Below are 57,671 nucleotides of genomic sequence, written 5' to 3' on the forward strand. Positions count from 1 at the left end.
CGGCATCACCCAAGCGGCGGCACAGGTAGTGATAGACGCGGGGCCCGTAAGTTTCATAGATCCAGCTCACGATCTGCGGGTCGCGTTGTTGAAGTCCGGTAATCAGGTCGTGGTGGGATGGAACGATCACTGCACAAACTCCGCAAGCTACAAACACGTGAATGCCAACATGTACCCATCGGGGTGGGTTACGCGGATACGTGCCTCCTGTTTTGATAACGCAGTGCGTTAATCGCCGGTACTCCGTAGTATACGCCAGTACACAGGGCAAAACGGTAACAGTTTTTGCAAAATGTTTGGGGTGGGGTAGGGCGCATCACCGCTGCCTCTCTCCGCGTAAAGAGTTCGTGGTGCGAGCGCAGCGTGCCTGCCCGCCTTCCCCCAGCCCCCTATCTCCCTGTTCCCCCTCCCTCATTACTACGCCATCGGTGGCTGATACGTCCGGCGCGGGTTGGGGATCAGCTCTGGCTGCTCGCGCACCAGTTTGCGGGCAAGGATCATTGCTCGGTGCTGGAGGGCTTTGGCGGCGGAGACAGTGCAACCGAGTTGGCGGGCCGTTTCTTCGAGGGACAGGTCATAGCCGAAGCGGAGCCAGAGCACGCGCCGGTAGTGGTCGGGCAGGGCAGCCAGCACGTACTGAAGGTGCTCCCAGTCCCACTGTGGGGCGAGGAGAGTTTCGGGGTCGCCGTCGTGCTCGGTGTTGCCCGCTTCAAGCGGTACGAAACGTCCGGCCCGGCGGCGGATATTCGCGGCCTGATCACGGGCAAGATGAAACAGCCACGCGGTGAGGGGGAGACCGCGGTCTTCATAGTGGGTGGCCCGTTCGAGCAGGCGGATAAAGACCTCGCTGTGGGCGTCACGGGTCAATTCGGCATCACCCAAGCGGCGGCACAGGTAGTGATAGACGCGGGGCCCGTAAGTTTCATAGATCCAGCTCACGATCTGCGGGTCGCGTTGTTGAAGTCCGGTAATCAGGTCGTGGTGGGATGGAACGGTCATTGCACAAACTCCGCAAGCTACAAACACGCGAATGCCAAAACGTAAGCGCTCTCTGTGCCGCTCGCCAGAGCGGTGGGTGATGAAGGTCGTGCCTCCTTTCGGTGGATTATCTGAGTGCCGGTAGTAGGGAGTATACACTACGAAAGGTTTGAAAACGGTAACATTTTTTGCAAAATTTTCATTGAGATAGCATTTCAATATATCGATTTTAGGCCTCACCTGAAAGCAAATCACTACAATGATAATTTGATAAGATGAGACGTTATCAATTGGCGACGGTGATCTTACCCTGCCCAGCTCAATGGAATGTAGCTTAAGCGCATCAGTGATCATTAAAGTGGTTTCATTTGCTTAGGTTGTTGCTGCCGCTGGGAACTCTCTGCCTCCTTTTCGCGTCATCTCATCAGAGCAGTTTTCTGATTGCAAGGGATTGCCTATGCGCACGTTACTCTTGATCATAATCATCGCTTCGCTATCGCTTACCGCCTGTAGTGCCGCTACCACGTCAGCGCCGGCCCAACCTACCGCCACGCCTGATCAGCCTGTTCCCACTCAGCCGCCAGCAGCCACGCGCGATGCTGCTCCGCCGGCGAACGTTGAACCAACGGCGACGCGGTTGCCTGATAGTCCAACCGAATCGCCGGCTCCCGCCCCTACCGAGACACCGGCTGCTCTGCTGCCCACTGCTGCGCCGGCGGCAACGCTGGTGCCAACAGTTTTACCGATCAAGGAGACCCCTATGTCGATTCCGCCGGCTCCCGCACCGAATGCTCAGCCGCTGACGCCGCCGTTTGATAGCTTTGTCCAACGCCAAATCGATGCGGCGAAGCAAGATTTGGCCCAGCGGTTGGGGATTGATGTCGCTGCGATTGAGGTAGCTTCGGTCGAGGCAGTGACGTGGTCTGATGGTTCGCTCGGTTGCCCGCGGCCCGGCATGGCCTACATTCAGGTGTTAATTGACGGCTTGCGGATTCTATTGCGGGTTAGCGATCAGCTCTACCCCTACCATAGCGGCGATAACCAACCGCCGTTCTTATGCGAATTGCAGATGGGGCCGCGGGTCAAGCCGTAAGCCGTCGCGGAGGCGTAGCAGGGCTACGCCTCTACCTCGTGACGCGGTTTTTTCCTCGAAGTAACAAACCCCAAATGCTGCCAACCGTAATTCCTCACTCACGCCGCGGCGCTCACGACTGAGCGGGAATAGACCAAGCAGTTCAGCGCCGAGTTGTTGTGCGATGACAAGGCAGCTAAGTAATGCGCCAAGATTGACCACCCCGACAAGACTACGCTTACCGAGCATGCGGCGAATCGCTACGATGTCACTGGGTACACTGCTGAAGGCACACCAATCGATGGCGCCGTGGCGGAGTGCCGGTTCACGCTGCCAGAGGTTGAGCAGGCGCGGCAAGATGTGATGATCGGCAATCTCCTGCCCGTTCCACGTGGCCGGCGTTAAGCCACTGAACAGCATCACGGCCCACAGCGCCTGCACTAGTCGCGAGCCGCGTAAGCCGTCGGCCAGCGGGTTGCAGTCGGCCGTATCGTGCATTTCCAGAAAACCGATCCGGTAAACGGGAGGGGGGAACAAACCCAACGAGCCTAGACGCCATTGTCTAGGCTCAACCATTGACACGGATGCGCTTAGGGCGCTGCGATCGGCCAGTGGAACCAAGCCACAAACAGATCGCCATGAGGAATCGCACCAACATAGCTGCCGGCAATTGCCGCGAGCCCATTGGGCAGACCATACGCATTCGCCACTAGCTCGGCGCAAATCGCCAAACCAAAGCCGTGCCCCTTGCTACCATCGCTGCTGAACGTAAAGCCGCCGCGGAACAGATTGCTCCACTGCTGGCCAAAGCGCTGATCGAGCGCGCTGCGTTGCAGCGGATCGATCCGGTTTGCTACGACAAAGCGCAAACTTGGCGACGAGCAATCGAAAAGGGGGTAAATGCCGACCATCACCCGGTGATCGGCGCTGTGGCGAGTTGCGTTATTGATCAGGTTGTAGATCACCCGATCGAGGGCCGAGAACTCGACGCAGCGGTCAGCGACGACACCGTTGTAGCGCGCATCCACCACAATCTGGGCCGTGCCGTCGGGCAAGCGATAATCGGCTTGCTGCCACTTTTCTAGCAACAGATCAACGCCATGAGTGCGCAATTCAATATCGCGCGCCGTGCGCACCGGATCGAGATCGGGCACGCAGTTGCGCATAATCTTGAGGTGATCGCGCACCAGCAGATAGATTCGTTCAACATCAACAGGCTGCGCCTGCTCGAATTCGATCAGTTGCAATTGCAGCGCCAATGCTTGCAACGACCCGCCGCGAATATCGTGGATCACCTGCCCTAACACCGGATCGTGCCGGCTGAGCGAAATACCACGCAGTTCATGCATCAAATCGTGCCATCCCGTCTCGTGCAAAAACTGGCGCAATTCGTCGAGCTTAACCCGACGCATCTGGTCAAATCGGCTAAAAATAGCGAGCAACGTATCATACAGACGCCGCACCACCGGCTGCACGTTTTCCGGCAAGGCGGTGATGCTGATGCTGCTCACGCTGCGCACGAAGGGATCGTGGCGCAAGAACGGCAAATCACACGGCGCAAGGGCTTTGATTGTTTCGTCGCTAAGTGGGAATGCGCCGGTCATAGCAGCAGAACTCCTTTGGCATGGGCAACAACTGGCACCTTAGCCTGAACCTCTTGTCTCCAAGTAGTTAAACGTTAGTATAACCGATCTTTGAATTATTGTTGCAGCAATAATAGGCAAGCTATCGAATTGCAAATATGTACTAGAAATCACACAAATTGCCAGCGTATCTGCCTCATTCACGTAAAAACGCCGCGCACGCTTCGGGAATGCTGGGATTAATAAAAATGCCGCTGCCCATCTCAAACCCGGCCATGTACGACAGGCGCGGCACGACAGCCAGATACCAATGAAAATAGCCGTTTTCTGGCTCTTTGGCTGGCGTCGAGCGGAGCACCAGATTAAAATCGGGGTCGTTGAGCCGGTAGTAGAGCCGGTGAAAGACCTCGCGCACCACGTCGGCTAAGCCACCAAGTTCAGATTCGTCAAGATGGAAAAAACTCGCCCGATGCTTGCGCGGCAAAATCCAGAGGTGAAACGGCGAAGAAGCAGCGTAGAGCACAAACGCGACAAACTCATCATTCGCATAGACTATCCGCTCATTGCGGGCCACTTCATCGGCCAGCATCGTGCAAAACACACACTGGCCAGTATCATCAAAAAACCGGCGCGCCTCTTCGATCCGGTGGCGAATGTCGCTGGGTACTACCGGCACAGCCATTATCTGGCTGTGCGGATGTTGCAACGAGGCACCGGCCCGTTCGCCGTGATTCTTAAAAATGACAATCTGCTCAATCCGCGGATCAGTGCTCATCGCTCGCCCACGGCTCAGATAGACGGCCAGCACAGACCGTACCTCATCATGGGTCATGAGTCCGAGCGTCGTGTTGTGATTCGGGTGCTCGACCAGCACTTCGTGATAGCCATAACCGCTGATCGTGCGCCGCACTCCGTCAAAATGGCGCACCACCGGCCCGTGATCATGCAGGGCCGGATACTTGTTGCGCACAATCCGCAACTGCCACGAGCCTGTCGCCGGATAACGCTCAACTTCAAGATCGAGTTCTTCATTACCAACGCAGAAGGGGCAGTGCGGATCATGGGGCGGACGTTCGGCAGTGAGCGGCTGCTGGCGGGTTTCGGTAAAGGCATTAGGACGGCGCGCACGTTCACTGGCAATGATCACCCATTCGCGGGTGGCAATATTCTGCCGTAATTCGGACATGAGGCTTGCTCCACAGCGGACGGTTAGCCGCAGCGTTGCGCTATGCTTTGTATTGTAGCCGCAATGCATCTGATGAGCAAGTTATGCTAGTTGACAAACACCTACCGAGGAGCGTAAACTAACACATCAGATGATATGATTTTTTCGCAGAGGTGCTTATGTCCCTTTCTCGGCAACGGTTAGTTGAACAGGTCATTGACTACCTGCGACAGCAACTCAAGACACAAGCATACCCGGTCGGCAGTCGGTTGCCACCCGAACCCCAACTCATGGCGCAGCTCGGCGTCGGGCGCTCCACGGTGCGCGAGGCGATTCGGGCGCTAGCCCACGAAGGCTTGCTCGAAGTGCGCCAAGGCGATGGCACCTACGTGCGCGCCACGGCCATCGCCGAACCGTTGGCTGCGCGGCTGCGGCAGGCAAAAGTGCAAGAGGTGCATGAGGTGCGACGAGCATTAGAGCTGGAAGTCGTGGCATTGGCCGCCGAACGGCGCAACGACGATGATCTGGCCGAAATCCAGCGCTGGTTGGCGGCGCGCTCGGCGGCGCTGACTAATGGCGATACCGCCACTGCGCTTGCTGCCGACATCGAGTTGCACTGCGCAATTGCCCGCGCGACCCACAACCCGATGCTCAGCGATCTGTACCGGATGTTTGCCGTCACGCTCCACGACGCGCTCGGCGTGTTGTGGGACGCCGCCGCGCCAGCCGCTGATGACCGCTCCCACGTCGATCTGGTCGCGGCGATTGCAGCAGGTGATGCCGCAGCGGCGGTCGCCGTGACCCGCCAGATTCTAGCTCGTCACGAAGCAACGCTAAGTCACCACACCAGTGACGCATGATTTTTTGTCTACAAAAACATCTGATGATCTGATGAATTAAAAGGGTTAGTGCAAATGGAATTCTTCGACCTGCTCCTTATCTTCACCGCCGCACTGCTGGCCGGCGCACTGAACGCGATTGCCGGCGGCGGCAGTTTTTTCTCGTTCCCCGCGCTTTTGGTGGCCGGCGTGCCGCCAATTGTGGCTAATGCCACCAACGCGCTGGCGCTGTGGCCGGGCACGCTGGCCAGCATCGGCGCATACCGGCGTGAACTGCGCGGCCAACAACGCGATATTTGGCTCTTTAGCGGCTTAAGTCTGCTCGGCGGGTTGCTCGGCGCAATCTTGTTGCTCTACACCGATGAGCGGCGCTTTACCGCGCTGATCCCATATCTGCTACTCTTCGCCACGCTGGTCTTCACCTTTAGCCCGCAGATTACCCGCCTTGCGCAACGGACGGTCGGCAAAGGCAACGGCCAGCGCTGGCTGGTTGTCGTTATCTACCTTGCCATTGCCATTTACGGTGGCTTTTTTGGTGCCGGATTGGGCATTCTCACGCTAGCTGCGCTAGCTCTGCTTGGTTACGATAACATTCACCGCATGAATGCACTCAAAACGTTGCAGGCGGCGCTGGTCAACGGGATTGCCGTAGCGACCTTTGTTACAACCGGCTTGATCGCGTGGCTGCCGGCCCTGATCATGACGATTGGCGCGATCGCCGGCGGCTATGGCGGCGCGGCGATTGCCCGCCGGATCGATGCCCGCCGGGTGCGCATAGCCGTGGTGGTCATTAGTATCGGGTTGACGGTATGGTTCTTTGTCCGCAGTGCGTGACCGTCACGCCGCCGGCAGCGTAAACCAGAAGGTCGATCCGTGCCCTTCTTGGCTGCTGGCCCAGATCCGGCCACCGTGCCCTTCGATCAGATGCTTGGCGATCGCCAAGCCCAAGCCGGTGCCACCAGCGTGACGGGTGCGCGCCCGGTCGACTTTGTAGAAACGCTCAAAAATCCGGCGCAACTCGCGGCTTGGAATGCCAATGCCGGTATCGCTGACGCTAATCAGCACCCACGTGCCGGCGGGATGCGGCGGACGATCCTCGCGCGAAGGCGGATCGTCAACCGCGATATACAACACCTTGGCCGTAACCGAGATTGTGCCGCCTTCGGGGGTGAACTTCACTGCATTGTGCAGCAAATTGAGCAACACCTGCCCAATCCGGTCGCTATCCATCAGCGCTGGTGGCAAATCATGCGCCGACTCGATGCAAATGGTCTGCTGTTTCCGATCGGCCTGTGGCCGGATGCGTTCCACAGCTCGCTCGATCACCGGCCCAACCGCTAGCGGCGCTAACTTGAGCGACACCCGTCCCGACTCAAGCCGCGAGAGTTCGTGCAATTCATCAACCAATTGCGTCACCGCATCGATCTCTTGCGCCATCTGCCCCAACATCCTTCCGGCAATATCGGGCGGCGGCGCCGATTGCAATGTCTCCACCAGCAACTTGAGCGAAGCAAGCGGGGTGCGCAACTCGTGCGAGACGTTCGCCACCAAATCGCGCCGCGCCCGTTCGAGCATGCTAATCTGGGTCAGGTCGCGAATAACGATTAACGCCCCTTCCGGCGGGCCAGTTTGGACGATCAGCGGCTCGTAATGCAAATGCAAGGTGCGACCGGTCGCCAGCGGGCGAATCGTCAATTCCCGCCGTTCACCATCGGCGATCACATCGCGCGCCAACCGATCGGCTTGGTGATCGCGCAAGAGCGTAATTAAGCCGCTGTCGGTTGCGCTCCCTTGCCCAGCTAGCAGATGGATCGCCGCTTCATTGTGAAATACGATCTGGCGCTCGGCATCAACCACAATCACGCCGGCATCAACAGCTCGGGCCAGCGCAAGGAATAGGGGCTGGTGGTGGGGAACGAGTAGTGCGGGAACGGGATCAGTCTGCGTTTCCGGCGCAGGGTCAGACGAAATCATCAGGTAATCCTGTTGCGGCTCAGGCGAGGCAAGAGACGACGTAGCGGCGCTTGTGGCCAGCTTACGCTCGAACCGACGCCAACGGCGGACGCTGAGGATCAAGCTCACCGCCAGCACTACCGTAGCCACCGTTAGCGTCAATTCAAGCAGGGTCATGCAGATTCTGTGATGTTAGCTGTACGCTGCCGAGTTTGGAAAGCCGGTCTGGTCACACTCATGGATGTCATCGTGAGGGGCAGAGTTCGCGCAGTAATCCCGGCGAGATTGCTGCGATTGCCATGGTGCCCGCCCTCTGAACGATACGCGCATGCGGCAGCTTCACCGCCACATTCCATCGAGCTGCGCAACCCCGGTCACACCTGCTCGGCGGGCGGCTCAAACCGGTAGCCAACGCCGCGCACGGTCTGAATATAGGTCGGCTTGCCGGGATCGGGTTCGATCTTTTCGCGCAGCCAGCGAATATGGACATCGACGGTGCGGCTGTCGCCGATAAAATCTTGCCCCCAGACTCGTTCGAGTAACAGATCACGGGTCAGGGCAATGCCGCGATTACGCATCAAACACGTAAGCAGATCGAACTCTTTTTGGGGCAAGTTAAGCTCTTGGCCATCGCGCCATGCCCGCCGGCTGCTAGTATCAACCCGGATCACACCGGCCTCTAGCACCTCACGAACAATCGAGTGGGGCTGGCGTTCGCTGCGGCGCAAAATAGCGCGCACGCGCGCCAGAAACTCACCGAGGCTGAACGGCTTGCTGATGTAATCATCGGCGCCGAGTTCGAGGCCGGCAATCCGGTCGACCTCGTCTTGGCGGGCGGTGAGCATCATAATCGGCACATCGCTCTCTTGGCGGAGGATGCGGCAGACTGAGAAGCCATCGAGCCGGGGCAACATAATATCCAGCACAATTAAATCGGGCTGATCGCGGCGGGCGCGGTCGAGACCATGCACCCCATCTGCCGCGACAATTACCGAATAACCTTCGCGTTCAAGGTTATACCGCAGAGTCTCGGCCAGTGTCGTTTCATCTTCGACGATCAGAACCGTCGCCATAGCTGCTCCACACATGAAGACCGCCGGTGAAGGGCCGGCGGTCGTTGCCACGTGGCGAATGTGGTCGGGGCGGAGGGATTTGAACCCACGACCCCCGCGTCCCAAACGCGGTGCTCTACCAGGCTGAGCCACGCCCCGACGTCCTTAAGGTTAGCAGCATGATAGGGATTTTGTCAAGCGGGTTGTCAATAGTCACGAACAGACACAGAATAGCTTTAGCGGAAGGATCAACCGTACCAGCCGCCCAGCCAGCCATCGTTGTAGATGACTGGCGGCAGCTTCGTTTTGCATCAATCACCTTCAGCCACTGGCGGCACGGGGGGCGGGCCGGGGCGAGGCGTGAGTTGGAGCCGGGCGCGCACGCGAGCCATTTCGCCAACGGCGAGGCGGGCTTCGGCCAGCCATTCGCGGTGTTCGTAGGCAAAGGCGCGGGCAATATAGGCCAATGCGCTGCTGCGGGTATCGGCAATGCCAACCGCCACCAACAGATCGAGTAATTCGCGTTCAGCGCGGCCCAACCGGGTCATCACCGGCACCGTGCGAGTGGTAAAGAGTACCTCGTGGTCGGCGGCGCGCATACCCCACGCCACCGGCACCCCGCTGTGACGTTCGATCTCGCGTGCAATCCGCATCCGGTCGCGCCGGGTCTGCTCTCGCAAGAGTGGGATCTCTTCGAGCGGGCGAGCGATGGGCAAAATAATGATCAATTCGTCACTGTACCGGCGAATCTCAGCCGGGCCAGCCCGCACTTCAGCCGGCAACCGCTGCGTAATAAGGCGCTGAATCTCTTCGTCATGCATTGAGGGTGTCCGTTCTGCTCTTGTTAATCAAGTTCTTGCGCAATGCGTGACACGGCAATGTGATAGTTTACCTCTCCAACCCGGCTTCCCAACTCCTACCCGGTAATGATCGGGTAGCGTGAAGCACCGCGGTCTACATCACGTACCCAGAGGGCCTATCATGAAATGCGGCAGGAAAACTGACACACTCCATAACGAGAAGGGTTACTGCTTACTAACCGCATCGGCAGATGCTTGGCGCATAAACCATGCCGCCAGCAGCCCGACCACATATGCCGCCACGCCAAACAAAAACGTCTCACCGATCACCTGTGCAGCGATTTCCATCAGAAAGCGGGCCGGGTCGGTCATCGCCAGCGGGTTATCGGCGCCAGCACGGCGCAACTCATCTTGACGATGCACACCCCAGAGGGTCAAAATCGCAACACCGACCGTCATCCCTACCAACCGCAACGCGATCACAAGCGCCGACGCTGCGCCGCGCCGGTCTTCACCAGCTGCCGCTACGACCGTATCGGCCACCGGCGCGATTACCAAGCCAAGGCCAATCCCAGTCAATGCCAGCTCAAGACCCATACGCAGATAGGTCGCTTCAGGCCCCCAAAACGCCATCAGCGTAGAGCCAACCAAGGCAAGGCCCAAACCGAGCAACGCCGGCAACTGCCCACCGTAGCGTCCGGTCAACAAACCACCCGGCAATGCTGCCGCTGCCATGGTCAACGTCAGGGCTGAAAGCATCCAGCCGGCATCCCATGCCGCAATCCGCAGAATATCGCTATCGGTTGGGTGGTAGAGCAGCAAATAGGTGTTGATGTAGAGCGGCACATTCGTGATCGCGATCGCTAGCCCAAAGCCGACCATGACATTGATCACACAGGCCATCGCCGTATCGCGCCGGGTAAAGAGTTCCAGCCCGATCAGCGGATCAGGGCTGCGCCGCTCGGCCCAAACGAAGAGAGCCAGCAAAACCAGCGCCACAAGTACCAGCAGCCCGGCGTAAGGCGGTGGCCCCAGCCGTTCACCGTAGAAATCGGTTGCACCCAATTCACTGCCGGCCGCCAAGCCGACATTCAACGCCACAAGGCTGCCACTCAACAACATCGTGCCCAGCCAATCGAAATAACCGGCTCGCGGCGGGGTGGGAATCTGGCGCAGTGCATACCATGTCAATCCCAACGCCACCAGCCCGATCGGCAGATTCAGCCAGAAGAGCAGCCGCCAATCGTCAAAAATCCTCATCAGCACGCCGCCGTAGAGATGGCCAACCATCCAGCCAGCAGTGTCAACCGCGCCGATAAGCCCCAGCGCCGCCGCCCGCTGACCGGGCGGAAAGAGATCGCCGACCAGTGCCATCGAAACCGGCACCATCGCCCCCGCACCTAGCGCCTGCACCACCCGGCCAATGATGAGCATCGTCAGATTGGGCGCGGCTGCCACCCACGCCGACCCGATCAAAAAGACGATCAAGCAAACAAGATAGACCATGCGCCGCCCAAGCAGATCCGACAAGCGGCCCATAAAGGTGATGCTCACCGTATAGGCCAACAAATAGCCGCTCACTGCCCACGACGCCCGGTTAAGCTCGGTATCGAGCGACAGGCGCAGGTCGATCATGACCTTCGGCAACACCGCGCTAATGACAGTCAAGTCAACCGCGCCGATAAAGATGGCCAAGCAGACCAATCCTAGTGTAATCCGAGGGTCGAACGCGCGCACTTCGGCTTTAGTCAACGCAGGATTCGTCATGGGCATTGCACCGGTTCGCGGACATCAACCGTCTTGTCGTACTCGCTAAACTCAAGTGTCCACGTGCTCGGATTGGCGGCATCGGTTGCGGTATCGACCAACACTACTCGGCTAGCGCGCATGGTCGCTTGATCGGCCCACAGATCGGCGGTGACCGGCCCCGCTCCCAGCAGATTAAGGCTAATCGCGCGCAACTGTTCAGCCGGCAGCGTACCACGCAGGTGGTAATGCGGACGACCGTTCAGGTCTTCAATCCCCACCAGCGTCACATCGGCAAATTGGTTGGCCAGCAACGCTTCGATCCCAATATCGGGGGCAAATAAGACCGCCGGATCGAACGTCGAGCCGGGTTGCAGACACATCCACTGGCGCGTAATCGGATTAGTCGTATACTGCTTGCCAGCCAGCGAAACCGTCCGGATCTCGCCAATCGCATTGCCTAGTGTGATGTTGAGAACCGAGAGCACAGCATCAGGGCGACGCAAATCGCCTTCAATGCTATTCAGCGTCGTCACCCCGCCCGCATCGAGCGCCACCGGCTTACCGATCAGGGTAATCCGAAAATGGACGCTCTGGCTATTTTGGGTTGCTTGACCGATGGCCGATGCCAACGCGCGCGGATCGGGTGTCGGCGTCGGTGTCGGCGGCGCTGCCACTCCCCCACAACCAACCAGCCACAGGACCAGACTCGCGATGAGCCATCTCCAGCTCTGCTTCATAGCGCACCTTCTCATCTGCTGTGCTACCATGGTCGTGACAGTAGTATAACAGAGGTCGTCCACCATGAAGATTGCAATCATTGGCGCCGGTGCGCTCGGTAGTGTGATTGGATTCCACCTCGCGCCTGTCATTTCGATCATGCTCGTAGATTCGTGGGCTGAACACATTGGCGCGATCAACGCATCCGGGTTGCGCTGCGCCTACGATGGCGGCGAAACCACCCGTTCGATCCCAGCGACGACTGACCCGGCGAGTATTGAGCCGTTTGATGTCGCGCTTGTTACCGTCAAGTCCGCTCAGACCGCTTGGGCCGCTGAGACAGCCGCGCAGCTCTTGAAATCCGGCGGGGTAGCGTACACCTTGCAAAATGGGCTAGGGAACGCCGAAGTGTTGAGCAGGCGGCTAGGCCCATTGCGCGTCGGGCAAGCAGTCACCACGCTCGGCGCAACCCTGCTTGGCCCCGGACGGGTTCGCCTCGCCGGTCGCGGGCCAACCACCTTTGGCGCGGTACCGTCGCTCAGTATCGCCTACGCACTCGCCAATACGTTTCGCACCGCCGGTTTGCCGGCTGGGGTTGCAACCAATCTGGACAGCTTAGTGTGGGGGAAATTGATTGTGAACGTCGGCATCAACGCGCTTACCGCGATCCTGCGCGTTCCCAACGGTGCCTTGGCAAGCGTGCCAGCAGCATCCGCTCTTGTCCGGCAAGCCGTAGAGGAAGCGGTGGCAGTAGCCCGCGCCGCCGGCATTACACTGGCTTTAGCCGATCCCGTTGCCGAAACGCTGGCTGTGGCCCAAGCGACTGCTACGAACCGATCGTCAATGTTGCAAGACATCTTGCGCGGCGCACCCACCGAAATTGACACCATCAACGGCGCGATTGTGCGCGAAGGACGCCGGCTCGGCGTGCCAACGCCGTTCAACGAAATGTTGTGCAATCTGGTTAAGGCATTAGAAGCGACGGCGCCGTTACGAGTGCAGGAGACGTAGCTGGCATCCGGTCAAGGTCAACCAAAAACCGGTGGACAGCCTCGTCTACGCTCATCTTGCCGGCGATCACCGGATCGTAATACACCGGCACAAAATCGAACAGAAACGAGCGCGCCATTTCCAGCTCGCGCACCATAATCTGGGCAATCGGCCCACAAGCGGGAAGCATCACCGCGCGCGCAGCGTGCAGCGTAGCAGTGCGATCATACGTCACCCGCACAATCTGCGCCTGCCAACCGTGCTGGTCGAGGGTCAGACGAGCGTAAGCGGCCCGCCAGTCGCCATCAAAGGGCAACCCAACCGACCCTACATTCACCACCAGCGTCTGCTCAACCCACCGGGTGAAAGGCATATGGGTATGAGCTGTGCAAAACACCGCAGCATGCGGATCGATCTTGGTCTGCAATTCGAGCTGAGAGTGCGAGGGTAAGAGGCCATCACGATCGTGATGGATCGAACCGTGATAGACCATTACCGTACCACCCGGTGTTTCTAACGCCAAACTCGTGGGGAGCGTCTTGACCTGCGGCAACAGATCAACCACTTCCTGATGTGTCCAGATAATCGGCCCCTGTAATGCGCGCTTACCGCCCTGCGGCGGATGGCCTATGCTCAGATCGTGGTCATAACTGAGGATATAGCCCTCATGATTGCCGCGCAACACATGCCAGCCTCGTTCCCGCTGCATCTGCAAGGCTAGCTCAAGGCAGGGGCGTGGTTGCGGGCCACGATTGATGATGTCACCAGCGATGATGACCGTATCAGGCTGCCACTGCTCAATATCGGCAATGACTGCACGAAAAGCAGCTAAATTCGCATGAATGTCGGCAAGAACAGCTATGTTTATGTTCATCGGTGTGTAACACCCTCCGTATCCATGTGCTCCTCATTCCCCAGTCGCTAGTACCCTCACCCCCCGGCCCTCCCCCTGCGGAGGAGGGATCCGACTCCTCCCCCTAGCGGGGAGAGGCTAGGAGGGGGCCATATCCCTAATCACCACCCTTCAAGTAGTGTACCATGGTCATGGAACCGTCTCAGGAAGGAGCTGCCATTGTGTTTAGCTTCGGACGCGCTTTGGGTGCCGAACCAGCCTTTGCCGCTCAGCGCGAATGGCTAGTGACGAACGGGATTGGCGGCTATGCCGCTGGAACTATCGCTGGAACGCTTACACGCAGTTATCACGGTTTGCTGATTGCTGCGCTCGAACCGCCGCTTGGCCGGGTGCTAACGTTAGCCTCGCTCGATGCGTATGTGAGCTATCTCGGCCAGACCTTCGATCTCACCACCCACCGGCGCACCGGCCAGTCCGCCCGCGCTTGCCTATGGCTCGAGCGTTGGCGGCTGGAAGGAACCACGCCAGTGTGGGAGTATGCGCTGGCCGATGCGCTGCTCGAACAGCGGATCTGGATGGCACCCGGCGCCAACACCACCTACATTCGCTACACTGTCTTACGCGCCTCAGCCCCGCTCTCCCTCCGGCTCGACACCTTGGCAACGGCGCGTGACCATCACGCAGTGGCGCAAGTAGGCGACATTCCCTTGCAAGCCGAGCCAATCGCCAACGGGTTGCGGATATGGCCGCTGGCCGGCGGTCGCCATCTGCGCTTGCTCAGCGATCGAGGAACCTTCACCCCGCTCGGCGGCTGGCTCACCGATCTTTATCTAGCCATCGAAGCTGAACGTGGCCAAGCAGCGATCGACAACCTGCGCCGGGTTGGCCGGCTGACCACCACTCTCGCGCCGGGAGAGTCGCTGTTGGTCGTCGCCACCACCGAACCTTCAGCTACCCTCGACAGCGAGGCGGCGTGGAAGCTGCGCGCCGATTATGAAGCCGCGTTGTTAGAGCGAATTGACTGGACGGATGACCCATTCGTTCGCCAGCTCGCACTGGCTGCCGATCAGTTCATCGTCGAGCGGCCAGTGCCCGGCGGGATGCGCGGACGCACCATCATTGCTGGTTACCCGTGGTTTACCGACTGGGGCCGTGACACGATGATCAGCTTGCCCGGCTTGACCATTCCCACTCGCCGGCCAGAGGTTGCGGCGGATGTCTTGCGCACCTTCGTCCGGTTTGTTGATCGCGGTATGCTGCCCAATCGCTTCCCCGATGAAGGCGCAGCGCCCGAATACAACACTGCGGATGCAACCCTCTGGCTGTTCGAAGCGGTGCGTGCCCATCATGCCGCTTTTGCCGACGATGGTCTGCTCGCCGAACTGTTTCCGACCCTTGAAGAGATCATCGACTGGCACGTGCGCGGCACGCGTGATGGGATCGGGTTGGATCGTGGCGATGGCTTGTTGCGGGCCGGTACACCGACCACCCAATTGACGTGGATGGACGTGCGCGTGCAGGGATGGGTGGTCACGCCGCGTTCTGGCAAACCAGTTGAGATCAACGCACTCTGGTATAACGCTTTGCAGAGTATGGCCGGCTTTGCCCAACGGCTATGCCGCCCGTCCGAGCGGTATCAGGCGATGGCAGCGGCGGCGCGCGCCGGTTTCAACCGATTTTGGTATACGAACGGCCAATACTTGTACGACGTGATCGACACTCCTAACGGGTTCGATGCGACGCTCCGACCCAACCAGATCATTGCCGCCAGTCTGCCGCACAGCCCGCTCGACCGTGGCCGCCAACAGGCAGTTGTCCGCGCTTGCACCCAAGCCCTGTTGACCAGCGTTGGTCTGCGTAGCCTCGATCCGGCCCATCCCGATTACGCACCTCGCTACACTGGACCACTCTTGCAGCGCGACGCTGCCTACCATCAAGGCACGGTCTGGGCATGGCTGCTCGGCCCGTATGCTAGCGCCGTCTATCGGCTCACCGGTAATCGAGCCACCACCCGACGGCTGCTCACGCCGCTGCTCGATCACCTCAGTGATGGCTGCATCGGCACCATTAGCGAAATCTTCGACGGCGACCCGCCCCACCAGCCGCGCGGCTGCTTCGCCCAAGCGTGGAGCGTGGCCGAGGTCTTGCGCGGGTTGTATGAAATCAGGTAGCAGCGGCGTGCCGAGCCATCTCACTTTCGCCCGCTGACCACAAACAACACTAGGCGAGGGTCGGGTTCGGTGATAGAGCTGGCTGTTAATGGCAGACCGGCATACGTTGCTAAATCGGCGCTATCAATCAACGCCGCCTGCGCCGGTTCAGCGCCGTCGAGCAGATAGGCCTGCACTTGCGGCGTGGCAAAACCTGCGCCAGCCAGCAAGAGCGTCCACGTATCGGCCAAGCCATCAGCGGGAGCGAGCGGCAACACCGACGGCAGGGCGGCCAGTAACGCTGGCGGATGGCAGCGCATGCGCACCCAATACTCGCCCGCCGTCGCGATCAGCAGCATCCCGCCGGGCCGCAATACCCGCCACAACTCGCGCAAGGCTTGTTGCCGATCGGCAAAGAGTTGCAGCGCAGCCACACACCAGATTAGATCGACGCAGCCATCGCGCAACGGCAACGCCTCGGCAGCGCCGGCAATGGCAGCCAAGGCCGATGCTGACCGCAACGCAGTTACATCGCGGTCGATACCAATCAGCAGTGCATCAGCGGCACATTGCTCACGCAGCCACTGAGTTTTGGCGCCGTCGCCACAGCCAACATCAAGCGCGATGCGCGCGCCGGCGGGCGTGGCGGCGAGCAGGGCGTGGCGAATGCGCGGCAAATAGGGTTCGTGCAACAGTGGTATCATAAGGCGTGAAGGGGGCAAAGGCGCACAGTGATAAAACGCTGATGCGCAAAGGGATTGGATAGTTGATCAAACATAACCGCATTGCAACCTGCCATCGCTCGGCGGCGTAGCACTTTGGCGGAATACACACCCGTATGCAGCAACCAATCACCATCGTACAACTCGCCGCACTACACGGCCCCAACATCTACCGCCCGCAACCCGGCGTGGTCTTGCGGGCCGTTGCTAGCGCCGACCACAGTGAACGGCTCCGCAGCGCTATCAAAGGCGGTGCGCTGGCGATCGGGCTGGTCATTGCCCATCTGCACGTCAGCGCGCAACCACGATCAGACGATGTGCTGCTAAGCGCCTTCTTCACCACCAACGAACCGGAGTTCGGCGCCGAATTATGCCAGTACGTGATCGATGGCATGAACGCCGAAATCACCGGCGACGAGACGTGGGATCCCGACGAGCCGCTGCTGGCGTTGCACGACCGCCGCCAAGCGCAGGCATTACCGGTCGCCGCGCTACAACTGATCGCCAATGCTCGCCGGCACGATCTTCCGGCCACGGTATTGCCCGGCGGGCGCTTGCTGCTGGGGTATGGCGAACGGAGCTGGACAGTGACGGTGGCCGATCTGCGGGCCGCACCCGACCTGCAACCGCCGTGGTCGCAACTGGGACGCATCCCGATTATCGCTGTCACCGGCGAATGCTACCGCAGCTATGCCGTCGCCGAGCAAGCCGCCCGTTACCAAGCCCGTGCAATCGACCAAGCTGATCGCGCTGCAGTTCTCGCAGCGCTGGCCGATTCTACTTGCGCAGCGTTGGTGATTGGGTTTGCCACTGATAGCCTGTTGCGCGAAGGGTTGCCCTTCGATCGCTGCGATCTCGCGGTGATCACCGACCGCACCGGCCCGCGCCCGCCCGCCGCTTTCGATGACGACGAATGGCTGAAGGCATTGGGATTGCCGATGCTGTGCAGCACTGCCCCCACCTTAATCAACCTCACCGATCCGGCGTTGCACGCCTTGTTAAGCTATGCGCCCAATGGGGTGATTGGGTGGGGCGGGTATGCAACGAGTGATGGGTAGGAGCCGCCCGGTTGGTTGGCTCCTCCTGTGGTTGTTCTACTCGGTAAACCGGTCGGTCACCGCGCCAAGGCTAGCCGAGGAAACCAGTTTAGCATATTTGGCCAGCACGCCACGAGTATAGCGCGGCGGACGCGGTTGCCATGCTGCGCGCCGTCGGGCTAGCTCTTCGTCGGAAACGTTGAGCTGCAAGAGGCGCGCATCAGCATCGATAGTAATGCTATCACCCTCTTCAACCAACGCGATCGTGCCGCCCACCGCCGCTTCCGGCGCGACATGACCGACGACCAAGCCGTAGGTGCCGCCAGAGAAGCGCCCGTCGGTAATCAGACCGACGCTATCACCCAACCCAGCGCCGATAATCGCTGAGGTTGGCGCCAGCATTTCGCGCATGCCGGGGCCACCCTTCGGCCCTTCATAGCGGATAACGACCACATCGCCGGCTTTGATCTTCCCGCTCAAGATCGCCTCAAGACACTCCTCTTCGGCGTCAAAGACGCGAGCCGGGCCAGTGATACGGCGCTGCTTGATGCCGGTAATCTTGGCGACACAACCCTCTTCGGCCAGATTGCCGCGCAAAATGGCGAGATGGCCCTGCTCGTAGATCGGTTGCGAGAAGGGGCGGATCACATCCTGATCAGCCGGCGGCTCGTCGGGCACATCGGCCAGCACTTCGGCGATCGTCTGGCCGGTAACAGTCATACAATCACCATGGATGAGGCCAGCGTTGAGCAACATCTTCATCACCTGCGGTACCCCGCCTACCCGGTGTAGATCGGTCGCCACATAGCGGCCCGACGGTTTCAGATCGCAGAGCACCGGCACGCGCTGGCGAATGGTCTCGAAATCGTCAATGGTCAACGGCACCTCAGCGGCATGGGCAATCGCCAGCAGATGCAAAACGGCATTAGTTGAACCACCAAGCGCCATCACCACCGCAATCGCATTCTCAAACGATTTGCGGGTGAGCATTTGGCGGGCAGTGCGATTGGCCCGGATCGCTTCAACCAGCACCTCGCCTGAGCGCGCTGCACTCATCGCCTTCTCTTCGTCTTCGGCGGCCATCGTCGAAGAGCCGGGCAAGCTCAGGCCCAACGCTTCAATCGCCGACGACATTGTGTTGGCGGTGTACATCCCGCCACACGAACCGGCGCCGGGGCAAGCGTGGCGCTCGATCTCAAGCAGTTCGTGCTCGTCGATCCGGCCGGCGCTGTATTCACCGACCGCCTCAAATGCGCTGACAATGGTTAGATCGCGGCCTTTGTAATGGCCGGGTTTAATGGTGCCGCCATAGACAAAGATAGCCGGAATATCGAGCCGAGCCATAGCAATCAAGGCACCGGGCATATTCTTGTCGCAGCCACCCACCGCGAGAATGCCGTCCATGCGTTGAGCATTGACCACCGTTTCAATCGAATCGGCAATCACCTCGCGGCTGACCAGCGAATACTTCATGCCTTCGGTACCCATTGAGATACCATCGCTGACGGTAATCGTGCCGAATATCTGCGGCATACCACCGGCGGCGCGAATAGCCTCTTCCGCGCGAGCAGCAAGCGCACCTAACCCTGAGTTACACGGGGTCAGTGTGCTATGGCCATTCGCCACTCCCACAATCGGCTTGGTAAAATCCTTGTCGCCAAACCCGACCGCGCGCAGCATTGCCCGATTGGGCGAACGCTGCGGGCCTTCGGTGATCATGCGACTACGGCGGTTATCGCTCATCGCGAGCCTCCTCAATGCGTCTGAACCGGATACATAGCGTATTGTAACGCGATTTGGATTTGGCGACGCAATGGAGGAATGTTTGGTCAAACATGGACAGAGCTGCACTGACGTGCAGCTCTGCGCGATGATAACATCCGGCGGGATCTTGCCCCCAATTAATCACTAATCTTCGTTGCTTCTTCCCACAACGCCACTGGCGCCTCGCCGCGCCCGACACCCCAGTAGGTAAAGCCAAGACTGCGCATCTCGCGCGGATCGTAGAGATTGCGCCCGTCGATCACCACCGGCTGGCGCATATAGCGCTTGATCCGCTGCCAATCCAACTGCTTAAACTCATTCCACTCAGTGACGAGCAACAGAGCATCGGCGTCCTTAGCTACATCGTAGGCGGTCGCAGTAAAGGTCACGGTCGGCAACAACTCTTCGGCCCGCGGCATCGCGACCGGGTCGTAAGCCTTCACCCGCGCCCCTCTCTTGAGCAACGCATTGATAATATCAACGCTCGGCGCTTCGCGCATGTCGTCGGTATTGGGCTTAAACGACAACCCCAACACACCGATCAGACGGCCAGTCAGATCGCCTAGCACCGTCTCGACCTTCTTGACAAACCGCTTTCGCGCATCGCTATTGATATCCATCACTGCCTGCAACAGTTGCGGGTGGCAGCCGGACGAGGCAGCCATGTGGTAAAGTGCCAGCACATCTTTGGGGAAGCAGGAGCCGCCATAACCAATGCCGGCTTCGAGGAAGTGGGGGCCAATCCGCTTGTCGGCGCCCATACCACGGGCCACTTCACGCACATCAGCGCCCAACCGCTCGCAGATCTGGGCAATCTCGTTGATAAACGAGATACGGGTAGCGAGGAACGCATTCGAGGCGTACTTAATCATCTCCGCCGTGCGCAGATCGGTGATAATAATCGGCGCGCCGAGGGTTTCGTGCAACGCCGCCACCCGCTGCGCCGCTTCGCGATTCTTTGCCCCCAGCACGATCCGGTCGGGTTTGAAGAAGTCGCTCAGCGCGCTGCCTTCACGCAAAAATTCAGGGTTTGAAACAACATCGAATTTGACATCAGGGCCAGCGTGCTCGGCGATGATGTTTTCAACCATATCACCGGTGCCTACCGGTACAGTACTCTTGTCAATGATAATCGAACCTGAGCGTAAATGCTTGCCGATACTGCGCGCCGCCGCTTTGACATAGGTCAGATCAGCCGACCCGTCTTCACCCATCGGCGTCCCTACCGTAATGAAAATGAACTCTGCGTCAGGAATGCCGACCGCATAATCATCAGTAAAGCGCAACCGCCCCGCGCGCATATTCCGCTCTTGCAACTCTTCGAGACCGGGCTCGAAGATCGGCGATTTGCCGCTGCGCAGCAGTTCGAGCTTGTGCAGATCAATCTCGATGCACGTAACCGAGTGGCCAAGATCGGCGAAACAGACGCCGGTCGTTAGACCTACATACCCGGTACCTACCACACAAATGTTCTTCACGATCGTGTCTCCTTACGTCAGCGTGGATAGCGACCCGATCCACGGCATTTTACTTATTGTTGTACGCAACAGACATGACATTTCGATGAATAATGCTGCACCCATTGATAACAAAAGCTCAGAGGGCGACCTCAGTCCCTAACCCTAATTCATGAGCGCGTTGCAACGCTAACGCCGCCACCGCGAGATCCTGCACTGCATTCCCCACCGACTTGAAAAGCGTTATCTCATCGGCGGCGGTGCGTCCGGCAACCATCCCGTTCACTAATTCGCCCACCTCACCGATACAATGCTGTTCATCAATGAGGCCGGCGGCACGCGCTTGGATCAGATCACCGGCTTCGGCCCATGCCGCGTGGCGCTGATCGACGAAGAGTCGGCTGCGCGCAACCAGCGCCGGCGGGATCTCGGCCATATCCGGGCGATACGCGCCGATAGCGTTGATATGGGTACCGGGCCGCACGAGATTGGCGGTGAAGAGCGGCGTGGCGCTACTCGTAGCGGTACAGATCACATCAGCTTCTGCAAGCGGCATCGTTGGATCGGTCGCAATCCGAATATCACCGCGAAAACCCTCGCCGCGCAGACGCGCAGCAAGAAGGGTTGCCCGATCACGGGTTCGATTGACAATCCAGACATTATTGATTGCGGGCCGCACAGCCAGCACGGCTTGCGCTTGCGGCAATGCCTGTGCGCCGGCGCCGAACACCACCAGCGTGCGCGCATCGGGGCGGGCCAGCCAGCGGGTCGCCACCCCTGACGCCGCGCCGGTGCGCAACGCGGTCAGGTACGTGCCATCGAGCACCGCCAGCGGTCGCCCGCTCGCCGGATCGAAGAGCGTCACGAGCGCGTAGATCGTTGGTTCGGCACGATAGATATTCTGTGGAAAGACCGAGACGGTCTTGAGGCCGAGCGCTGGTGAATCGCCGCCCAGCCGCCCGGGCATAAAGAAGGTTGTCGCGGCATACGCGGGGGTTGCAATTGCGGTACGTAGCGGAATGTCAGCTTCGCCGCGCGCGAGCATGCCAAAAGCCTGCTCCACCGCATCAATCGCTGCTGTCATCGGCACGGCCTGTGCGACATCAGTCGCCGAGAGAAATCGCATGCCCACCTCCTCGTTGGTCGTGCGAACCGTAACCGCCTCTTATCATACGACAAAACCGGCACGGATGGGAATCCATGCCGGTTTTAGGAGCCGTTGCAATGCAACGGCTTTACCATGTAAGATTATCAAATCGCGATCCGTGTGCCACACCTATGCCTGCGCCGGCTGATCACTCTCGGTCTCAGCCGGAGCAGGAGCCACCTCATTGTCGTTGATCCGGCGCAGCGACAGCCCCATCCGCTGGCGCTGGCGATCGAGGCTAATTACGCGCGCGGTGACTATCTGGCCGGGTTGCAACACATCACGCGGCTGCGTCTGCGGATCGGCGTCAAGCTCGCTGGCGTGGATCAGGCCCTCAACCGCCTCCTCTACCTGCACGAAAGCACCAAACGGCGTCACATTCGTCACCGGGCCGGTCACCAGTTGGCCGAGCGTATAACGCTGGTCAATTGTTTCCCACGGGTTGTTCTGCAACTGGCGGATCGACAGACCGATGCGCTCGCGCTCGCGGTCAATCTCGACCACAACCACCTTGACCTCTTGGCCGGGTTGGAGCACCTCACGCGGATGATTGACCCGCTGCCAGCTCAACTCGGAGATGTGGGCCAAGCCATCGGCGCCGCCCAGATCGATAAAGGCGCCGAAATTGGTAAGCTGGTTGACCCGCCCCACCAGCACATCACCCGGCTGCAACTCGGTGAGCAAACGATGCTTCTGCGCCTTGCGCCACTCTTGGGTTGCCGCCCGCTCAGAGAGCACCAACCGGTTGCGCTCGCGATCAACCTCGATCACCTTGAGCGGAATCTCCTGATTGACCATCTTTTGCAGCGCTTGCTGCCGCTCATCAGCAGCGGTACGCCCGTGCAGTTGCGCCACCTGCGACGCCGGCACAAAGCCGCGAATGCGGTTGAACTGCACCAACAAACCGCCCTTGTTGAAACCGATCACCTTGCAGCGGGTAATGCCACCATCGTGGAAGAGCTGCTCGGCTACTTCCCAGTCCTTCGCCACCTGCACCATCGTAAGCGAGAGAATCAAGTCACCGTCGCGGTTTTCCGGCTCTTGTACATACACTTGAACCGTATCGCCAACTTTCAGCGAGTTGATGAAATCATCACCCATCTGGCGCAAATCTTGAGCCGGAATCACGCCTTCACGCTTGGTGCCAATCGAGACCAGAACACCACTCTCTTCGATGTGCATGATCAAGCCTTCGCGCAGCTCACCGCGCTGAGGACGGGCATAATCATACTCATCGAGCAACTGGGTCCAATCCAGATCTTCCTCGTTCTGCCGGGTCACAGGGTCGGGCTGGACAGACATGCTACAAAGCCTCCTCAAAGAGATTTAGTTTGTCTCAACTGCCGCGGCGGCGCAAAAAGAGCGCGATCCGGGTCGTGCGGTGGTACACGTCAGGTCGCGCAAAATGCTTTGTGTGCAGATCGCTACGCTGGCGCGAGCCGCCGGCTCCGCAGGCTGGCAAGTGCTCCAAGGCCGTCGTACCGTTCCAGTCGGTGGAGTTGACCGTCGCGGAAGTCGAGACTTGTTTTACAATGGCGGCAATTATAGGCGATGATGGTGAACCTGTCAACATTTTCACAAGCCGGGCAAAGGGTGTTTGCCTTATTTTAATGAACGATTCTGGCATGGCATTCATCTTTGTGTTTCTGGATGGGGTAGGATTAGCTCCATCTTCACCAACCAATCCGCTGGCGAATGTGCCGATGCCGACGCTGCAAGGGTTGCTTGGCGGGCCATTGACGGTTGAGCAGATCGGCGATCGCGATGGAGTGCTGCTTGCGCCGCTCGATGCTTGCCTAGGGGTGGAAGGTCTGCCGCAAAGCGGCACTAACCACGTCGCCTTGCTGGCTGGCGTCAACGCACCGGCGCTGCACGGGAGACACCAACCGCATTTTCCGCCGGTGGCGCTGCGCCCACTATTGGCCGAACGCTCGCTCTTCCGGCGCGCGCAAGCGGCGGGGAAGCGAGTAGCGTTTGCCAATGTCTTCACCGCTGGCTACTGGCAGGCGCTAGCCGCCCGCCGGCTGCGCCGTTCGGCGAGTGTGATCGCTGCCGAGGGTGCCGGTCTCTATCTGCGCAACCTTGACGATTTGCGGGCCGGGCGCGCGTTGAGTTGGGATATTACCGGCGAGGGATTGGCAGCGCGCGATCCGGAGGCAGCGACAATCGCGCCGGTTAGCCCGCAAGAGGCCGGTGAGCGGCTGGCGCGTTTGGCGAGCGACTACGATCTGGTCTTTTTCGAGAGCTTTTTGCCCGATCTCGCCGGCCATGGCCGGCTTGACCCTGACGGCGCTGTTACCGCGCTCACCCGTATTGATGGTTTGCTGGCCGGTTGGCTGCGCGCGCGCCGGCTAACCGACAGCTTGCTGATTGCGTCGGATCATGGCAATATCGAACAGGCGGCCACCACTACCCACACCACCGCGCCTACGCCGCTGTTGGTGATCGGGCCGCACGCCGGCTATTTCCGCCATGTGCGCCGGATTGATGAAGTGGCCGATGCGATCTTGGCCGCGTTGGCTAACATCTAACACGAGGAAGCTATGCAACAAAAAATCCGCGTCCTGTTCGTCTGTATGGGCAATATCTGCCGCTCGCCAATGGCCGAAGCCATCTTCCGCCATTTGGTCGAGCAAGCCGGTCTCAGCGATCAGTTTGAGATCGATTCAGCCGGCACCGGCGGTTGGCACGTCGGCGAGCCACCGCATCCGGGGACGCAGCGGGTGCTGGCCCGCCATAACATTTCGACCGCCGGGATGCGGGCACGGCAGGTGCGCTCGGCTGATATTGATCAGTTTGACTACATTTTGGTGATGGATCGCGAGAATCTGGCTGATATAGGCCGTTTCCACCCCAAAGCGCGCGAACGGGCTAAACTGTTGTTGAGTTTTGCGCCGGAATTAGGGGTCACTGAGGTGCCCGATCCCTACTACAACGGTCGCTTCGAGGAAGTGTACCAGTTGATCGAGACGGCGTGCCGCAATTTGTTGGCCTACATCCGCGAACGCGAGGGGGTGTGACGTTCGATCACAAACACGAGTTCGTTGGGCAATTCGATCACGCGCGGCGACCACCCTTCGGCGGCGGCTAGGGTGTCCATGTAGCCGCGGTAGGTCGTCGCCATGCCCACATTGCGCCCGCCCAAGCTGCGGGTGGGGAACGAAACGACGAGCCGGGGAGCTTGGATAGCGCGCAGAAGATCGGCGCCGGCGCCGCGCCGTTGCTGTTCGAGCAGCGGGATCGTTTTCAAGACGAACGCGACATCAGCCGCTACTGGCGGCGGCCCCGCGATTAAATCGCAGATGCCGGCTGCTCCCTGCACGCCGAGCAGCGGCAGGGCTGCGTGCAAAAACGCGCAGAGGGCGGTGTCAATATCGTAAGCAGCGTACCACGTGGTTGGGGACAAGGCCATCCACGGGATGGCGAGCGGATTAAGCCCGCAGCCAAGGTCGAGCACGCGCTGCGGCGGTTGGCCGCCAAAACACGCCGGGTAGAGCTGGGCTAGCGCCGGCAAGCGCTCGCGGGTCGAGGCGTGCTTGGACAGCAAGCGCCGACACACCGCTTGGCGGGTTGCCTCGCTTGGCGCTGATTGCAATTCAGCGAGCCACTGAGCATACTGCGGCGCGCGATCGGCATAGGCGCCGATCATCTGGTGTAATTCGGTCTTGGTCGCTTTGATCGCCGCTTTCAGCGATGGATAACGCTGCAACGCCGACCAGCCCACCCGTTCGATCACCTGCGGATCAATGGTACGGTAGTGCGCGCTCGCCTGCACAGCGGCGATCAGTTCAATCAATTGATCGTCAAAATGTGCCATACGTGTCTGTACCGCAGAGAACGCGAACGTTTGCTCGCCCCTATCAGCGCGTCATGGAGTTTACCACAGAGGGCACAGAGGGAGGAGGGTATGCTCGCTCTTTCTGACACCTCTGGGCCTCTGTGTTTCGATGGTTCATCCGTTAGCGCAGAGGAAGGAGTAGGGTGTGCTTGCTTCGCTTGCGGCACTTCGTACCATGCCTTAGCCACGCTTGTGGCTTGCTGTCGAGTTCATCACACCTCACCCGGTTGCGCTGCGCTCCGTTCCCGCCGAATCAATTCCATCACCTGCGCCATAAAATGCAAGTTATGGATCGTCGCCAATCGCAACGCCAGCGTCTCACCCAGCTTGTGCAGGTGGTGCAGATAGCCAAGGCTATAGCGACGGCAGGTAAAACACGCGCACCCCGGCGAAATCGGCGTATCAGCCTTGATATGCTTACGATCGGCAAGGTAGACATAGCTAAACCACTCGCCGGTCAAGCGAAAGCCGGGCCGCTGCGGGTCAGCAGTAAAGGCCAGCAAGCGACCCTGCCGGGCATCGCGGGTCGGCAGCGCGCTATCAAAGATATCGTAGCCCATCCGCGCGCAGGCCACCACACTGGCCGGATGGCCGACGCCGAGCGCATGCATGGGAAACTGGGCCGGAATCTGCGCGCGGGTAAAGGCGAGCGTCTCGCTCAGCAACTGACCTTGGGCATCGAGCGGCCAGCCGCCGAAGCCGAAGCCATCAAACCCAATCTCAAGCAACGCCGCTGCGCATTCAGCCCGCAACGCCAAATCGCCGCCGCCCTGCACCACCGCAAACAGCAACGGCGGCGGCCCGCTGCGCTTTTGCTGGGCAACTTGCCGGTCAAACTCCGCGCGGCACCGCCGCGCCCAGCGGATCGTCCGCTCGACCGAACGGCGCTGCTCGGCAGGCGAATCATCAACATGCGTGCAATCATCGAGGCAGATCACAATATCAGCGCCATAGCTCAGTTGCAGTTGAATGCTCTTTTCAGGGGTCAGTTGAAAGCGTCGCTCAGCGCCTTCCGGTTGAAAAACTAAACCCTGATCCGAAATCCGGCCTTGCTTTGGATTATTCCGGATCAGCGAATAGGCCTGAAAACCGCCGCTATCAGTCACAATTGGCCCATCCCACGCCGCCATCCGGTGCAACCCGCCGAGCGCAGCGATCGTCGAACTACCGGGTCGTTGCATCAGGTGGAACACATTCATCACCAACGCCGTGATGCCGGCCTCAACCAAATCACGGCTATCAACGGCGCGCACCGTGCCAAACGTAGCATCAGGCAAAAAAACCGGCAAGGCTAATTGGCCATGATTGAGGGTCAGCGATATAGACATATTCCTAACAATAATCTAGAGTTGAAATTTAGTATACGATGCGCTATACTGTCGCAGAAGCATACTGAGTCTGATTCCTTATTTGTACCGGTTTCGTCTGCCGCGTGTGCAGCTACAAGGTAGATGCATCATCTACTTTGCTCGGCATTGGCTCTCATGACCGGTCACAAAGAGAGAATCAAAGGCAAAAAGCAAGTTTCTACTTGTAGAATGGAGCGACCAATGTCCGACATCACCAAAAACCTACTCAATGTTGACCTTCGCCAAGGCGTAGTGCCAATCTCGAAGGCAGCATCATCGCTCGCCGCGCTGATCAAGCGCTCACAGGCCACCCACCAGCCGATTATTGTCACCCAGAAGGGCTATCCGGCTGGGGTCTTGCTCGATGTTGAACTGTTTACCGCCCTGCGCGAACTGGCCGAGCGCTATGAAGCTGAGCGCAACGGCCATAGCGAGGGCGCCGAGTAATCAACTGCCGGCATATTACCACACACAAGCGCAGCCGTAGATCGTTATGGCTGCGTTATGTTTTTTGATCACGGATGCTAGAGCGAGCACACCGGCAAAGAAACGCCACCACTGTGCAGCAAAATCGCCAGTGTGTTACCAACATCTCAGAATCCCAACATTCTTCTAACACTCGACCTCATTGATGTTCGTCGCATCAGGAAGCCATAAAACACCATACAGGGATCCTTGCTCCAGCCACTTGCACGTTTTACCGACCTGTGCTATACTCTCAACCGAAATCAATCCCCAATAGCTCAATGGTAGAGCAGCTGACTGTTAATCAGCGGGTTCCTGGTTCGAATCCAGGTTGGGGAGCCACAAAATGTTCCATCAGAAACACCCGGCGATATTTGCCGGGTGTTTGCATTTTGTACGAGGGCACCCACGCCGGGCAGCGCCACCGCAGGCAGGCTGAGCCATCACGTTGCGATCGCCGCTGTTCCTAGCGCATCCACCCGCTTGGTCGGATCAGATGTGCATTACGAGGCTGATCGAGCCGGGGCCCAAGATCGCTACCCCCTCGTAGATACACATCCCGTATGATAAGAGTTGGTGGGAGGAGACCACATACGTTTATAGATTTATATGAGCACTCCATATCATTGCAAAAAAAAAGCTGAGAGACTTCACTGGCTGAAATGAGCTTTATTGTCCCCTTTCTGCTACTAATGAACCAGCAACCACAGTCGCTTTGCTACCACGGCTGGCGGGTATCCGCTCAGTAAGAAATCTGACCAGACCACCTGCGCTGAGCTACAAGCGGCTCGATCCAGCGAATGGCGCAGATGGCAGGTACATCGAAAGGTCACGCAACGCGCGGCTTTGTTTGTTTTTGGTATCATATCGGTCAATGTGACAGATCGCCGGTTGCGCCATCATGAAGCCGCACCGTCGCGCGGCTGTTATAGAATGGATCGCACTGTGAGGCACCGGTTATGGAGCCGCACCGCCGTGCGGCTGCACACGATTGATCGCGTTGTGATGGACAGGAATATGCCATGCACCCCGATGAATTTCGTCGCCTTGGCTACCAAATCATTGATCTGATCGCCGATTACCGCGCCACCATCGCTAGACGCCCAGTCTGGTCGCAGGCCCATCCCGGCGAATTGCGCAACCAGTTGCCGGCTGCCCCGCCCGAACAAGCCGAACCGCCAGAAGTAATTTTGGCCGATGTCGAGCAGCTCATCATGCCGCGCCTATCGAATTGGCAACACCCGCGCTTTTTCGGCTACTTCCCGGCCAACGCCAGTCTCGCTTCGCTGTTGGGTGATATGCTGAGCGGCGGTTTGGGCCAGTTGGGGTTGAATTGGCAGGCAAGCCCGCCCCTCACCGAGCTAGAAGAGCTGACGACCGATTGGATGCGGCAGTTGTTGGGGTTGAGCGAGGCATGGCGCGGAGTGATTCAGGATACGGCCAGCACCAGTACCTTGGTGGCACTGCTCTGCGCCCGCGAGCGGGCCAGCGACCATAGCCAAGCGCGTGGCGGGTTGCAGGCGCTACCGCAGCCACTGGTCGTCTATACCTCAACTCAGAGTCACAGTTCGGTTGAGAAGGCGGCGTTGCTGGCCGGCTTTGGCCGCGATAATCTGCGCTTCATCCCGGTTGACGAAAGCTTCGCGATGCGTGTTGATGCCCTTGAGGACGCTATTGCTGCTGATCGGGCTGCTGGACGAACGCCGTGCGCCGTCGTCGCTAGCACCGGCGCAACGGCGACTACTGCCTGCGATCCACTTGAACCGATCGGCGCAATTTGCCAACGCGAAGGGGTTTGGCTGCACGTTGATGCAGCAATGGCCGGCTCGGCGATGATCTTGCCCGAATGTCGCCACCTTTGGCAAGGGATCGAGCAGGCCGATAGTCTGGTGCTGAATCCGCATAAATGGCTAGGAGCGGCGTTCGACTGCTCTCTCTATTACGTGCGCGATCCGCAGCATCTGATTCGAGTGATGTCAACCAACCCTAGCTATTTGCAGACAAGCGCCGACGGCGCTGTTACCAACTACCGTGACTGGGGCATCCCGCTGGGCCGGCGCTTCCGCGCGCTCAAGCTCTACTTCCTGTTGCGCTGCGAAGGGGCCGAGGGCTTGCGTGCCCGCTTGCGCCGTGATCTTGCCAACGCCCGCTGGCTGGCTGCGCAGATTGATGCAACGCCGCAGTGGCGGCGACTGGCGCCGGTGCCGTTGCAGACTGTCTGTGTGCGTCATGAGCCGCCGGGTCTTGCCGGTGAAGTGCTTGACCGCCATACCTTGGGTTGGATTGGCGCAATCAATGCTAGTGGCGCAGCTTACTTGACGCCGGCCATCCTCGATGGCCGTTGGATGGCGCGGATTAGCATCGGCGCTGAACCAACCGAGCATGCTGATGTGGCTGCGCTGTGGGAGCTGATGCAAACGGTGGTGAATAGGTTATAGGAAAGTAAGATGATAGCGAGAGTATGCCTTCGGTAACGGCTTGTGATCTGAACCCCCTCATCGCCTCCGCGTAATGACTGCTGGGTACCTCACCCCGTGCCCCGCACACGATGGATGGGTGGCATACCCTCCGCCCTTATCCCGGGTGTGGGGCGCAGCAGTGCTGCACCCCTCCATTGGTGACCGGCATTGCCTATACGTCGCCTTTGGATAATGACTGCTGACCATCATTCCCTTTCCCCGCTCCCTAGTGGAGAGAGGGAAGCACTGATGCATTTACTGGTCGATGTTCGCCATCATCCCTAGGGGGAGAGGGCACGAGGTGCAAGGTACTATGCCCCGCATACGACGGAATAGACGGTAACACACGCCGAACCTATACCGTTCACGGGGTGCGGGGCGCAGCGCTGCTGCGTCCCTTTGCCACGCGGCTCTGCCATGCATTGAGATCGTAAACAGCCAACGCATTCGTAAAAATCTCTACCGTCTTGTCATCGACCGTCGTGACTGAAACGTAGTATGGCACTCCATCAGCCACCCATGCCATCGTGATCAGACCGGGATCGACTACCTTCACCCCCCGAGCACCACGGAGGAGATACGGTTTTACTCGATCACTCCCCTCAACCGGCTGATGTTGTTCCCACACGGCGCGGGCCGGGGTACCACCGCCGATCGTGATCGTGGCTGTACCACCCCGAGGGCGTAGCGCAACCAGAAAGCCTCGTTCGTCGGCAAACGGGGTTGGGTCTGGCAACACTTCGTAGTCATCGGCGAAGGTAGGTGGCAAGAGGTACTGAACATGTACCGGCGCATCAGGTGGGGCAAGCACCGGTTCGGGAATGAATGACCGACCACAGCCAGCGAGGATCAAGACAAGCGTTAGCAAGAATATTCGTTGGCGCATACAACGTCATTCTAGTTTAGTTTTGAGCAAGAGAACGAAACCAGTGACAGCGAGACTGCCACTGGCTATGATACCGCAATGCGATGTGAGGGCGAGCGGGCGATTGAGGCGAGAGGGTTTAACGCATGCTTAAGATCTATTGACGATCAGCGGCAACACTATCTCCCTCACGCACGGATTGCCCCCGCTCAGCCATGCATCGCGCTGAAGCAGGAGATTGCTGCGGTCGGGCGGCATCCAGCCGTGCTGGATACCGCCGCTCCCTCGCAATGACAGGGAAAGTAAAGCATATCATAAACTGAAACGAGCGCCGATGATACAGCTTGACACCGCATCTTCGGCGCTCGCCGTGGTCAACGACATGCTACAAATGGATCGGCGCGCCATGCACCAAGGCATGGGCCGCTTCACCGATCGCTTCGTAGAGCGTCGGGTGGGCATGGATGGTTTGCATCATGCTCTCGCCGGTGGCCTCGTGGCTGAGAGCAATGCCGCCTTCGGCGATCATTTCGGTGACGCGCGGGCCGATCATGTGAACACCCAAGATTTCGCCGTACTGGGCTTCGGCGACTAGTTTCACAAAGCCAAAACGAGTCTGGCCAAGCACGCGGGCCTTGCCATTGGCAGAGAAGGGGAACTTGCCGACCTTGACCTGATAGCCGCGCTCGCGAGCTTTGGCTTCGGTCAGGCCGACGCTGGCGATTTCGGGATTGCAGTAGGTGCAGGCTGCAATCTTGCCATAATCGATTGGAGTGACGTGATGACCAGCCATATGCTCAACGGCCAGAATGCCTTCGGCACTAGCCTTGTGGGCCAGCCACGGCGTGTTGGTAGTGCAGTCGCCAATCGCGTAGATGCCCTCGGCACTGGTGCGGAGGAAGCCGTCGGTCTCGATAAAGCCACGGTTGTTAACCTTCACCCCAACCTCTTCCAAGCCAATGTTCTCGGTGTTAGGGGCGATACCGATCGAGACAAGCAGCTTCTCGACCGCGATCTGCTGCGGTTTGCCGGCGCTATCCATCACTGTCACGACCACCTGCTCACTGCCCACATCAATGCTCTCGACCTTGGCGCCAGCCAGTGTCTTGATCCCACGGCGCTGAAAGGCTTTGGTCAACTCGGCGCTGACCTCTTCGTCTTCGTTGGGCACAATCCGCGGCAATGCTTCGACTACCGTCACTTCGCTGCCGAACGAGCGGAACATCGAGGCGAACTCAACCCCGATCGCACCGGCGCCAATCGCTAATAAGCTACTCGGCACCGCCTTCAAGTTGAGCATATCGGTCGAAGAGAGCACCCGCTCGCCATCGAACGGTACACCGGGGAAAGGACGCGGACGACCACCGGTGGCGACGATGATCTGCTTGCCCGCCAGCACCCGCTCGCCGCCTTCGTTCAACTGCACATGCACTTGGCCGCGCCCGATCAGCCGGCCCCAACCCGCCACCACGTCAACCTTGTTCTTCTTCATCAAAAAGGCGACGCCGTCAGTGCTCTGTTTGACGACGGTATCTTTGTGCTTCATCGCGCCGGCCAGCTCGAAACCGACATTCTCGGCCAAGATGCCAAACCGCTTGGCCTCTTTCACCTCTTCGAGCAGATCGGCGCTGTGGAGCAACGCTTTCGTTGGGATGCAGCCGATATTGAGACACACACCGCCGAGCGCATTGACCTCAACAACTGCTGTCTTCATGCCCAGTTGGGCAGCACGGATAGCGGCCACGTAACCACCCGGCCCTGACCCAAGCACAATCAAATCATACACTTGCTCGCTCACGGAACAACCCTTTCATTTCTGACAGCGGCACTGCCACCGTCTACGCCGCTGGAATGGCCTCATAGTAATGATGGGTAGGATAATAAACGCAAAGACGCAAAGGTGCAAAGAGTTTATGATGAACACACAGTAATGACCAGCACATACTTATGTCTCTACTGTCCTTACCAACAACCGTCGCTCATCACGTTGTTTTGCGCCTTCGCGTTTAAGCCTAATGCTGGGCCGCGCCGACGTGCAGATGGGCATTGTAGCTGGAGCGCACGAGCGGGCCACTCTCGACGTGGCGGAAGCCACGAGCCAATGCATATGAGCGGAACTCGGCAAACTCAGCAGGGGTGACGTAGCGATGCACCGGCCAGTAGCTGGCGTCGGGGGCAAGGTATTGGCCGATGGTCAACACATTGACATCGGCTTCGCGCAGCCGGTCAATGACCTCGAACACCTCTTGATTCGTCTCGCCAGCGCCGACCATCATCCCGCTCTTCGTCACCAAATGCGGACGAGCAGCGCGGGCCCGCGCCAAGAGTTCGATGCTCTGCTCAAATTTGGCTCGCGGGCGGAAACGACGAAACAGCCGCGGCACCGTCTCGATATTATGGTTCAGCACGTCCGGCTCGGCGTCTAACACCATCGCTAGCGCATCCCAATTGCCGTCGAAATCGGGAATCAGCACCTCAACCCGGCAATCGGGCACCTTCTGCCGGATCAGCTCAATCGTGCGGGCAAAGATATGCGCCCCGCCATCGGGCACATCGTCGCGGTTGACCGAAGTCAGCACGGCAAACTTCAGCTTCAGGTGAGCCACCGACTCGGCCACCCGTTCCGGTTCATTCTCGTCAATTGGCTTGGGTTTACCCTTGCCGATCGCGCAATACCGGCAACCGCGGGTGCAGGTATCGCCGAGCAGCAAGAACGTCGCCGTGCGATGGCTCCAGCACTCGCCGATATTCGGACAACGCGCCTCTTCACAGACGGTATTGAGACCTTTCTCGCGCATGAGGCGCAGCACATCGTGATAGTTAGCGCCGCCGGGGGCGCGAGCCTTAAGCCATTCGGGCCGGCGGGGCCGATTGGTAGCGGCAGGTGCGGTGTTAGCTATTCCCACCTCGCTCAACGGAATCAGTTCTGCCATTGGCGCTCTCGCCTTCCAGTGATCGCCGCATAGGAACGATCAATGATCATTATTTCGATTGGCGCTTGTATTGTACCGCAAATTACCTGATTGCGAGCGGTATGGTCGGTCTTTAGCCTGAGCAGTGAGAAATAGAAATAACTTACGTCGTCCCTGACACCGGTTGCAAATCAAACACCTCGGCAATCTGGGTAATCAACCGCTCAGCTACCTCGGTCAGCGGCGGCGCCACGCCAAGCTCGGCGGCCAACGAGGTAACGCCGCGGTCGGTGATACCGCAGGGTACGATCAGATCAAAACCACTCAGATCAGGATCGACATTTAGCGCCAACCCGTGTGTCGTAACCCCGCTCGCGCTGAGCTTGACGCCAATCGCGCAGATTTTGGCTGCGCCGCCACGCACCCACACGCCGGTCAAACCGGCAACCCGCTCGCCGGTGATGCCGTAGCTAGCCAACACCTGAATGACACTCTCTTCCAAGCCGCGCACGTAGCGTCTGACATCGCTGCCGTGCTGTGAGAGCTTGAAAATCGGGTAGGCGACCAGTTGCCCCGGCGCATGGTAGGTCACTTCACCACCGCGATCGCTTTGCACGAGTGCCACCCCTCGCGCTGCCAACACCTCCGGCGGAGCAAGCACGTGGTCAAGACGGGCTTTGTTTCCCAGCGTGATTGTCGGTGGATGCTCAACCAACAGCAGGGCATCGCCGATCTGGCCGCTCGAACGTTGGCGGGCCAACTGGCGCTGCACTTCCCACGCGGCGGTGTAGTCTATACGACCCAACTGGTGGACGGTTAATGTACGCATAGGTGTCATGTGAAGCTGTTGCAATGACTCTGCCAGAGGTATAGTACACCATAATTCTTGGGTCATTGCGAGTCGCGGGGCGAGGCAGCGCAGGGCGCTGCCCTCACCCGGCGCAGCAATCTCTTGCTCGCGCGGAACGGATCCGCTTAGGCATCCCCTCTACTCTAGCGGAGATTGCTGCGGTCGAGCAGTACCCAGCGCGGCTGGCAGCCGCCGCTCCCGCGTAATAACAGACGGTCACTCGCCCGCACACTGTTTGTCGGCGGCAGTTGCACTGTCGCACTCTACAGTGACCTGTGGTAGGCTACTAGAGGGACGATGAACTGGACTGAGGTGATCCGTGACACGAATGTTATTGCTGATCCTGCTGGCCGGCGGCTTGCTCGGGGCGTGCAGCGCCGCCGCCACCGATGCTGCGGCACTCGCTGCACCGTCGCCTACCGCAACCGCCACGCTCACCAGTGTACCAACAGCAACGCCAACCGCCACTTCAACTGCGCTCCCAACCGCAACTGCTACCGTTGCGCCAACATTCACCCCTACCGCCAAACCTATCCCAACCCCAATGCCAACCGCAACGCTTGCGCCTACCCCGCTGCCTACCGGCGACCGCACACCGGCACGGTTGGTCATTCCGGCCATTAACCTCGATCGTAAACTGTATCCGGTTGGGTTGGACAAACACAATGTGCCGATTGTGCTCGATCACGACGTTGGCTGGTACCTCTACAGCGCCAAACCGGGTCAAGGCGAGAACATCGTGTTGTGGGGACACGTCTTGCGCTTCCGTAAAGCACCGCATATTCCTGCGCCTTTTGCCGATGTAGAACGGTTAGCAATTGGCAGTGAGATCTTCCTCTACAGCGCCGACGGCACCGTCTTTCGCTATGTGGTGGCGCGCAAAGAGCGCGTCACTCCCGACCAAGTGCAATACATTTTGCCTACCGGCGATGAACGACTAACATTAGTATCGTGTATTGGAGATCGGGTGATCGTGGAAGGAAACGTCGAATTGACTCACCGCTTGGTCACGATCGCCATGCCAGCGCCGTGACAAGGCGGCACGCCGCCTCGTGGTATACTATGCGCTAGACTTCACCTGAAACAATAAGGGTAACGATTGTGGCAACAATTGGCCTATCCGCAGCGCTAGAACAGTTTCACCCCAACGAACTGCTCGAACATTGCCGGCTCGCTGAGCAATACGGCTTCCGCGGCGTGATGGCCGCCGACCACTTCCAACCGTGGGTGCCGGCCCAAGGCCATAACGCCTTCGTTTATAGTTGGATGGGCGCGCTCGGCGTAATGACGAGTCACCGCTTTGGGCCGGGGGTAACTTGTCCCTCATTCCGCACTCACCCGGCGGTCATCGCGCAGGCGGCGGCTACGCTTGGCGCGATGTTTCCCGGTCGCTTCTGGCTTGGCTTGGGCAGTGGCGAATTGCTGAACGAGAATGTTGTTGGCGGCGTGTGGCCTGAACCGCTGGTACGGTTTGAGATGCTCCAAGAGGCAACCGAGATTATTCAGAAGCTGCTGAGCGGCAAAGAGACTCGCTATCGCGGGCGCTATTTTCAGATGAATAAGGTGCGGCTGTGGACATTGCCAGAGCAGCCGGTGCCGATCTATATCGCTGCTACTGGGCCGCAGACACTGCGCTGGGCCGGCAAGACGTGCGATGGCCTGATTACGCCGGGGGCCGCGCCTGACAAGCTGCGCCGGATTCTGGCCGATTTTGCCGCCGGCGCGCGCGAGGCTGGCAAAGACCCTGATAAGATGCCGAAGCTGTTGCAACTGCATGTCTCATGGGCGCCGACTGATGAAGAGGCGTTGCAGAATGCGCTGAACCAATGGCCGAACGGCGGTATGAACTTCCCCAAGCAAGATATTCGCTCTCCCGAAGATTTCGCTGCGATGGCTAAGCTAGTGCGACCCGAAGATTTTCGCGGGCGAGTGTTGATTTCTTCCGATCTCGACCAGCACCGCGCCCACCTCCAACAATTTATCGATCTCGGCTTTGACGAGATCTATGTGCATAATGTCGGTCGCAATCAGGTGGAATGGATTAAAGCGTTTGGTGAAGCTGTCTTGCCCAACTTACGCCCATGTTCAACCGCATCTTGATCGCTAACCGCGGCGAAATTGCGGTGCGGATCATCCGCGCTTGCCGCGAATTGGGCATTAGCCCGGTGGTTGTCTATTCCGAAGCCGATGCTAAAGCGCTGCACGTGCGCATGGCCGATGCCGCTGCCCTGATCGGGCCGCCTCCCGCTGCCCAGAGCTATTTGCGCGCTGAGGCGATTGTCGAGGCGGCGTTAAAACTGAACGCGCAAGCGATTCATCCCGGCTACGGCTTCCTTAGCGAGAGTGTGAAACTCGCCGAACAGTGCGCCGCTGCCGGCATTACCTTCATCGGCCCGCCGCCGACAGCGATTGCGGCGATGGGCGGAAAAGCAGAAGCACGTTTGCTCGCGCAGGCTGCTGGGGTGCCGGTCGTGCCCGGCTACGATGGCGAAGATCAGAGCGATGAGCGCCTGATCGCTGAGGCGCGCCGGATCGGGCCGCCGTTACTGATCAAGGCTAGCGCTGGCGGCGGCGGCAAGGGCATGCGCTCGGTCGGCGATGTCGCCGACGTGCCGGCAGCGATCGAAGGCGCGCGCCGCGAAGCGCGCGCTGCCTTCGGCGACGACCGGCTAATTATCGAGCGGCTGGTGCTGCGCCCGCGCCACGTCGAGATTCAGGTGCTGGCCGATCGCTACGGCAACGTGGTGCATCTTGGCGAGCGCGATTGTTCGATCCAGCGCCGCCATCAAAAGGTGGTTGAAGAAGCGCCTTCACCAGCCCTCACCCCGGCACTGCGCGCTGCAATGGGCAATGCCGCCGTCGCCGTCGCCCGTGCTGCCGGCTACGTCAATGCCGGTACGGTTGAATTCATTCTCGCCCCTAATGGTGAATTCTACTTTCTTGAGATGAATACTCGGCTGCAAGTGGAGCATCCCGTAACCGAGCTGGTCTGCGGCTACGATCTGGTTCACTTGCAGATTGCGATTGCCGCCGGCGAGCCGCTCCCCTTCCGCCAAGAAGATGTTGCCGTGCGCGGACACGCGATCGAGGTGCGGTTATACGCCGAAGACCCGCGTACCTATTTGCCGGCAATTGGCAAAGTAGCGCTCTTTGTGCCGCCACAGGGGCCGGGAGTGCGGGTTGACGCTGGCTTGACTAGCGGCGATGAGGTAACGGTGCATTACGATCCGCTACTGGCTAAGCTCATTGTGGCCGGGACTGACCGGCGGCAAGCGGTGGCTCGCCTGCGTCGCGCTCTGCGCGAGATGGCGGTGCTCGGCCCCACCACCAACTTGCCGCTGTTGCAAGCGATTGCCGAGCATCCAGCTTTCGCCGATGGCGCGACCCATACTGGCTTTCTCGTCGAACACGAAGGGATCGTGCCGCCACCCGGCCCGCCCCCACGCGAGGTGTTGATTGCAGCAGCAATCCTCGCCGTTACCGCCGAACCGCCGGCCCGCGACCCGCTGGCCGCTGTCTGGCGACTTGGCGGCGATACGATCCCGCTCACCTTTACCGCACACGGCGAGCACCGGTTACGAGTGACGCCGCGCGTAGATGGCTGGCAGGTAAGCGGGCAAGATTGGAACGCACAGGTCGCTTTAGCGCACCACGGCGACCACGAATTAGCCCTCACGATCAACGGGCAGCGGGTGCAATTCTTTTTCGCCCGCGCCGAGCAAGGTTGGCACATTGCATGGCGCGGCGAGAGTCATCACCTCACGCGACCGGCGCCGCTCACCGCCGATACTGTCACTCGCACCAGTGACCAGAATGCGGCCAGCTTCAACGCGCCAATGCCGGGCACGATCGTGCGGCTGCACGTCGCCGTCGGCGAGCAGGTGCGCGAAGGCCAGCCGCTACTGGTGCTCGAAGCGATGAAGATGGAACACACCGTCGTCGCACCGTATGCCGGCATTGTGCGCCGGTTGCCGTATCAGGCGGGTGCCAGCGTTGCCGCTGGCGCCCATCTGGTTGATCTCGAACCACTGCCGGGAACCGAATAGACGCTTTTGATTGATTGTTACGGAATGAAGGTATGGCAGCGCAATCATCAGCCGGTCAGCCTAGTAGATCCCCAGCCGCACAACAAGCACCTGCCTCCAAACGGCGTGGCCTCAGCGGCTGCTTTCTTTGGCTCTTCGTAATCACGATGCTGGCAATCAGCCTGATTGGACTCGGCTTTTTGCAACCGGTCAAACTTGCTATTGCCCAAGAATTTATTATTGGCGTCACTCGCGGCGGTATCCGGGAAACCATCGAGGCGACTAGCGTCGATTCCTGTATTCGGGTCGCCGGTAGGGATCAATTGCAGTCTATTACCCGTACCCGGCGCGTCACCACCTACAATAATGGCTCGGTACTGGAATTGGTCTTCAGCGATCCGCCCTTACCAGCCGATTGCAGATGAGGAGCAGGGTATGCCGTTCCAAGTACGGTGTGCTCCCGAACCGGTGACATTGCCTGCCCTGTCGCAACCGCAAGTGGCGTATGTCCATCTGGCAATTGTCGCTGATAGCTATCGCGACCTGCCGCTACAGCTTGCAATTGTGGCTGACGCCAGCCGCTCGATGCGCATTCCAATTGTCGATGAAGACCAATTTCGCGAGTTGGTGCGCAGCAGCGGCGCATATGAGGTGCTGGTTGACGGGGTACCGGTGTGGCAATTGGGTACGCCACTTGCGAGTGAAATGCGCGCCCGCTACCCTAGCCCGATCGACTATACCGCGCGCGCCCTGCATAGCCTGATCGAACGACTGGATCAGACCGACCGGCTGGCACTGATCGCCTGCGCGAGCGACGCCATCGTGCTTGCGCCGAGCACCCCCGGCGACCGCCGCGCCGAGTTGGTCGCCGCCATTGCCCGCTTGCCTGCGTTGCGGCTCGGCGAAACGACCAATCTCGCCCAAGGGTTACAACTGGCGCTTGCCCAGTTTGTCGTGACCGATGAGCCGGCAGTGCGGCGGATCGTGTTGCTAACCGATGGCTTTACCACCGACACGACCCTTTGCGTTGCTGTAGCGCGGGAAGCAGCAGCGCGCGGTATCACGATAAGCACGGTTGGGCTAGGTGGTGCATTTGAGGAAGAGTTACTCACCCAGCTTGCCGATCTGAGTGGTGGGAGAGCCAGTTTCGTGCATGAAGCGAGTCATATCCCAACCATCATCGCCGCCGAGCTGGAAAGCGCCCGCCAGACCTCGGCGCAGGCGGTCACAATGCAGATGGCGCTGCCGCAGACGGTGACGCTGCGCCGGATCACCCGCCTCGCGCCCGAACTTAGCGTACTTACCCCGCTCAGCGCCGAGCATGGCCGGCGTATGACCCTACCGCTTGGTGATCTGCGCCGGGGCGAAGCAGTGCGATTGCTATGCGAATTCCTCGTCGCCCCCGGCCCGCCCGGCAGTCAGCGCCGGCTAGCCCGTCTCCGCGTCAGCAGCGGCCAACACGAACAACACCACGACCTCATCGCCCACTACGAGCTTCAAGCTACCAACCCGCCGCCTGCCTTCCTGCCGATCATTACTCGCGCCAGCATCGCCCACCTCCACCAGCGCGCCAACCTTGCCCGCCAACAAGGCGACTACGCTACGGCAGCCAATCTGTTGCGCCAACTGGCGGCGCGCCTGCGCGCCGCCGGGGAAACGGAGTTGGCAGCATTGGCGCTCAACGAAGCTATCACGCTCGAACAGACCCATCAGCCTAGTGCGACCGGCAAAGAATTGACGTATGCAACACGCCGGTTGGGTGAGATGGGGCTATGAGTCAAGAATGTAAGGAATGGCCAAGCTATTCCATCTTTCATTCAATGGTACAATACGTATCATCTCACGATTTGTACAAACGAGGAGCAGATCCGTGGCCAAACAATGGAATAGCCCGCCGGCAATGCAGATTGATGTCACGAAGACGTACCGGGTGACGATAGAGACGACCCGCGGTACGATCGAGCTTGATCTCTACCCGCAACACGCGCCGATGACTGTCAACAATTTTGTCTTCCTCACCCGCGAAGGCTTTTACGATGGTCTCACCTTCCATCGCGTCATTAAGGATTTTGTTATTCAAGGTGGCGACCCAACCGGGCGCGGCAGCGGCGGCCCCGGCTATCGCTTCGCCGATGAGGTGATGGGCAACCCGCTCAAGCACGAGGCCGGCGTTATCTCGATGGCAAACGCTGGCCCAAACACGAATGGCAGCCAGTTTTTCATTACCCATACTCCCCAACCCCACCTCAATGGCCGCCATACCGTGTTTGGCCGGGTTGTGGCGGGAATGGATGTGGTGTACGCCATTCAACAAGGCGATAAAATGACCAAAGTGACGGTGCATGAATTGTAACCGGTATGCGCGCATATCCGGTCGCGGGGGCATGATCGTAGAGACAGTGCGCTGCACTGTCCCTACGATGAACGCGGCACCTGCGACAGCACTACGCACCCCTCATCTTGTAAGGGCACCGCGCTGCCCACGCTGTTCCTAGCGCGGCGCCTGCGACAGCACCTCACACCCGTCAGCAGTAATTAACACTAAATCCTCGATCCGCACCCCGCCCCACTCCGGTAGATAAATCCCCGGCTCAACCGACGTCACCATACCAGCTTGCAACGGCGGGCTTGGCGGCGCATCAGGTACCGTAATTCGCAACCACGGCGCTTCGTGGATTGCCAGCCCAACGCCGTGGCCAAGGCTGTGAGCAATGCCATGGGCATAGCCGGCTTCTTCAATCACCCGGCGGGCAATCGCATCGGCTTCAGCCCACGGCAAACCGGGCCGCAACGCGCGAATCGCCGCTTGTTGCGCTGCGAGCGTCGCCGCATACACCGCGCGGAAGGTGTCGTCAGGCTGACCAAGCACAATGGTGCGGGTCAGATCGGCGTGATAGCCGTCGAGTCGCGCTCCCATATCAATAATGATTGGCTGTCCTTCACCCAACACATCGTGGCCCGGCTCGTGATGCGGACGGGCACTATTACGACCGGCGGCGACAATAATCGGAAACGACGGCCCATCGGCGCCTCGTTCGTGCAATGCCATCTCAATCCGCCACGCCGCCTCACGCTCGGTCATCTCAGGCGACAACACCGGCAACACCGCAGCCAACGCCGCATCGGTGATCGCCGCTGCGCGCCGCAATAGTTCAATTTCGCCCGTATCTTTCACCATCCGCAACTCTTCCACCAGATTCTCAGTAGCCACCAGCTCAATCGCTTCACCCAACGCCTTTGTAAATTGCTGATACTCGGCTACCGTCATCGCCGCCGCCTCAAAGCCAAGCCGGCTCAGACCCAATTCCGCTGCCAGTTCAGCTACCAATTTTGGCATTGGCTTCACGGCTGCGCGCACTTCGCGCAGGGTAAATGCCGGCGCCTCAGCCGCAGCACGCACCGTATACCGGCCATCGGTCAGCAAGAAAGCTGCCTCGGCGCTGATCAACAACGCGCCGGCACTGCCGGTAAACCCGCTCAGATACCGCCGGCTGGTTGGCGCGGTGAGCAGCATTGCCGGCAATGCTTGCTCGACCAATGTGGCACGCAACCGCTGCAACCGTTCCATCATCACAGTTTCCTTTCAAACACGCAATACTAATCCGTCTTGCAAGTATGCTACATCATCGTGATCGCTGCAATCATGCTCTAAAGGTAGGGGGCAAATGCTACCGCCAAGGCCGTCATTGATAGCCATGGGGAGAGCACTTGTTGGGCTATTAGAGAAACATCGGCATACTACCAACAAGATTCTTGACGCAGCTTGACCAGATCGTTAGGATAAGCGTAGTAATCTCACATTACAGAGGCAACTCATGGACGTAGGAGCAATGAACCGTCTCCCCACTGGTATCCCCGGACTTGATGAAGTGATCGGTGGCGGATTGGTTCCACATGATGCGTATCTCGTGCGCGGAGGACCCGGCACCGGCAAAACCACGCTTGGCCTACACTTTTTGGCAACTGGCGCTGCGCGGGGAGAAACAGCGCTCTTCATTAGTCTTGAAGAATCTGCAAGCAAGATTCGTCGTAATGCGGCAAATATTGGCATCGATCTTAGTAACGTCCACATTCTTGACCTCAGCCCATCGTCTGATTTCTTTGCCAAAACCGAAATTTACGATATTTTCTCGCCAGCCGAGGTTGAGCGTGAACCGCTTACACGCCAGATTGTCGAGAGCGTGCAGCGGTTACGACCAAGCCGGGTCTTTTTCGATCCCATCACGCAATTTCGTTACCTCACCCCTGACCTCTTCCAATTCCGCAAACAGGTTATCTCCTTCCTCCGCTTTTTGGCTGAACAGCAAACAACGGTTATCTTTTCGGCTGAAAATAGTACTGCTTTTCCCGATGATGATCTGCAGTATATCGCCGATGGCATTATAACGCTTGAACTCACGCAGAACGGGCGCTATCTCAGCGTCAGCAAAATGCGCCGTTCATCGTTCAGCAGTGGCCGCCACGCGATGCGGCTCACTGGCCGTGGTCTGTCTGTCTTCCCGCGTATCATTCCTAGCCCGTTGGTAACAGGGCATTCCTTTACCTTCATGCCATCTGGCGTGCCGGAACTCGACGAGTTGCTCAACGGCGGGATCGAGCGTGGCACGATAACGCTAATTACTGGGCCATCAGGCGTAGGAAAAACCACGCTCGGCTTTCAATTTATGAAAGAAGCTGCCAGTCGCGGCGAGCAGTCGATCGTCTTCTCGTTTGAGGAAGAGGTCGAGATTATGGTAGAACGCTGCGAAGCGGTGAATATCCCAGTGCGGGCAATGCAGGCCAACAACCTGCTTAGGGTCGAAAAGATCGAACCGTTGCAGTATAACCCGGACGAATTTGCCCAATACGTGCGTTTCTGGGTGGAACACAAACAGGTAACAATGGTGATGATCGATAGTGTCACCGGTTATCGGCTCTGTATGCAGGGTGAAGACCTTATCAGTCAACTACACGCCTTGGGCAAGTATTTACAGAGTAAAGGTGTTACTGTTATTTTTATTATGGACACAAATAATATCGTTGGCGATTTCCAAGTCACTGACATTGGTGCTAGTTACTTGGGTGATAACATCATTTTCTTACGCTTTTTGGAAATAGAGGGTGAATTACGCAAAGCTATCGGCGTCTTGAAGAAACGATTGAGCGATTTTGAGAAGACGCTGCGCGAGTTCACGATTTCACGCTACGGAATCAAGGTCGGTAAACCGCTCACCAACCTGCGTGGTATTCTTATTGGCATGCCGACATGGACTGACCAATCGTGAGGATACACCGCATGGCGGACAATACGATTTTGCTCTTCCTCGCCAACACCACCAATCAGAACCAGCTCCGTGATTGGTTGCAATCGCGGTATCAGATTATTGAAGGTCATTGCATCGCCGATCTCCAGCAACCGTTCCAGCTCTGCATCATCGATGGGCAGATACTTGATCGCTACGAAGCGGCAATTCAGGAACGTCGTTCCATCGATCACCTGCTGTTTCTTCCATTTTTGCTGATCACCAGCCGGCGTGACGTACAACTGCATACACGCCACCTCTGGCGCACCATCGATGAACTGGTCATTAGTCCTATTCAGAAAGTCGAATTGCACGCCCGCATCGAGATCCTGCTCCGCGCCCGCCGGCTGGCACTGGAGGTTAATCAGTTACAGCAGTCGCTGCTGGTAAACATCCAGATGTGGCTGCGATTGGCGGTGCAATCGGCCCATATTGGTTTGTGGGAATGGGACCTGACCACGAACCGGGTCTTCTTTTCTCCGGAATGGAAAGCACAGCTTGGCTACGAAGCTCATGAGATTATCGATACCTTTGAAGCATGGGAAGAGCGGCTGCATCCCGATGATCGCGAGCGGTGCTTGAACACGATCAACCGCTACCTGCGTCAACCGTGGCCCGATTTTACCCTCGAGTTTCGTCTACGGCATAAAGATGGTAGTTACCACTGGATACAGTCACAAGCAGCGCTGATCTACGATCAGCACGGACGACCTACCCACATGCTCGGCGCGCATGTTGATCTCACTGCGCGTAAGCAAATGGAAGAGGAGCAACGGCAGCTTACCGAACAGCTCTTCCAAGCCCAAAAGTTTGAGGCAATCGGATCGTTAGTTAGCGGTATCGCCCACGATCTCAATAATTTGCTCGTACCAATCATCGGCTTTGCCGAGATAGGCATGCTCGAAGCACCGCCTGAAGGGGAACTGTACGCGAATTTTGATCAGATTCGCGCTGCCGGCATCCGTGCTACTGCCTTGACTCGCCAAATTCTGGCCTTTAGCCGTCGTCAACGGCTGGAGCTAAAACTGATTAACCTGAATCAGGTGATCAGCGATTTTGCCGGTATTTTGCGCCGACTCATTGACAAACGGATCACGATTGATCTGCATCTGAGTCCGAACCTTTTGCCAATCATGGCCGATGCTGGTCAAATCGAGCAGGTGCTGCTCAATTTAGTCATTAACGCCCGCGACGCCATCAGCGGCAACGGTACGGTGACCATCACCACGGCGCTCGTCCAGATTAATGAGAATGCCGTCCCTCACGTGCCAAACCTTGCTGCAGGCAGATACGTGATGTTACAGGTGCAAGACACCGGTTGCGGGATTGACCCGGCTATTCTCCCTCGCATCTTTGAACCGTTTTTTACGACCAAACCGCAAGGTCAAGGTACCGGTCTCGGCCTCGCAACTGTTTTCGGCATTGTCAAGCAATACTATGGTCATATTGATGTACAGAGCGTATTAGGAGAAGGAACCATATTTACCATTTACCTGCCGGCGTTTGCCGATGTCGCACCAATTGCCGCTCATGAGCCGTTTACCGGTGAACGCTTGATCGGGCACGAGACGGTGTTGGTTGTGGAAGACGAGCCGGCAGTCCTGCACCTGATTGCGAGTGCGCTACGCCTTTACGGCTATCGAGTGCTTGAGGCGCTTGATCCACAACGCGGGATGGGGATAGCAAACAGTTACGAAGGCGCGATTGACCTGCTGATCAGCGATGTCACGCTGCCAATGATGACCGGTGACGAGCTGTATCGCCGCCTCACTGCGCAACGGCCGGGAATGCGTGTTCTTTACGTGTCAGCGTATGCCGGCAACGAGCCAATCAGCGTGTCTAGCGAGCGTTTACTGACCAAGCCATTTACCCTGCAACAGTTATTACAACGGGTACGAGCTGTGCTTACGGTAGGATAATCAATAATGGCTCAACCCGCCCTTGCCGCCACCGTCCAACCACTTCAACATAGCCAAACCGTACAGCCCCGCTCACCTGCAAGCGCTCGATCAACGCCTGATCGCGATCGCCGTGCCAAAGCTTCACTTGCCGCGCATCAGCCGCCGGCACGCCACCGGGACCGATCGCTTCGACCAGCAAACTGGTGCCGGTAGAAACGATCAATGCTGCACGCAGCCGAACCACTTGCCCTTCGTAGCGGGTATCACTCAGCAAGTCCGCGAGAGCCACCGTTTCCGGCGTAAAAGGTTGCAGGCGCGGCGAAGCCAGCGCGTGCGGCCATAACCCGCCCGGCCCATATTGGCCGGTAGGCTGCCAATCTCCCTGCGCGATGACCATCCCATATTGCACATCGCCAGCCTCGGTGAGCGCCAAATTGGCAGGTAGCGCAACCTCTCCGATCCAGACTTGCTGGTCGGGTGGATCAAGTGGGATGGGGCGAGCGGTACTGACACTCAGACCGTTGACCAACCTCACCCCTTGCTCATCACGGTACAAGAAGGCGATGAGCTGTTGCTGGCCCAGCGCCGCCGTCGCGACGACATCAGTCGGTAACGGCAACGCCGTCGGTGAAGCGCATGCGCTTACCCACAGCAAGATGAATAATACGAACAAACGTTTGTACATCACGTTGCTTATTGTATCACAACCCCCGTAATGGTGTTCAAGTCCTCTTATGACAGCCACCAGACAGGCGCATGATAGGTTTTGAGAGTTGTTATTAACCGTTTTTCACTAGCATCGTGGTATCGTAGTAAGGGAAGCAGATGCCAACACTCGTGTACGGTTAAGGAGGTGTCCTCTCATGGGGACCAAAAATTCACGACTTCAAGGTTTCTACCAACTCAATCCGTTTGAGCGGCTCCAGATGGTAAAGTCCTTCGACGGACTGGTTGATGAAGATTTACGTGCACTGCATGGCGGCAGTGGCGGCGCATTAAGTATTGAGCGCGCCGACAAGATGATCGAGAATGTGGTTGGCACATATAATTTGCCACTCGGTATTGCCACCAACTTCCGCATCAACGGGCGCGATTACCTAATCCCGATGGTGGTGGAAGAGCCATCAATTGTGGCCGGTGCGAGCTATGCCGCTCGCATGGTGCGGGATGGCGGTGGGTTTCAGACCAGCAGCACTGAACCGCTGATGATTGGGCAGGTGCAGTTGGTGCATGTCGTCGATCCCGATCAGGCTCGCCAGACGATTCTCGCTCGCAAGGAAGAAATTCTGGCACTAGCCAATGCCCAAAGCCGTTCACTGGTGACGCTCGGCGGCGGCGCGCGTGATGTTGAGGTGCGCTTCTTTCCCACTAGCCCGATGGGGCCGATGCTGATCGTCCATCTTATCGTTGATTGCCGCGACGCGATGGGTGCCAATGCGGTCAACACGATGGCCGAAGCGGTAGCGCCGCTCTTGGCCGAGATGACTGGCGGGCGCGTCTATTTGCGCATCCTCTCGAATCTGACCGATCGCCGACTGGCGCGTGCCCGCTGCGTTGTGCCGGCAGCCTCATTGGCCCGCGACGGCCTCACCGGCGAAGAGGTGGTGGAAGGTATTCTTTGGGCCTACGCCTTTGCCGCGGTTGACCCCTACCGAGCGGCGACACACAACAAAGGGATCATGAATGGCATTGATCCGGTGCTCGTCGCCACCGGCAACGACTGGCGTGCGGTCGAAGCTGGCGCCCATGCGTATGCGAGCCGCAACGGTCACTATACCTCGCTCTCGCACTGGGAGCGTGATGAGCAGGGCAATCTGGTTGGCACGCTCGAAATGCCGCTCTCGGTCGGGATTGTCGGCGGGGCCACGAAAGTACACCCGACGGCCCAAGCCGCGTTGAAACTGCTCGGTGTGCGGAGTGCCAACGAACTGGCCGAAGTCTGCGTCGCTGCCGGCTTGGCCAACAACCTCGCCGCGATGCGCGCGCTGGCGTGTGAAGGCATCCAGCAGGGCCACATGGGTTTGCATGCCCGCCAGATTGCGATGGCTGCCGGCGCTTCCGGCACGCTGGTCGATGAAGTTGCCCGCCGCATGGTGGCCGAGCGCAACATCAAACCGGCTCGCGCCGAAGAGATTATCGCCGAACTCGAAGGCCGGCGTGTCGTCGGCGACCCCGCCAAGAACTAATGCCCAAACTTACGGCGGCCTGTTCGTCGTTGAGACAGGCCGCCGCTAGTGTTGCCTTACTGCGAACGATCTGCGCAGTGGGGCGAGATTTTTGTCTTCCAAACTAAAGCGTGGGCCTATTTGGCAGCCGTTTGCTGTCGACAGTCAGTTCGTCGCACTGCGCCGAGCATGGGTCTATGTGTCTTACAAAAGTGGAGAACCATTCTATGATGAAGCCTCAGCAACCGGTTGGCATCATCGGCTACGGCGTGTACATCCCGCGCTACCGGATCGCGGCCCGTGAGATTGCCCGCATCTGGACCGATGGCCAAAACGGGGTACCGGTGGAAGCCAAAAGCGTCCCCGGTCCCGATGAAGACACCATCACGATGTCGATCGAAGCAGCGCGCAACGCGCTGGCGCGCGCTGACATTTCTGCTACCGATCTCGGTGCAGTCTGGATCGGCAGCGAAAGCCATCCGTACAGTGTCAAACCATCGGGCACAGTAGTCGCCGATGCGCTCGGTGCCGGCCCGTGGGTCAGCGCCGCCGACTGGGAGTTTGCCTGCAAAGCCGGCTCAGAGGCGCTGACAGCAGCGATGGCGTTGGTCGGCAGCGGGATGCAGCGCTATGCGCTGGCAATTGGTGCCGATACGGCCCAAGGCCGGCCCGGTGACGCACTGGAGTACACCGCCTCAGCCGGTGCAGCAGCGTTGATCGTCGGCCCTGCCGAGCAGGCGCTGGCCACCATCGACGCCACCCTCTCGTATGTCACTGACACACCCGACTTTTACCGCCGCGCCGATCGGCCCTACCCGGTGCATGGCAATCGCTTCACCGGCGAGCCGGCCTACTTTCACCAGATTCAATCGGCAGCCGCCGAATTGTTACGTCAATTGAACTGCACGGCTGCTGACTTTACCTATGCCGTTTTTCATCAGCCAAACGCCAAATTCCCCCAAGTAGTTGCCAAACGGCTCGGCTTTACCGACGCCCAAATCGCACCGGGATTGCTCAGTCCACAGATCGGCAACACCTATTCGGGCGCAGCACTTATCGGTCTGTGCGCCATTCTCGATATAGCCAAACCGGGTGACACCATCTTCGTGACCAGCTACGGCAGCGGAGCCGGTTCTGACGCCTATGCGCTCACAGTCACCGACGCGATTCTGGAGCGGCGCGAGCGAGCGCCCTTGACCGCAGCCTACCTCAAGCGCGCTGTGATGATCGATTACGCGATCTATGCCAAGTGGCGCGGTAAGTTGGTGATGGGGTAGGGAAGTAAGGAATAGGGAAGGTAAGAGTAAGGAGTCACTATGACCAACGTCTATATTGCCGGCATGGGCGCGACTGCCGTCGGCGAGCACTACGGGCGTGATCTAGCCGATCTGGCCAGTGAAGCGGCGCGAGCCGCGTTCGCGAGCGCGCCGGGTTTGGCGCCACACCAGATCGGTGCGCTCTATGTGGGCAGCGCCTACAGCGAAGAACTTTACGGGCAGGGCCAGCTTGGTGCGTATCTCGCCAGCATGCTCGGCCTCTCGCCATCGATTCCGGCCTTCCGCATTGAAGCCGCTGGCGCTAGCAGCGCAATGGCGCTCTTCCAAGCGGTGCAAGCGGTACAGCATGGCCTGCCGCTTGCGCTGGTGATCGGGGTTGAGAAGGTCACCGACCACCTCGAAGACGTGATCGAGGCCGCGCAGGCTATGGCCGCAGACAGCAACGAGGAAGCGTTGCACGGCATCACCCTTACTGCGCAGTGGGCGATGCTCATGCGCCGCTATATGCACGAGTACGGCTACACTGCCGACGCTTTCGCGCCATTCCCGATCAATGCCCATGCCAACGGGGCAAAAAATCCGCTGGCGCTCTACCGGTTTACCATTGATGCCAACAAGTATCGCAAAGCGGCTATGGTCGCCTCGCCGCTCAACCTGCTCGATTGCAGCACGCTGGCCGATGGCGCTGCCGCTCTCCTCATTGCCGGCGAGCAGTTGGCACGCGAACTTGACGGCCCGCGCATCCGCATCGCCGGCGCTGCTGTCGCCACTGACACCCCGGCCTTGCATCGCCGGCGCAACCCGCTCGAACTAAGCGCGGCCCGCGCCAGTGCCCACATTGCCCTTGGTCGTGCCCACCTTGGCGTTGGCGATGTGCATGTGTGGGAGCTGACCGATCCGCACGGCATTGCTGCAACCTTGGCGTTAGAAGCGATTGGCTGTTACGAACCCGGCACGGCCCCGCGCCACGCTGCCGAAGGCGCGATCACACCAACCGGCAAGACGCCAATTGCTACTGCCGGCGGCTACAAGGCGCGTGGCGATGTTGGTGGAGCAAGCGGAGTTTATCAGATCATCGAACTTGCCCGCCAACTGAGCGGTACGGCTGGCGCGACCCAAGTTAGCAATGCCCGCGTTGGGTTAGCTCAGTCACTCGGCGGGATCGGTGCAACTGCGGTGAGCCATGTCCTGATTCGGGAAGCGTGATTACCCCTTTACGCCGGTAGTTGCGTAAGGTACAATAAGGCTGCTTTCCGCCTTTTTGGATAACCAAAGGAGTATTCCTGTGATTCAGGAGATGGTCAACGGCAGTATCGCAGTCCTTACTCAACCGTCGGTACAAGCCTTCGAGCGTCACGAGCGCGACAATTTAGTGTGGGCATTGATCTACGCCGTTATTGCCAGCGTGATCAATGGAGTTATTGTAGCCTTTTCCTCACTGTTAAGCGGTGGCGGAATCAGCGAACTGATCGCCATCATTCTCAGCGCTGTCCTCAGTACCATTATCGGTTCGTTGATCGGGTGGGGTATCATTTATCTCCTTGGTCGCGCTTTTGGCGGCACGGGTAGCTTTGGCGAATTGGCGTGGGGACTTTCCCTCTTCTCTTCACCATTAGCAGTCGGTCAAGGTATTGCCACTGTCATTCCCTTCATCGGCGGGATCATTTCGCTCGCACTGACTCTCTATGGCGTCTATCTTACCTATCTGGCTATTCAGTCGGGCATGAACTTGCCCGCCCAGAAGGCGCTCTACATTGCCATCATTTTAGCCGTTATTGGCATACTCATTGTCTGTGCGACCGTTGGACTAGCTACGATTGCAATCTTACTTGGTGGAGGTTTTGCACCATGAATATTGCTCGACACTGGCGGGAACGGACGACCCGCTATCGGTTGGAAGGGCAACGCCATCGCCACACCGGCGAGGTGCGTTTCCCATCCCAGCCGCCTACCCTTGATGAAGACCCGAATGACTGGGAACCGTATCAACTGAGCGGACGCGGCGAAATCTACAGTTTCAGCGTGATCCGGCAAGTACCGTCGGGGTATGAGAGCCTCGGCATCTACCCGGTCGCGCTGGTTCGGTTAGAAGAAGGACCAATGGTGACTGCCCAATTGACCGATTGCGACGAAGCCGATCTCACAATCGGCATGCCGGTTGAGATGGTCACCCGCCGGTTGATGGATACCGGCGAGGATGGGGTATTGGTGTACGGGTATAAGTTCCGTCCCTGTATTCGATAACGGTAGAGACGCACAACCGGTAGAAACGCACAACCGTGCGTCGCTACCGGTTACGGGCCAACTACCATCGCATAGCCGGCGGTCTTCCATGCGCGCATACCGCCGGCGACATTGATCGCCTCAAAGCCGCGTGAACGTGGTAGAGGCGTGGCAATGCTACACCTCTACCGTCTTTGATACTGTTGTTGTAACTCTTGATATACTATCTTAAAAATTTTCTCCCGTATCGCTTGGGCAAATGACTCATCGTCATTGATACGTCGAAACATCTCAAAATTACTTTCAATCATGGTCTGTAGTACCCTATCGAAGAGAGTATCGTGGAGTAATCGCACACTTTCGGGTGGATTGATGCGAGCACTGGTTTGCAGGGCGTCGTTTGCCGTTAGGCGGGCTTTGAGTTCGGCAAAAAAGACGCGGTCGGCTTCGGTGAATTCGGTACCGAAGCGCTCATTGATTTCCTGAATGATTTGAGAGAGAGCGGCTTTTTCGGGGTCAGTCAGTACATCGCCTCCTAAGTCGGATAGCGGCGCTAGGGATTCGCCTGTTCGCAGTCCGATTCTGCCGCTGAAGGTCTGCTGGACGCGGTAACTTTCCAAATCCACCAATTCGCCGACTGCCAAAGGCGCGCGTTCCCTTTCTGGAGGCAAAGCACGCAGCAGCAGACGGGCAAACAGGTAGAGCTGCTCCAAATTGGCATCGCGGAAGGTCATCACCTGCGAGAGAAACGCATACAGGTTGATGTAGGAACGCAGTAGATGCTTGAAGCGAATGCGCTCTTCCACTGCGGCGATGTACTGGTAACGATCCACCACAGCGCGCAGGAGCGGCTGCAATTTCGGGGCTTTTTCACCTTTGCGCAGGAAGAGTTCGGCAATCTCGGCAACCTGTTCGGGCGTGTAGAGGTTGAATTGTTCCAGTTCGGCTTGCAGGTCGTAGAGTTTGTTCGGGTCGCTGGCGGTGCTGAGCAGGGTGGTCTCGTAGTAGGGCGCAAAGGCGCGTTCGATGTCCTCGGCACGGTTGACAAAGTCCAACACCATCGTATCGGTCTTGCCCGGATGGACACGATTGAGGCGGCTGAGGGTTTGCACTGCGTGGACGCCCGCGAGTTTCTTATCCACATACATCGTGTGCAAGAGCGGCTGGTCGAAGCCGGTCTGGAACTTTTCGGCGACGATGAGGAAGCGGTATTCGGGCTTCTTGAACTGCTCGGCGGTCTGCCGTTCGGGGAAGCCATTCATGCTTGCTTCGGTGTAATCCAAGCCGTGATACTGCACTACGCCGGAGAACGCCACCAATGCCCGGATAGGGTAATCCCGTTTTTTCAGATAGTCGTCGAAGGCTTGTTTGTACAAGACGGCATGCAGGCGGCTGGCAGTGACCACCATCGCTTTTGCCTGCCCGACGCCATGCGCATCGGGGATTTTGTGGCGCGTGGTTTCCCAGAAATGCTCGACCATAATCGCAGTCTTTTGCGCGATGGTGAATTGGTGTAGGCTAACGTAGCGTTTGAGCAGACTGAAGGCTTGGCTCTTTTCAACGTGCGGGTCGTCAGCAGCTTTTTTGAGCAGGTTGAAGTAGGTTTCATAAGTGGTGTAGTTTTGCAGCACATCAAGGATAAAACCTTCTTCAATAGCTTGCCGCATGGTGTAGAGATGGAAGGGGCGGAAGGCACCATCGGGCTGTTCGATGCCGAACAATTCCAACGTCTTTTGCTTGGGGGTGGCGGTGAAGGCGAAGAAACTCAGGTTGGGCTGCCGTCCGCGCGCCGCCATGCTCTGGTTGATGAGGTCTTCGCCGCTCGGTTCGCCAGCTTCGGCTGCGCCATCTAACTGCTCGGCTTCTTCCAGCGATTCGGCGCGCAGGACTTCTTTGAGCCGTTTGTTGGCTTCGCTGGTCTGCGAGGAGTGCGCTTCGTCTACGATGACGGCGAAATGTCGTAGAGACGTTGCATGCAACGTCTCTACACGATCCAACACGAAGGGGAATTTTTGCAGGGTGCTGACGATGATGTCTGCGCCGCGGTTGAGGGCTTCGGCGAGTTGGGCGCTATCTTGGTCAATGACATTGACCACGCCCGGCACCTGCTCGAACTGGCGAACGGTGTTTTGCAGTTGCCTATCTAGCACGCGGCGGTCGGTGATGACGATGACCGAACTGAAGACGCGCTGATTCTGGTCGTTGTGCAGCGACGCCAAGCGGTGCGCCAGCCAAGCGATGGTGTTGCTCTTGCCGCTGCCGGCGCTGTGCTGGATGAGATAGTGATGCCCGGCGCCATGTTGGCGGGCGTGCGCCACCAGTTTTCGCACCGCATCGCGCTGATGGTAACGCGGGAAAATCAGACGAGCGGGTTGGTCGCCGTTTTCGACATGCACGAAACTGCCCACTAGTTCCAGCACGCTGGCGGGAGCGAAGAGGTCTTCCCACAGGTAGGCGCTGGCGTAGCCATTGGGGTTGGGCGGGTTGCCCGCGCCGCCGTTATAGCCGCGGTTGAAGGGCAAAAAGCGGGTGCGCGCACCTTCCAGTTTGGTGGTCAGCCAGACTTCGTCATCATCCACGGCAAAATGCGCCAAGCAGCGGCGGAATTGCAGCAGCGGCTCGTTTTTGGGGTCGCGGTCTTTGGCGTATTGCTCGCGGGCGTTCGCTACGGTCTGACCGGTGAGTTTGTTCTTGAGTTCGAGGGTGAAGAGGGGCAAGCCGTTGAGGAAGAGGACCAAGTCGAGGGCGTCTTTGGTCTCAACCGCGCTGTAACGGCACTGACGGATGACCGAGAGGATGTTTTTGCCGTAGAGCTCCTGATGCGCCGGGTTGAGGCTGGTGGCGGGGGCGAAGTATGCCATTTGGAAGTAACAGCCCGAATCCTTGACCCCGCGCCGCAGCACGTCCAGCGTGCCGCGCCGTTCGATTTCGCGCACTAGGCGGCGCTTGAACTTTTCCACCGCCTGCGCGCCGTGCTGTTTTGCGAGGTCACGCCAAGTGTCGGGCTGGGTGGCGGTGATGAAGGAGAGGGTCAGTTCCCAATCTAGGCACAGGGCGCGGTCATAGTGTTCGGCGCTGCGCCGCTCTAGGTAGCCGTGCGTGGTGACCAGATGGTTGACGATGTAGGTTTCAAAGGCATGTTCGGAGATGTCCATCATCATCGCTTCACTCCGCCACGACGCTTAATGGCAAGACCATGCAAGAACAAGTCTGGCACATCAATTCGACCATCAGGACGTTCGCGACATACACCCAGTTCGAGTAGAAGATCGAGAAATTCAGCTGGTGTCTGGTGAGGCGGGCGTTGTTTTTCTTGGGTATCGTTGCGCCACTGCGTCCAATCGGTAGCGAGGATTGCTATCCATTCTTCACGGGTTAACGGCACTTCGCGATTCGATAGACGTTTCATCAGCCCTTCGAGCCAAGGCATCTCGCGGCTTTTGAGCATTTTCACATAATCATCTGAAACTTGGTCAAGAGCGCGACGCAGTGATGTGGGATGAATCAAGTGGCTAGCGCTCGCTTTTTGCGAATCCAATTCTTGTGCTGCGGCATACCCCCAAAGGCTGACTAACGTTCGCGGTGTAATCCGCCCCTTGCCGTCACGCAAATGATCCAATATCCACGTAAAGGTGCGCCCCTTTTTAATGTTGCTGCCCATAAATGGGCCGGCTATCCGTTCAATCAACGGCTGAGCAGCTTCTGCATTAGGCAGATACGGAATCCATCCCAACGTTTCATCTCGCTTAAACTGTATGCCTGCATCCCGGCAGTATTCTAACCAATTTCGACTTCGATTGGCAATACGCTTAATCCACATCGCATGGAGATTGCGATCACTCCAAGTCAGTTCCACCCGATTAGAGGCCAGCTTGGTAAAATCAGCGGTGAAGATGCGCGCGTTGGTAAATAAATCTGTCCGCAGGAAGATTTTCGCCTGCAGGCGTTGCCAGCGGCGCGTATACTCAGCCCAAAAGGTCAACAGACCACGAATCAACCCCGCCATTAATTCCCAATCAATCCCGCCCAATGTATCCAATTCATCGTAGTTGACGAAAATCCACCGCCCTTCTTGTTTCAGGCGGGCATCTAGGTCATCTAATGCAGCAATGACTGCTGTGCGCTGCTGTCGCAACGCAGTGTACACTCTGTCTACCTCAACGCTTGACGGCGCAAGCAATGCCTGCCATTCACCAGTAGTCTTTAACTCGGAACTCAGTAAGCGTGCTAGGTAAGCCAGCCATACATCCGCGAGCATGCGATCGTTGGCCTGTTCTGTCAAGGATCGCTCGACTAAGGATCGCTTGACAAAGCGCCGCAATGTCTCTGCATCTGGGAAATCGGACCCTAAAGGATAACCGGCTTTCCAAACGGCTTTCTCCGGCAGGAACGGCCTTTTGTGGATACTCGCGGATAACAGTTGCTCCACGGCGGCCTTGAAAAGCATACTTTTGCCGGCGCCGTGATACCCAACAATCAGATTGACGTCCGGCTCGAAGACACGCAGATGTTCGTCAACCGGATAGAACGCGCGTTGAAACTGCTCTCCACGTTCCAATTCGGCGCTGGAAGCACGACCCATTTCACGCAGCTCGGTGAGTAATCGTTGCCGTTCGGTATCGGTTGACATCAGCGTGAACTCCTCGGAAAACGAGCAGTAATCCGTGCATTGAGTTCTTGATAGTCACTCGCTTTCAAGCCATACGCAATCAGGTCTTCAAGATGAACAAAGAACGCAACCTGTTCGCTGTAATCCAGAGAAACGGGAACGTGGGGAGCATCGCGGCTTTCCATGTCGCGCAGGTACCATTGTGAGTCTTCGTCTGGATCGTCCGGGTCAGGCAGATAGTACTCCTCTTCAAAGGTGCGCTGTGCATGTTGGAGAAAGGTTGCTTTTGCCAGTTGCGCCGTTTGTGGGTTGGCGGGCGTCATGCTCTGGACGAGCAGGCACTCTTCCTGTGGCAAACCACGCAAGGCGCGCTCTGCGCCCAAACGGCGAATGGAAAGGCGCAGTCCGTTCCAACTGGCAGCCGAAGTGTTGCCAAACAGCACGTTGAGGTGTGCCAGCCCCCCAAGCGCAAAACCGGCGGACTCTGAAAGACCGGCGCGCGCATCGAGCAGAATCCAATCTGGGTGCAATTCATCACGGATTTGGCGCAGCAGGGTTACGAGAGGATGCTCTTCCTTTACAGATGGGGTGAAATCGAGCCGCGCCAGTTTGAGAACATAGGTTTCGTCGAAACGTCCAGCCGGAAACACATAAATCTTGCCGGCGCCAATCACGTCAGGTGAAGAGACCCGCACATAATAATCACGCAGGTCTGGCCTTGCTTTAAGCAGCGGGCGCTCCAGCCAGTAATCAACAACGCCATACTGAACGGCGTCCGGTTCAATGAGCAGAGACCCGACGCCCGGCGCAGCCAAATCGAGGTCTATCACCACAACCCGCTCGCCAGCGTGAGCACGCTGCGCAGCAAAGATTGCCAGCGCCGTGCTGCGTCCGGCACCGCCTTTGAATGCGTAGAACGAGACAATCGGCGGTCCCGCTTGAGCAGACTCGGCGTCGGCTGACCAGGGCGGCTCAAGCGGGTGCTTGAGCCAGACGCTCATGCTGCGATGGCGTTCATTGATACGGATCTTGTCGCTGTAAACCGTGCCTTCGTCCCACATGTGCTCCAAGAGCTTGCGATCTGTGTCGGAAGTTTTGGGCGAAGCTGTCCAGAGACCGCCCCAGAACGGCCCTGCAGCGTGCTTCAGATTGGTTGTGAGCGAATCTGTTTGTTCTGCTGTCAGTTCGTCGCTGACCCAGAGCGCGACGCGGATGCGAGCAAAAATATCCGGTGAGAGCAGGGCGCGCTCGATGTACGATTTAGGAACAAGGTCTTCCAGCCGTTGCAGGACATTGCGCCGCGCTTCATCGAAATGACGAACAGGCATTGCGTTCATCGAATGACTCCATCCATCCGCATTTGCTGAACCGATTGGGTATAGACACGTTCGGCCTCTTTGAGCCACCGTCCAGCTTGCCCCTG

Annotated in this window: 50 protein-coding genes and 2 tRNA genes (1 of these 52 running past the window's edge); 24 read left to right on the forward strand and 28 right to left on the reverse strand. The window is 58.7% G+C overall.

The features are described 5' to 3' along the window. Nucleotides 1-417: 417 nt before the first annotated feature. Complete coding sequence (locus tag Q1A00_RS07005) at nt 418-999, reverse strand: sigma-70 family RNA polymerase sigma factor (protein WP_299755908.1); 582 nt, start codon at nt 997-999, stop codon at nt 418-420. Nucleotides 1,000-1,435: 436 nt separating this feature from the next. On the opposite strand from Q1A00_RS07005, the gene Q1A00_RS07010 reads away from it, so the two are divergent. Beyond that, nucleotides 1,436-2,071, forward strand: a complete 636-nt coding sequence (locus tag Q1A00_RS07010) for a hypothetical protein (RefSeq protein WP_299755911.1) — start codon at nt 1,436-1,438, stop codon at nt 2,069-2,071. Here Q1A00_RS07010 and Q1A00_RS07015 read toward each other — a convergent pair. From Q1A00_RS07015 to galT, 3 genes are all read right to left on the reverse strand, one after another. Beyond that, a complete protein-coding gene (locus tag Q1A00_RS07015) occupies nt 2,033-2,548 on the reverse strand; it encodes a hypothetical protein (protein ID WP_298405027.1) in 516 nt (171 codons plus the stop codon). The two genes, Q1A00_RS07010 and Q1A00_RS07015, sit on opposite strands and share 39 nt — an antisense overlap. A 92-nt stretch (nt 2,549-2,640) precedes the next feature. Then, nucleotides 2,641-3,654: an ATP-binding protein gene (locus Q1A00_RS07020; RefSeq protein ID WP_299755914.1), complete on the reverse strand. Its 1,014-nt coding sequence runs from the start codon at nt 3,652-3,654 to the stop codon at nt 2,641-2,643. Between the two features lie 175 nt (nt 3,655-3,829). Next, nucleotides 3,830-4,819 carry a galactose-1-phosphate uridylyltransferase gene (gene galT / locus Q1A00_RS07025; protein WP_298405034.1) on the reverse strand — a complete coding sequence of 330 codons (990 nt, stop codon included), beginning with the start codon at nt 4,817-4,819 and terminating at the stop codon, nt 3,830-3,832. Between the two features lie 158 nt (nt 4,820-4,977). On the opposite strand from galT, the gene Q1A00_RS07030 reads away from it, so the two are divergent. Continuing rightward, complete coding sequence (locus Q1A00_RS07030) at nt 4,978-5,658, forward strand: GntR family transcriptional regulator (RefSeq protein WP_298405038.1); 681 nt, start codon at nt 4,978-4,980, stop codon at nt 5,656-5,658. A 54-nt stretch (nt 5,659-5,712) separates the two neighbouring features. Further along, the gene (locus Q1A00_RS07035) at nt 5,713-6,471 is read left to right on the forward strand and encodes a sulfite exporter TauE/SafE family protein (protein ID WP_298405041.1); all 759 of its coding nucleotides are present in this window, start codon (nt 5,713-5,715) and stop codon (nt 6,469-6,471) included. A 3-nt stretch (nt 6,472-6,474) separates the two neighbouring features. Here the strand turns inward: Q1A00_RS07035 and Q1A00_RS07040 are convergent, their stop codons facing one another. From Q1A00_RS07040 to Q1A00_RS07065, 6 genes are all read right to left on the reverse strand, one after another. After that, nucleotides 6,475-7,767: an ATP-binding protein gene (locus Q1A00_RS07040; RefSeq protein ID WP_298405043.1), complete on the reverse strand. Its 1,293-nt coding sequence runs from the start codon at nt 7,765-7,767 to the stop codon at nt 6,475-6,477. 197 nt (nt 7,768-7,964) lie between these two features. Then, complete coding sequence (locus Q1A00_RS07045) at nt 7,965-8,663, reverse strand: response regulator transcription factor (RefSeq protein WP_298405046.1); 699 nt, start codon at nt 8,661-8,663, stop codon at nt 7,965-7,967. A 61-nt stretch (nt 8,664-8,724) separates the two neighbouring features. Then, nucleotides 8,725-8,801 (reverse strand) — tRNA-Pro (locus Q1A00_RS07050). Between the two features lie 152 nt (nt 8,802-8,953). Then, nucleotides 8,954-9,463, reverse strand: a complete 510-nt coding sequence (locus Q1A00_RS07055; protein ID WP_298405049.1) for a hypothetical protein — start codon at nt 9,461-9,463, stop codon at nt 8,954-8,956. A 204-nt stretch (nt 9,464-9,667) separates the two neighbouring features. Next, on the reverse strand, nt 9,668-11,209 hold the full coding sequence (locus Q1A00_RS07060; RefSeq protein ID WP_298405052.1) for an MFS transporter: 1,542 nt from the start codon (nt 11,207-11,209) through the stop codon (nt 9,668-9,670). After that, the gene (locus tag Q1A00_RS07065; protein ID WP_298405055.1) at nt 11,206-11,928 is read right to left on the reverse strand and encodes an LppX_LprAFG lipoprotein; all 723 of its coding nucleotides are present in this window, start codon (nt 11,926-11,928) and stop codon (nt 11,206-11,208) included. Before Q1A00_RS07065 ends, Q1A00_RS07060 begins: the two co-directional genes overlap by 4 nt. A 64-nt stretch (nt 11,929-11,992) precedes the next feature. On the opposite strand from Q1A00_RS07065, the gene Q1A00_RS07070 reads away from it, so the two are divergent. Further along, nucleotides 11,993-12,919: a 2-dehydropantoate 2-reductase gene (locus Q1A00_RS07070; RefSeq protein WP_298405057.1), complete on the forward strand. Its 927-nt coding sequence runs from the start codon at nt 11,993-11,995 to the stop codon at nt 12,917-12,919. On the opposite strand, the gene Q1A00_RS07075 is transcribed toward Q1A00_RS07070, so the two are convergent. Beyond that, a complete protein-coding gene (locus Q1A00_RS07075) occupies nt 12,873-13,772 on the reverse strand; it encodes a metallophosphoesterase family protein (RefSeq protein ID WP_298405060.1) in 900 nt (299 codons plus the stop codon). The genes Q1A00_RS07070 and Q1A00_RS07075 overlap by 47 nt on opposite strands. 200 nt (nt 13,773-13,972) lie before the next feature. Here Q1A00_RS07075 and Q1A00_RS07080 point away from each other — a divergent pair, with 200 nt between their 5' ends. Continuing rightward, nucleotides 13,973-15,922, forward strand: coding sequence for an amylo-alpha-1,6-glucosidase (locus Q1A00_RS07080; RefSeq protein ID WP_298405062.1), 1,950 nt, complete (start codon nt 13,973-13,975; stop codon nt 15,920-15,922). A 20-nt stretch (nt 15,923-15,942) separates the two neighbouring features. Here the strand turns inward: Q1A00_RS07080 and Q1A00_RS07085 are convergent, their stop codons facing one another. Further along, nucleotides 15,943-16,593: a class I SAM-dependent methyltransferase gene (locus Q1A00_RS07085; RefSeq protein ID WP_299755922.1), complete on the reverse strand. Its 651-nt coding sequence runs from the start codon at nt 16,591-16,593 to the stop codon at nt 15,943-15,945. A 146-nt stretch (nt 16,594-16,739) separates the two neighbouring features. On the opposite strand from Q1A00_RS07085, the gene Q1A00_RS07090 reads away from it, so the two are divergent. After that, entirely contained in the window at nt 16,740-17,681 is a 942-nt protein-coding gene (locus Q1A00_RS07090) for a DUF4938 domain-containing protein (protein ID WP_298405065.1), read from the forward strand. Nucleotides 17,682-17,717: 36 nt separating this feature from the next. On the opposite strand, the gene ilvD is transcribed toward Q1A00_RS07090, so the two are convergent. The 4 genes from ilvD to Q1A00_RS07110 form a co-directional block, all read right to left on the reverse strand. After that, nucleotides 17,718-19,403: a dihydroxy-acid dehydratase gene (gene ilvD, locus Q1A00_RS07095; RefSeq protein WP_298405067.1), complete on the reverse strand. Its 1,686-nt coding sequence runs from the start codon at nt 19,401-19,403 to the stop codon at nt 17,718-17,720. A gap of 158 nt (nt 19,404-19,561) precedes the next feature. Beyond that, on the reverse strand, nt 19,562-20,902 hold the full coding sequence (locus Q1A00_RS07100; RefSeq protein ID WP_298405069.1) for a UDP-glucose/GDP-mannose dehydrogenase family protein: 1,341 nt from the start codon (nt 20,900-20,902) through the stop codon (nt 19,562-19,564). Between the two features lie 118 nt (nt 20,903-21,020). Next, nucleotides 21,021-22,007, reverse strand: a complete 987-nt coding sequence (locus Q1A00_RS07105; protein WP_298405070.1) for an ornithine cyclodeaminase — start codon at nt 22,005-22,007, stop codon at nt 21,021-21,023. 150 nt (nt 22,008-22,157) lie between these two features. Continuing rightward, nucleotides 22,158-23,330, reverse strand: a complete 1,173-nt coding sequence (locus tag Q1A00_RS07110) for a S1 RNA-binding domain-containing protein (RefSeq protein ID WP_298405072.1) — start codon at nt 23,328-23,330, stop codon at nt 22,158-22,160. 323 nt (nt 23,331-23,653) lie between these two features. Here Q1A00_RS07110 and Q1A00_RS07115 point away from each other — a divergent pair, with 323 nt between their 5' ends. Both Q1A00_RS07115 and Q1A00_RS07120 read left to right on the forward strand, forming a co-directional pair. Further along, entirely contained in the window at nt 23,654-24,559 is a 906-nt protein-coding gene (locus tag Q1A00_RS07115) for a metalloenzyme (protein WP_299755927.1), read from the forward strand. Between the two features lie 12 nt (nt 24,560-24,571). After that, nucleotides 24,572-25,048 carry a low molecular weight protein-tyrosine-phosphatase gene (locus Q1A00_RS07120; protein ID WP_298405076.1) on the forward strand — a complete coding sequence of 159 codons (477 nt, stop codon included), beginning with the start codon at nt 24,572-24,574 and terminating at the stop codon, nt 25,046-25,048. Here the strand turns inward: Q1A00_RS07120 and Q1A00_RS07125 are convergent. Beyond that, nucleotides 25,021-25,845: a 16S rRNA methyltransferase gene (locus Q1A00_RS07125; protein ID WP_299755930.1), complete on the reverse strand. Its 825-nt coding sequence runs from the start codon at nt 25,843-25,845 to the stop codon at nt 25,021-25,023. The two genes, Q1A00_RS07120 and Q1A00_RS07125, sit on opposite strands and share 28 nt — an antisense overlap. A 233-nt stretch (nt 25,846-26,078) precedes the next feature. After that, complete coding sequence (locus Q1A00_RS07130; protein WP_298405080.1) at nt 26,079-27,194, reverse strand: tRNA guanosine(34) transglycosylase Tgt; 1,116 nt, start codon at nt 27,192-27,194, stop codon at nt 26,079-26,081. Nucleotides 27,195-27,416: 222 nt separating this feature from the next. Here Q1A00_RS07130 and Q1A00_RS07135 point away from each other — a divergent pair, with 222 nt between their 5' ends. The 3 genes from Q1A00_RS07135 (at nt 27,417) to Q1A00_RS07145 (ending at nt 30,118) form a co-directional block, all read left to right on the forward strand. Beyond that, nucleotides 27,417-27,662, forward strand: coding sequence for a type II toxin-antitoxin system Phd/YefM family antitoxin (locus Q1A00_RS07135; protein WP_298405082.1), 246 nt, complete (start codon nt 27,417-27,419; stop codon nt 27,660-27,662). Nucleotides 27,663-27,947: 285 nt separating this feature from the next. After that, nucleotides 27,948-28,022, forward strand: a tRNA-Asn gene (locus Q1A00_RS07140). A gap of 680 nt (nt 28,023-28,702) precedes the next feature. Further along, a complete protein-coding gene (locus Q1A00_RS07145; RefSeq protein ID WP_298405084.1) occupies nt 28,703-30,118 on the forward strand; it encodes an aminotransferase class V-fold PLP-dependent enzyme in 1,416 nt (471 codons plus the stop codon). Between the two features lie 385 nt (nt 30,119-30,503). On the opposite strand, the gene Q1A00_RS07150 is transcribed toward Q1A00_RS07145, so the two are convergent. From Q1A00_RS07150 to lipB, 4 genes are all read right to left on the reverse strand, one after another. Further along, nucleotides 30,504-31,025: a hypothetical protein gene (locus Q1A00_RS07150; RefSeq protein WP_298490580.1), complete on the reverse strand. Its 522-nt coding sequence runs from the start codon at nt 31,023-31,025 to the stop codon at nt 30,504-30,506. Between the two features lie 364 nt (nt 31,026-31,389). Next, nucleotides 31,390-32,802 carry a dihydrolipoyl dehydrogenase gene (gene lpdA / locus Q1A00_RS07155; RefSeq protein WP_298405677.1) on the reverse strand — a complete coding sequence of 471 codons (1,413 nt, stop codon included), beginning with the start codon at nt 32,800-32,802 and terminating at the stop codon, nt 31,390-31,392. 214 nt (nt 32,803-33,016) lie between these two features. Further along, nucleotides 33,017-33,937, reverse strand: a complete 921-nt coding sequence (lipA, locus tag Q1A00_RS07160) for a lipoyl synthase (RefSeq protein ID WP_298405674.1) — start codon at nt 33,935-33,937, stop codon at nt 33,017-33,019. A gap of 142 nt (nt 33,938-34,079) precedes the next feature. After that, complete coding sequence (gene lipB, locus Q1A00_RS07165) at nt 34,080-34,745, reverse strand: lipoyl(octanoyl) transferase LipB (RefSeq protein ID WP_298405672.1); 666 nt, start codon at nt 34,743-34,745, stop codon at nt 34,080-34,082. Nucleotides 34,746-35,094: 349 nt separating this feature from the next. On the opposite strand from lipB, the gene Q1A00_RS07170 reads away from it, so the two are divergent. The 6 genes from Q1A00_RS07170 to Q1A00_RS07195 all read left to right on the forward strand — a co-directional run bounded on the left by Q1A00_RS07170 (nt 35,095) and on the right by Q1A00_RS07195 (nt 41,144). Further along, entirely contained in the window at nt 35,095-35,799 is a 705-nt protein-coding gene (locus tag Q1A00_RS07170) for a class F sortase (RefSeq protein ID WP_298405686.1), read from the forward strand. Nucleotides 35,800-35,867: 68 nt separating this feature from the next. Further along, a complete protein-coding gene (locus Q1A00_RS07175) occupies nt 35,868-36,866 on the forward strand; it encodes a TIGR03557 family F420-dependent LLM class oxidoreductase (RefSeq protein WP_298405670.1) in 999 nt (332 codons plus the stop codon). Beyond that, complete coding sequence (locus Q1A00_RS07180) at nt 36,848-38,812, forward strand: acetyl-CoA carboxylase biotin carboxylase subunit (protein ID WP_298405667.1); 1,965 nt, start codon at nt 36,848-36,850, stop codon at nt 38,810-38,812. The genes Q1A00_RS07175 and Q1A00_RS07180 overlap by 19 nt, the downstream gene beginning before the upstream one ends. A gap of 32 nt (nt 38,813-38,844) precedes the next feature. After that, a complete protein-coding gene (locus Q1A00_RS07185; RefSeq protein ID WP_298405664.1) occupies nt 38,845-39,216 on the forward strand; it encodes a hypothetical protein in 372 nt (123 codons plus the stop codon). A gap of 10 nt (nt 39,217-39,226) precedes the next feature. Beyond that, nucleotides 39,227-40,567 (forward strand): vWA domain-containing protein, encoded by a 1,341-nt coding sequence (locus Q1A00_RS07190; RefSeq protein ID WP_298405661.1) that lies wholly within the window; start codon nt 39,227-39,229, stop codon nt 40,565-40,567. Nucleotides 40,568-40,661: 94 nt separating this feature from the next. After that, nucleotides 40,662-41,144, forward strand: a complete 483-nt coding sequence (locus tag Q1A00_RS07195) for a peptidylprolyl isomerase (protein ID WP_366144867.1) — start codon at nt 40,662-40,664, stop codon at nt 41,142-41,144. 138 nt (nt 41,145-41,282) lie between these two features. Here the strand turns inward: Q1A00_RS07195 and Q1A00_RS07200 are convergent, their stop codons facing one another. After that, nucleotides 41,283-42,362, reverse strand: a complete 1,080-nt coding sequence (locus Q1A00_RS07200) for a Xaa-Pro peptidase family protein (RefSeq protein WP_299755939.1) — start codon at nt 42,360-42,362, stop codon at nt 41,283-41,285. Nucleotides 42,363-42,621: 259 nt separating this feature from the next. Between Q1A00_RS07200 and Q1A00_RS07205 the strand changes: the two genes are divergently transcribed. Together Q1A00_RS07205 and Q1A00_RS07210 are read left to right on the forward strand one after the other, a co-directional pair. Continuing rightward, entirely contained in the window at nt 42,622-44,055 is a 1,434-nt protein-coding gene (locus Q1A00_RS07205; protein WP_299755942.1) for an ATPase domain-containing protein, read from the forward strand. An 11-nt stretch (nt 44,056-44,066) separates the two neighbouring features. After that, nucleotides 44,067-45,992, forward strand: coding sequence for a hybrid sensor histidine kinase/response regulator (locus Q1A00_RS07210; RefSeq protein ID WP_299755945.1), 1,926 nt, complete (start codon nt 44,067-44,069; stop codon nt 45,990-45,992). On the opposite strand, the gene Q1A00_RS07215 is transcribed toward Q1A00_RS07210, so the two are convergent. Further along, nucleotides 45,979-46,659, reverse strand: coding sequence for a hypothetical protein (locus Q1A00_RS07215; RefSeq protein ID WP_298405650.1), 681 nt, complete (start codon nt 46,657-46,659; stop codon nt 45,979-45,981). The two genes, Q1A00_RS07210 and Q1A00_RS07215, sit on opposite strands and share 14 nt — an antisense overlap. 178 nt (nt 46,660-46,837) lie before the next feature. On the opposite strand from Q1A00_RS07215, the gene Q1A00_RS07220 reads away from it, so the two are divergent. The 5 genes from Q1A00_RS07220 (at nt 46,838) to Q1A00_RS07240 (ending at nt 51,660) form a co-directional block, all read left to right on the forward strand. Continuing rightward, nucleotides 46,838-48,160, forward strand: a complete 1,323-nt coding sequence (locus Q1A00_RS07220) for a hydroxymethylglutaryl-CoA reductase, degradative (RefSeq protein WP_299755949.1) — start codon at nt 46,838-46,840, stop codon at nt 48,158-48,160. A 206-nt stretch (nt 48,161-48,366) separates the two neighbouring features. Further along, a complete protein-coding gene (locus Q1A00_RS07225; protein WP_298405643.1) occupies nt 48,367-49,416 on the forward strand; it encodes a hydroxymethylglutaryl-CoA synthase in 1,050 nt (349 codons plus the stop codon). A gap of 39 nt (nt 49,417-49,455) precedes the next feature. Then, the gene (locus tag Q1A00_RS07230; protein WP_298405640.1) at nt 49,456-50,622 is read left to right on the forward strand and encodes an acetyl-CoA acetyltransferase; all 1,167 of its coding nucleotides are present in this window, start codon (nt 49,456-49,458) and stop codon (nt 50,620-50,622) included. Nucleotides 50,623-50,701: 79 nt separating this feature from the next. Beyond that, the gene (locus tag Q1A00_RS07235) at nt 50,702-51,268 is read left to right on the forward strand and encodes a Yip1 family protein (RefSeq protein WP_298405638.1); all 567 of its coding nucleotides are present in this window, start codon (nt 50,702-50,704) and stop codon (nt 51,266-51,268) included. Continuing rightward, on the forward strand, nt 51,265-51,660 hold the full coding sequence (locus tag Q1A00_RS07240) for a Zn-ribbon domain-containing OB-fold protein (protein ID WP_298405635.1): 396 nt from the start codon (nt 51,265-51,267) through the stop codon (nt 51,658-51,660). The genes Q1A00_RS07235 and Q1A00_RS07240 overlap by 4 nt, the downstream gene beginning before the upstream one ends. Before the next feature lie 164 nt (nt 51,661-51,824). Here the strand turns inward: Q1A00_RS07240 and Q1A00_RS07245 are convergent, their stop codons facing one another. The 4 genes in view from Q1A00_RS07245 to Q1A00_RS07260 are tightly spaced (each overlapping or abutting the next) and all read right to left on the reverse strand, a layout consistent with a single transcriptional unit that may run on beyond the window. Beyond that, on the reverse strand, nt 51,825-54,800 hold the full coding sequence (locus tag Q1A00_RS07245; protein ID WP_299755954.1) for a DEAD/DEAH box helicase family protein: 2,976 nt from the start codon (nt 54,798-54,800) through the stop codon (nt 51,825-51,827). Beyond that, nucleotides 54,797-56,269, reverse strand: a complete 1,473-nt coding sequence (locus Q1A00_RS07250; protein ID WP_299755957.1) for a hypothetical protein — start codon at nt 56,267-56,269, stop codon at nt 54,797-54,799. The genes Q1A00_RS07245 and Q1A00_RS07250 overlap by 4 nt, the downstream gene beginning before the upstream one ends. After that, a complete protein-coding gene (locus Q1A00_RS07255; protein ID WP_299755960.1) occupies nt 56,269-57,585 on the reverse strand; it encodes a hypothetical protein in 1,317 nt (438 codons plus the stop codon). Before Q1A00_RS07255 ends, Q1A00_RS07250 begins: the two co-directional genes overlap by 1 nt. Beyond that, nucleotides 57,582-57,671, reverse strand: partial view of a HEPN domain-containing protein gene (locus tag Q1A00_RS07260; protein WP_299755963.1) — the final stretch only. It continues 342 nt past the right edge of the window; the window shows 90 of its 432 coding nt (coding positions 343-432); its start codon lies off the right edge, out of view; the stop codon is at nt 57,582-57,584. The genes Q1A00_RS07255 and Q1A00_RS07260 overlap by 4 nt, the downstream gene beginning before the upstream one ends.

Source organism: uncultured Chloroflexus sp. (assembly GCF_938091255.1).
Taxonomy (GTDB): Bacteria; Chloroflexota; Chloroflexia; order Chloroflexales; family Chloroflexaceae; genus Chloroflexus.

Coding starts and splice junctions, on each gene's coding strand:
- Q1A00_RS07005 (WP_299755908.1), bottom strand. CDS start 999: ATGACCGTTCCATCCCACCACGACCTGATTACCGGACTTCAACAACGC.
- Q1A00_RS07010 (WP_299755911.1), top strand. CDS start 1,436: ATGCGCACGTTACTCTTGATCATAATCATCGCTTCGCTATCGCTTACC.
- Q1A00_RS07015 (WP_298405027.1), bottom strand. CDS start 2,548: ATGCACGATACGGCCGACTGCAACCCGCTGGCCGACGGCTTACGCGGC.
- Q1A00_RS07020 (WP_299755914.1), bottom strand. CDS start 3,654: ATGACCGGCGCATTCCCACTTAGCGACGAAACAATCAAAGCCCTTGCG.
- galT (WP_298405034.1), bottom strand. CDS start 4,819: ATGTCCGAATTACGGCAGAATATTGCCACCCGCGAATGGGTGATCATT.
- Q1A00_RS07030 (WP_298405038.1), top strand. CDS start 4,978: ATGTCCCTTTCTCGGCAACGGTTAGTTGAACAGGTCATTGACTACCTG.
- Q1A00_RS07035 (WP_298405041.1), top strand. CDS start 5,713: ATGGAATTCTTCGACCTGCTCCTTATCTTCACCGCCGCACTGCTGGCC.
- Q1A00_RS07040 (WP_298405043.1), bottom strand. CDS start 7,767: ATGACCCTGCTTGAATTGACGCTAACGGTGGCTACGGTAGTGCTGGCG.
- Q1A00_RS07045 (WP_298405046.1), bottom strand. CDS start 8,663: ATGGCGACGGTTCTGATCGTCGAAGATGAAACGACACTGGCCGAGACT.
- Q1A00_RS07055 (WP_298405049.1), bottom strand. CDS start 9,463: ATGCATGACGAAGAGATTCAGCGCCTTATTACGCAGCGGTTGCCGGCT.
- Q1A00_RS07060 (WP_298405052.1), bottom strand. CDS start 11,209: ATGACGAATCCTGCGTTGACTAAAGCCGAAGTGCGCGCGTTCGACCCT.
- Q1A00_RS07065 (WP_298405055.1), bottom strand. CDS start 11,928: ATGAAGCAGAGCTGGAGATGGCTCATCGCGAGTCTGGTCCTGTGGCTG.
- Q1A00_RS07070 (WP_298405057.1), top strand. CDS start 11,993: ATGAAGATTGCAATCATTGGCGCCGGTGCGCTCGGTAGTGTGATTGGA.
- Q1A00_RS07075 (WP_298405060.1), bottom strand. CDS start 13,772: ATGAACATAAACATAGCTGTTCTTGCCGACATTCATGCGAATTTAGCT.
- Q1A00_RS07090 (WP_298405065.1), top strand. CDS start 16,740: ATGCAGCAACCAATCACCATCGTACAACTCGCCGCACTACACGGCCCC.
- ilvD (WP_298405067.1), bottom strand. CDS start 19,403: ATGAGCGATAACCGCCGTAGTCGCATGATCACCGAAGGCCCGCAGCGT.
- Q1A00_RS07105 (WP_298405070.1), bottom strand. CDS start 22,007: ATGCGATTTCTCTCGGCGACTGATGTCGCACAGGCCGTGCCGATGACA.
- Q1A00_RS07110 (WP_298405072.1), bottom strand. CDS start 23,330: ATGTCTGTCCAGCCCGACCCTGTGACCCGGCAGAACGAGGAAGATCTG.
- Q1A00_RS07115 (WP_299755927.1), top strand. CDS start 23,654: ATGGCATTCATCTTTGTGTTTCTGGATGGGGTAGGATTAGCTCCATCT.
- Q1A00_RS07120 (WP_298405076.1), top strand. CDS start 24,572: ATGCAACAAAAAATCCGCGTCCTGTTCGTCTGTATGGGCAATATCTGC.
- Q1A00_RS07125 (WP_299755930.1), bottom strand. CDS start 25,845: ATGGCACATTTTGACGATCAATTGATTGAACTGATCGCCGCTGTGCAG.
- Q1A00_RS07130 (WP_298405080.1), bottom strand. CDS start 27,194: ATGTCTATATCGCTGACCCTCAATCATGGCCAATTAGCCTTGCCGGTT.
- Q1A00_RS07135 (WP_298405082.1), top strand. CDS start 27,417: ATGTCCGACATCACCAAAAACCTACTCAATGTTGACCTTCGCCAAGGC.
- Q1A00_RS07145 (WP_298405084.1), top strand. CDS start 28,703: ATGCACCCCGATGAATTTCGTCGCCTTGGCTACCAAATCATTGATCTG.
- Q1A00_RS07150 (WP_298490580.1), bottom strand. CDS start 31,025: ATGCGCCAACGAATATTCTTGCTAACGCTTGTCTTGATCCTCGCTGGC.
- lipA (WP_298405674.1), bottom strand. CDS start 33,937: ATGGCAGAACTGATTCCGTTGAGCGAGGTGGGAATAGCTAACACCGCA.
- lipB (WP_298405672.1), bottom strand. CDS start 34,745: ATGCGTACATTAACCGTCCACCAGTTGGGTCGTATAGACTACACCGCC.
- Q1A00_RS07170 (WP_298405686.1), top strand. CDS start 35,095: ATGTTATTGCTGATCCTGCTGGCCGGCGGCTTGCTCGGGGCGTGCAGC.
- Q1A00_RS07180 (WP_298405667.1), top strand. CDS start 36,848: ATGTTCAACCGCATCTTGATCGCTAACCGCGGCGAAATTGCGGTGCGG.
- Q1A00_RS07185 (WP_298405664.1), top strand. CDS start 38,845: ATGGCAGCGCAATCATCAGCCGGTCAGCCTAGTAGATCCCCAGCCGCA.
- Q1A00_RS07190 (WP_298405661.1), top strand. CDS start 39,227: ATGCCGTTCCAAGTACGGTGTGCTCCCGAACCGGTGACATTGCCTGCC.
- Q1A00_RS07200 (WP_299755939.1), bottom strand. CDS start 42,362: ATGATGGAACGGTTGCAGCGGTTGCGTGCCACATTGGTCGAGCAAGCA.
- Q1A00_RS07205 (WP_299755942.1), top strand. CDS start 42,622: ATGAACCGTCTCCCCACTGGTATCCCCGGACTTGATGAAGTGATCGGT.
- Q1A00_RS07210 (WP_299755945.1), top strand. CDS start 44,067: ATGGCGGACAATACGATTTTGCTCTTCCTCGCCAACACCACCAATCAG.
- Q1A00_RS07215 (WP_298405650.1), bottom strand. CDS start 46,659: ATGTACAAACGTTTGTTCGTATTATTCATCTTGCTGTGGGTAAGCGCA.
- Q1A00_RS07220 (WP_299755949.1), top strand. CDS start 46,838: ATGGGGACCAAAAATTCACGACTTCAAGGTTTCTACCAACTCAATCCG.
- Q1A00_RS07225 (WP_298405643.1), top strand. CDS start 48,367: ATGATGAAGCCTCAGCAACCGGTTGGCATCATCGGCTACGGCGTGTAC.
- Q1A00_RS07230 (WP_298405640.1), top strand. CDS start 49,456: ATGACCAACGTCTATATTGCCGGCATGGGCGCGACTGCCGTCGGCGAG.
- Q1A00_RS07240 (WP_298405635.1), top strand. CDS start 51,265: ATGAATATTGCTCGACACTGGCGGGAACGGACGACCCGCTATCGGTTG.
- Q1A00_RS07245 (WP_299755954.1), bottom strand. CDS start 54,800: ATGATGATGGACATCTCCGAACATGCCTTTGAAACCTACATCGTCAAC.
- Q1A00_RS07250 (WP_299755957.1), bottom strand. CDS start 56,269: ATGTCAACCGATACCGAACGGCAACGATTACTCACCGAGCTGCGTGAA.
- Q1A00_RS07255 (WP_299755960.1), bottom strand. CDS start 57,585: ATGAACGCAATGCCTGTTCGTCATTTCGATGAAGCGCGGCGCAATGTC.